Below are 40,490 nucleotides of genomic sequence, written 5' to 3' on the forward strand. Positions count from 1 at the left end.
GAAATATAGATGAAATAGCGGAAATATAGATGAAATAGCGAATAACTCAAAAATTCAAGAAGCAGTAACTAAAGCGGGGTTAAACTCCCTATTGATTAGTTTGAACAAAGGATTGGATACACATCTTGGATCAGAATTTAATGGAGGTAAAGAACTGTCAGGTGGACAATGGCAGAAAGTTGCTATTGCACGAGCTTATATGCGAAACCCGGAAATTATTATTTTTGATGAACCGACATCCGCGCTGGATCCTCAAGCTGAGATGGAGGTCTTTGATCAATTTCTTGAACTATCAGTTGGAAAAACTACTATTATGATTTCACACCGATTGGGACCAGCCCGATTTGCAGATTTGATTCTGGTTCTTAAAGACGGCAAGCTCGTTGAACAGGGAGACCATACTGCTCTGCTGTCAGCCCGTGGAGAATATTGGAGAATGTTTCGGGCTCAAGCAGACTGGTATCGAGATTCAGATGATAGTATGTTTTCAATATCTAAAAGAATAATACATAACGGTGGTGGATGAATTGCAACCAATCCTTGAAGTTAGGGATATACGAAAAGTGTTTGTATCAGGGGAGCATCGCGTGGAAGCGCTTAAATCAGTCAATTTGAAGCTGCAACAAGGGGAGTTTGTCGCTGTTATGGGCGCAAGCGGGTCGGGAAAATCAACATTACTGCATATATTAGGCGGAATGGAGCGTCCTTCGGGTGGTCAAATATTTGTAGAAGGTCAGGAAGTGAACAAGTTGTTGTTCAATGAGCCAATGGCCACAGAGTTCCGTCGGGAGAGGATAGGATTCGTATTTCAAGCTTTCAATCTTCTATCCGCACTGACAGCTGAAGAAAATGTCGCTCTTCCATTAATTCTAGCAGGATGGAACAAGCAGGCGATCACTAGTGCGGTTGAGGAAATGCTTCATTTCGTCGGGTTATATGAACGCCGTAAGCATCGGCCAAGTCAACTTTCAGGGGGGCAGCAGCAACGGGTAGCCATTGCAAGGGCGCTGGTGCGACGACCCTCATTGTTACTTGGAGACGAGCCTACCGGCAATTTGGATATGAATACGACCATGGAAGTGTTGAAGTTATTTTCTATAATGAGAACGGAGCTTCGTCAATCCGTGCTGCTTGTCACTCACGATCCTGTTGTTGCGGCCCATGCAGATCGTGTCATCCTGTTCCAGGATGGAGCGGTTGAGCAAGAATGGGTTCATGATCACTCAATGGGAATACAGGAGCGTATGACTATCATTTTCGAGAGGCTTCATGATGTATCAGGATTAGGAGAGGGCGCATGATATCGAATCTATGGGGACTTGCTCTCCGGATGATATGGATAAAAAAGGGAAGAACGCTATTTTCCTTGATCGCTGTCGCACTTACCGTCGGTCTTCTTAGCTCGATGTTTCTGTTGTATGACAAAATGAACAAGGCCATCGATCATGAGCTATATGAAAAATACGGTGAGGCCGATTATTGGATTGGGTTTCATCATGGAACAATACCGCAACTACGGGCGCTGACCCATGACGATGTGCAAAGAATCAGAGAATCGAACATTGTACGAGAGTTGGGAGAAGCTCTGGAGGATTCACAGTACTACACGGAAAGGACTGATGAATTCATTGTAGAGGGTTTAAAGTATGTGGGGGTCGATAATAGCCCATTGGCCAAATCGTACTATCGGTTTAATCGATCGTTAGCAGCTTATGAGGTTGTAATTACGAGTAACATAGCTAATCGGTTGAAGGTCAATGTCTCCGAAACCGTCACTTTTCCATTAAAGAGTGGCAGACGAATCGAGTGGAAAGTGGCGGAAATCATTCAAAGTAGAAAGGGTTCGGATGGTAAATCGTCAGAAATGGCTTACTTTCACCTGGAAACACTGCAGCAGGAAATGGGATTGAGTGGATATGTAAACCCTATAATTATCGACCTGAATCCGAATGTGAATAAGAAGACCGTCCCTTTTATATTGAATTCGGCTCTTCCAATGAAACCGATTCCGAACATCGAGCTTTTGGACGGAACGGAGAAAGAAAGAGATAATGTTCTAAGCTTTCAAGTAATGGGTTATGTATTGGCTGTTATCGCATGTATGGTAAGCGTTGTATTGTTCATGGCGATTAGTCAAATAACGTTTAGAGAAAGGTTTACCGAACTAGCGGTTGTAAGATCAATGGGCGGAAGCACGCAACAATTAGGAAAGATCGTGATTTACGAAGGTGTAATAATCGGGTTTATAGGTGCCGTTGTTGGTATAGGATTCGGTGTTTGGGCAGGCCATATAGGGACAAGTGTCTTGTCTCAATGGGCAAGAATGGATATGATGCAAGCTCCGATACATTGGTGGGCTTTACTGGGGATTGCGATATTCGCATGGATATCGGTCATCGCGGTTTCCTTGATTCCTGCGTGGAAAGCGACGGGGATTGACCCTATCGACTGTTTTCGGGAACCTGGTGCGAGTAATGGTCAGGAGAAAAAGGGAGTTGTTCTCCTATTGCTCCTCTTCTCTCTCGGTGCTGCCATGCTTATTGCTAGTATGACAATGAGGTCAGGCTCTGGAGTTCGAGTATTGTGCAGTACGGTTGGAGGACTTGTATTGACAATAGGGGTGTCGTGCGCAATATTGTTCATTGTAAGTCCAGTCTTGCGATTCATTGCTGCACTAATTGCTCGGCTTGGAAGCAGGACATCATTAATTGCTTTGAAATACTCCGTTCCGGAACGTAAGCAAAGCGCATTCATTATTGTTATTATTTCTCTCTCTTTAACTGTTTTCATGCCAATCAGTACGCTTTTCTTTCAAGTAAAATCTACATCCATCCATAGTATAGAGAGTTCCTTTGTTACGGACTACGTGATTCATAGTGCGGCACAATATCCATTTCCCTCGGGGTTGCCAACACAGCTTGTGGATGATCTCGAACAGATTCCCGGTGTAGAAAAGGCAATTCCGTTGGAACGCCCACAATCGGCGCGTTTGGTTGACTATGATTTTGCGCGATCTGACCCAGAATGGGCGTTGAAATATGCAGGTAAGGACAGAAAAGGTAGTATTCAGCGTGAACAAGTGCAGTTTATTGTTACGGATATCGAGAAATTGTCCAGTATTGGCGTCTTCCCCCGCATATCGGGTGCTATGGAATCGTCTGCAGTAATTCCGCTAGAATATGCGAAGCAATTAGGGGTTGCCGTGGGGGATCGACTACAGCTTCAGATTGGTGATCTTCAGAGAACTGTTACGATAGGTGCAACACTGGAAGATTTTCCGCTTTATAGCTATAAATATACTCCAGCCGACCGATACCTTTTTATTGATGTGAGCAACCCCGTTCATTTGACCACTGGCGGGACCTCAGAGCTTTTTTGGGTGAATGGAGGCAACGCGGACTACCAGATTAAAGAAAGCTTGGATGCGCTGCAGAGCCGTTATCCGGACCTTCGATGGAGAAACAAGCAGGCGGAAATCGAGAACATAATCGTTCAAGTCAAACAGCGGATGGGCATGCTATGGGCTTTTGCAGTAGTTGTAATGGCATGCGGTTTGATAGGGATGTTCAACACGCTTAGCGCAAGCATCCACGCAAAACGGCGCGAGTACGCTGTTCTTCGAGCCATTCATTTGACGCCGTTGCAAATGATTAGAGTCGTAATAACACAATCTGCGATTTTTTCATTGCTAGCTGTTATTCTTGGCTTTACAACCGGAATGATAATGGCGTTTGCATTTTACAATGCACTGGGCGGAGCGAATCAATTGGGTGCTTTTACCGTTCCAAGGGGTGAATTAGTCATTGTAGCAGGATTCATAGTTATCTTAACGATATTCGCATCAATGCCTATGGCTTACAAACTTGGGAAAATGCATGTAACGAAGGCGCTTGTAGCCGAATAATAAAGCTGGCAGTTAAAGAACACGGTTCGTTATTTTAATCCGGCCAACCAATCTTTAAGAGCATCAACCTGTTCTGGCTTCAAATCATTCTGAAATCCGGGCATGCCGTTGCCGCCCTTACGAATTTGGGTATCGATTTGTTCAGCGGTGAGACGTCCGCCCACTTGGGTCAGGTTCGTAGAAGGTCCGATGCGTCCTTGTAATCCGTCGCCATGACAAGACATACAGCGCTTCTTGTAGATAGCTTGAGTGTCTTCCGATGCAAGTTTGAGAAGATCAGGGTTCCCCTTCGCATCTGCAGCATCCTTACTGTCGGCCTTCTCTCCGCAACCGGACAACGTAGCTGCAAGCGTCACGATACATACGAGGAGTAAAAGAGTGCGGTTGAGCGGGAGCAAGATAAGCTTTATGATGTTCATATGGGATCGGCCTCCGGTCGTAATAGGATGTATGAAGGAGTAGACAACTTATGAGAATCGTAATAGTGACGGGAGCTTCCCAAGGCTTAGGAGAAGCTTTAGTACGGAATTTGCTCGGGCACGAAGACACCTGGATTGTGGCGATTTCAAGAACCGAAAACAAAAATTTAATGGCTGAAGCCAAGAATAGACTGGAATGGGTTCCGTACGATCTGGCTCAGACAGATGGACTGGAGCAGCTAATGGAACGAATCTTAGCCGATGCAGGTACCGAATGGGGCTGCGATGTGAAATCGCTGCAAGCGGCCTACCTCATTAACAATGCCGGCATGGTCCAACCTATTGCACCTGCGGAACGGTGTGGAGCAGAGGAGATAGCACGCAACGTTCAGCTCAATTTGGTCGCACCGATGATACTGACATCCGCGTTCGTCCGACATTTGGCGTCTTGCCCAGGAGATAAGGCGGTACTGAACATCTCATCCGGTGCGGGTCGCCATCCTTACGAAGGCTGGAGCAGCTACTGCAGCTCGAAGGCCGGCCTCGACATGTTCACCCGCTGTGTTGGACTGGAACAGCAAGGACAGTCGAACCCTGTAAGAGTATTGTCCATCGCCCCAGGTGTCGTAGACACGCCGATGCAGCAAGTGATTCGCTCCACGAATCCAAGCGATTTCTCCCAGCACGCCCGATTCGTCGAACTGAAACAATCCGGTTCCCTGCAGACGCCTGAGAGCGTTGCTAGCAAGCTGCTGCAGGTGATGACCGACGCTAGATACACAACGGGGAGTTTACTGGATGTTCGTACGCTGGAGCATTAAGCGGCTGACCGTGCCCACAATCGGAATATAACCGCACAGGCTAATAGGCTGAGCCCCCCGAAGAACAGCAGGACAAGTGGCGCGAAGCCAAGGAACCAGATGCTGACGATTACGGTTAAGGCGAATAGCCACAGTCCTAGGTAGACTAGCTCGCGTCCCAGCCATAGACCAATCACGATGTAGAAGAAGGCGAGCCCTAGTGCTCGCAGTAAATCGTATAACATATAGCTCTCCGGGGCCACATACAGCAACAGACCGATGGATACCAGTACGAAGCATAACGGCACCAAGAAGATCGCGCGGTGGGTGGTTGGTTGAGAACGGGGGGCGTCGTTGCGCCTCACAGTCGCAGTTCTCCCGCGATTCCAGCGAACAACGAACAGAAGCGCACTGAGCAGAGCGGCCAGCCCAATAGTGACGGTTACGGCTATGCTCTGCGGCTCCAAGTTCCAGAAGTAAGCAAGGAGCGCCTGTGTGATCCATTGTGCGCCCCATATATATAGGTAAGGATTGTAGCTGCGGACCGATTGGGTATTCATTGTTGTTCACCTCGATTGACAAGGTTAGCTTACTATTAGTCTGAAATGATGTCAATTGAACAGACCAGCTGAACGGACCAGCTTATTGAGCCGGATCGACTCGGTGTTTTTTGGCGTACTCGCGTGGGGACAGTCCTACTACTTTTTTGAAGATACGGCTGAAATAAAACTCATCGACATATCCAACACTGCCGGCGATCGACTTCAAACGATAATCGGATAAGATAAGCAGCTCTTTGGCCCGGTCCATGCGAAGATGAGTCAGGAAATCGATAGGGCTATACCCAATATACTTTTTGAACAAACGGGAGTAGTGGCTGACGCTAAGGCCGGCAAGTTGGGCCAGTTGCTCCAGCGTAAGCGGCTCCTGATAGTGCTGTACCATAAATTCCTGCGTCAGCTCGATTGCAGCTGTCGTATCGCCGGCAATTTTCTGAGCTCGAAAATCTTGTAAGAGTGCGAGTAGGAACTCGTGCAGCAATATTTTCCGCCGCATCGCGGTCATATGACCCCGTCGTTGCCACAACGCGAACAGCTGCTCCATCAAGTAGATGAGTTGAGGCGTGTTCTGCATCGAGTACATGCCTTGTAGAGGAAACGGACATTCGGTCACATCGCGTGAAATCCACTGTTCCTTCTCTTCATACGTCTCTTTATAGTGAAACCGAACAAAATAATACTCGATCGGCTGTTCAGGGTCTGTGTTCCGCTCGACGAGCATGCCGGGTGAGAAGAAGAACAGCTTGCCAGGCTCTGCCGGATACAACGTGCCATTAATCTTGAACGTGCCTTTTCCTTTCACGATTAGCCAGAAAGAATGATGACGGATTGTCCGCAAGTGCTGAACCCAAGATTCGTCCGCTTTCTGATGACCGATCAGCAGCAGGGAGAATACGAATCGATTCAGTTGGGCGGCGATTTCTCCGGGAGTTAGCATAGCCAGCCTCGCTTCACAACATAGTTTTCTAATCCTGGAATAGATGCATGCCAATAAGTATAATCGATGACCGTTGGACTTACAATTTGGATCGACCCTTTCGAATCAAGTTGAAGGCGGCAGAGGTATTGCCAAGCAGTTTGCTCCCGTGTCACAATAAGGGGATGTACCTGTCCGAATATGCTGGTCTATGAGGAGTTTGATATGGAAAATACGGAACAATTGCGTATATATTCAGAGCCGTTGCTCGCGTGGTACAAAAAACATAACAGGGATTTGCCATGGCGCCGAAGCCGCGATCCTTATCATATCTGGACTTCAGAAGTGATGCTGCAGCAGACGCGAGTGGATACCGTCATTCCTTACTATCATCGGTTCCTGGACAAGTTTCCGACGATTGAAGCGTTGGCAGATGCTCCGGAAGAAGAGGTGCTGAAGCAGTGGGAGGGTCTTGGCTACTACTCACGCGCCCGTAATTTGCAAGCGGCTGTGCGGGAAGTTAAGGAACGCTACGGTGGAACCGTGCCCGATACGTTGGAAGAAGTGTCAACGCTGAAAGGTGTCGGTCCCTATACGTCCGGCGCAATATTGAGCATTGCCTACAACAAGCCGGAGCCAGCGGTTGACGGGAATGTAATGCGCGTATTGTCGCGCTTCTTCCTCTTGCAAGACGACATTGCGAAGTCGTCCACGCGCATTCGCATTGAGGCGCTGGCCAAGTCGCTCATCCCCGAAGGGGAAGCCCGCGACTTCAATCAAGCGCTGATGGAGCTGGGGGCGACCGTGTGCACACCGAAGTCGCCGAGCTGCTTGACCTGTCCGGTGATGGAGCATTGCGCCGCCCGGCTGGAAGGCATGACCGACGTCTTGCCGGTCAAGACGAAGGCCAAGCCGCCACGGCCGGAAGCCCGGCTCGTGGCGTTCGTGGAAGGCACCGGCGAGCATCGCGGCCGGTTCTTGATCCGCCAGCGGCCGCAGGACGGCTTGCTGGCGCGCATGTGGGAACTCCCGCACGTTGCGGGAGTGGAGGTGCCTGCGGCGCTCAAGGCGGCGAAGCCGACGGGCGGCAAGGGCCGCGAGCGCAGCGGCGCGGCTAGCGCGGGTGTGGCGCGCGCCAGCACGGCGGACGGCGGAGCGGCCGACATGTTCGGCGCCAGCGCCGCAGGCGAAGGTGCGAGAGCTGCGCGCGGCAGCGCGGGGGCTGGCGGTGCGGCCGACATGTTCGGCGGCGGCGATGCCGCCAGCGAACACTCGTCACCCGCCCGCCACGCCACCGCGTCCAGCGCCGCCGATGCTAGCCCGGCTGCCGCCCGCGCAGGCTCTTCCGCCGCTGAAGCAGCGGACATGCTCCTCTCGTCCGCCGTGGAGCCCGCCGAACGGCGGCGGGGGCGCGATGCGGAGCTGCTGCGCGGCGAGTTGGCCGAGCAATTCGGCCTGCTCGTGGAGCCGGGTGAGCGACTGATGGAGGCGGAGCATACGTTCAGTCATATTCAATGGCAGCTGGATGTCTATCGCTGCCGATTCGTGGATTTTGCCACTAGTGGAGAAGCATTCGACGAGTCGTTTCGATGGATCGATGTAGCCGAGATGGAGCGGTACGCGTTCCCGAACGTATTCCTGCGCATCATTCGCGAGCTCCGTCCGATGACGGTTTCCCCGGAGTCGGTGTAAGCCTAGAAAAGCCTCGTCAACCGAGGCTTTTCTAGTTTGGCACCAAAACACCGAGACATTTTTAGATTTATATTCCGTATAGGGATCGAAACCAAATGAACGGACCCCAGAGACCTTATTTGCTGCTTACCCCTATATTGCACGATCCTTACGGACCGAGCAGCCCTTATTTCATACAATTTCATCCGATAAGGCTCTATAACAGGCAAATAAGGGATCCTGTGTCCGATAGGAAGCGATTCGACCCTAAAATCAACAAATAAGAGCTTCTGTGTCCGTTCGGGTTAAGTCTAGTGGGACTTTATATGAATCCCGTTAGGTTTAGTGAAACACCAGGAGTGCCTTCATACTGGGTTCCTACAGGTAGCTGAATGGCGAATTTCGGACTAGCATGACATCGATTGCGTCAGCGGGAAGCTGAACGCCATTTGTTATTGTTGTCTGCTCACGTAAATTTACCGCTTACGCTCTCGCTTGCGGTGCGGGCCATTGATAGTCGATCTCCTGGCCGCTTGCACTAGCCGATTGAACGACTGATACCATTTCATAATGCACTTCCGCCCCTTGCATTTCCAAGTAGCACTGAAGGGCTTAATGATAATCGCTCTGTAGATCAATACTTGCATCTAACCTGCCGAATAACAAATAGCGTTAACGACGAGCATTTATGTGCTCGTCGCTAACGCTATTTCGTCGTAGATACGCTACTCCCGACGGTGTCTACAGAATGGATAAAGTCATCTACATCGTACACAAACCCGAACGCAAGCGCCACCCGCCACAAAGCGAGCTCCTTGTTAAGCTCTTGACGTGCGGTTTCTTTGTTCTCCACGGCTGTCACGGCCTGACGGATCGCTGAGCAGAGAATCCCGTGTTTGGTCATATCTGCCATCCCGCCTGGGGATAACAGCAAGCACCAGTTGATCGCGAATCCGGTATAAATCAAATGGTTGATGCCATGCTCCTTGCATAAGGCGAACAGCTGGTTCGAAGTAGCAGCTATTCCTTCATCGCCTTGAGGCGCAGATTCCTTCAGGAAGTCAATATGCGGGTATCCCTTGGCGATATCCGCTTGATTGTGAGCCCCTGGGAACACTTTGGCTGATCGAAAACTGCGTAATTGTTCAAGCACCGCATCTCCTGCTATCTTCTCAGGTGAAGGAGGTTCTTCACCTGCGAGCTGTGCAGCGGCCGCGTAACCGGGATAGTGCGAGTAGTAATCGCGGCCGCCCACAACGTGAAAGAGCTTGAGTCCGGATTGACGGACAGCTCCAAGCAAATTCGGAAAGACATCCCGGCTAATAGCATATGATCTAGGCGTGTATTCAACAGCTCGGCGCCAGCCTGGATACTGCTCCGCCGTACCAATGTCCCAAGCGTGCATGACCACAACGGCAGTGTGCTCCAGACTGAGCGGCAAATCGGTTTTCTTCCACCCCCCGTATCCCTCGCCTGGAACATCCAATGTGATATCCGCATCAAAATGTTGATAGTAGTTCGTGGGTACAATAATGGGATTCATGGCTAACCTCCTCGTACTTTTGCGACGAACATAACACGGCACAAGTGATTTTACAAGAGTAGGAATTGTCATCTCTGAGAGTGGCAAACATACGACAGTGCCAGAAGCACGATCACTGTGATTAAAGTGCTCGAAGCTATCGAAACAGGCCGAGCGGTCAGCATCCCGGTGATTTCGTAGTTTACTTATCCAATTATCGAGCACAACAAATGGCGTTAACGATGAGCACAGAGTGCTCATCGTTAACGCCATTTGTGTATCCTGCACGGTGCAATCTAGCGGCTACGCGCTCGCCTGCGTCCGGCATCTCTTGCATACCTTCGTCTTCTGCCCATCCTGAAGAGTGCGGGTATAGAGCAGCTTGATGCGGGTCGATCCGCATACCGGACAAGTTCCTCTCCCTCGGGAAGGCAGCTTCCAGAGTGCTTTTCCACGGTTTGTTTTGGACATCGCGGTTTCGTCCCTCCATCATAATCGCATTCGATGCCATTATATTCGAGAGCGGGACGAATCATTACGAATCAACGGGGCGACAGCATTATTTTCCGAACCATCCTCTAATCCAGTCATACACGTCAACGGTCAAGGGGATCAGACCGAATCCATGCTTGCCGATGGCAACAAGTCCATAAGCGGTCTCGCCAATCCCAACCACACCTAAGCCATAGTGCCCGATACCGACGGCACCGATCGCCCATTGACCAATGGCAACCGCTCCCAAAGCAAGCTTGCCGATGGCAACCGCTCCCAAAGCAAGCTTGCCGATGGCTACGGCTCCCGCAGCCAGAAAGCCGCTAATCGCAACCGCTCCGCCTGACAAATACGTGCTGATCGCCACGGCTCCGAGCGAAACGCCTCCTAACGCGACAGCTCCTGCTGACAACAGACCGACGGAGACGGCTCCACCGGACACCAATCCGATCGCGACATCTCCGAATGCGATGAGGCCTATTGCCACTTTGGGTTTCTTCCAATTGAGCCCGCCATTAGTCTTGATGCTGACAACCGGAAACCCTGTCCGAGGCCATTGATAGTCGATTTCCTGCTTGTCTTGAAAATACCGAATGAAGGAATGGTACCAGTTCATGAGCAATCCCGTCCTTTGAGAAGAAGTTCCTAATCGGAATTATATCATTCGTACGGTTCATTCTGATCAGTCTTGAGGCAACCTTCGACTCGGTCTGGAGACGGATTAATGCTAGTTTGTACTATTCTGATTTGCTTTTTTAACTTATCATGACTGCAGGCAGACTATTCGATGCACTATCGGCAGAACGGATTCCTCTGCTTATCGATGGCGGGGAAGCTACTCTCGGCCAACTGGCAAATGTACTACGGGAGCATCCAGAGCTAACGGTGCTGCTGCAAGGGTTGAGCTGGAGTCAAGAGCGGCGATTGTTCCCGATTATGGATGAGTTCGAGAAGTTATGTATTGAATTCTCGGCGTTGCAGAGCAATGCCATCATCGAAACCGCCTATGATAGATACGGAGCGTCACGCTTGTTCTTCGGCAGTGGGATGCCGCGCAAAAGTCCAGGTGCAGCCAGGGCGTTAATAGATTACGCTCAAATTCCGGAAGAAGCAAAGCAACGGATTGCTGGCGGCAATCTGGCTGCGCTGCTAGGTATCACCCCTCCAGTAGCTCGAGTTCCTGATCAGGATGAGATTACGGCACAGGCGTCACGCGGATTGCCGATTGAAATTACGGTCTATGACTCCCATACGCATCTAATAGAGGATGGGGGAGGGACAGGGAGCGGCTATCCCATGCTTCGCGGTGATATTGATGCTATGATCAGCCTTTATCGGCAGCTAGGGATTAGAAGAATGTCAATCGCACCTTGGGCTGGAATTAACGGCGGTGATTCGGAAGCGGGGAACGAGATAGCTGTACAAGCCATTAGCAAGTACCCGGATGAAGTAGAAGGATATGCCGTTATTGATCCTAACTATGTAACGGATGTCGAGTCTGAGGCGCGGAAGTGGCATCTGGAAAAGAAATTTAAAGGAATGAAGCCCTATTATTACTTATCTCATATTCCCTATACGGATCCGATCTATGAGGCTTGGTGGAAGTTGGGGAATGAGCTAAGCCTGTATGCGCTTGTCGACCCAGCCGGGCAGAGTGACAGTGTGTATGTATCACAGATTGAAGAGTTGGCAAGTCGTTATCCGAATGTGGCGATATTCATGGATCATGGAGCCAGAACTTTCGAAATAGCTGTATTGTACGCCAAGACAGCTAAGGCGTTTCCGAATGTGTATCTCCAGCTAACCTATACAACGGTAACATTGGGTGCCATTGAGTACTTGGTTCGTGAGGCAGGGGCAGACAAGGTTCTGTTCGGTACCGACTCCCCAATGAGAGACCCTCGTCCCCAGGTAGGCTGGCTAGCTTACGCCAACTTGTCACTCGAAGAGAAGGTGTTGGTTTTTGGAGGGAATATGAAGCGAATCTGGGAACGTTGTCAAGTCTAGACCTATCTGTGAAAAAAACCGCCCAGCACCTATATGGCACTGGACGGTCTTCTTATAGTTAAGATTACTTAGCTGCAGCGTAACGCTTAGCTACTTCGTCCCAGTTCACTACGTTCCAGAAAGCGGCGATGTAGTCAGGGCGTTTGTTTTGGTATTTCAGGTAGTAGGCGTGCTCCCATACGTCCATGCCGAGGATTGGCGTAGCACCTTCCATGACAGGGCTGTCTTGGTTAGGCGTGCTGCTGACGGACAGTTTGCCGTCCTTCACGCTCAACCATGCCCAACCGCTACCGAAACGAGTTGTGCCGGCTTTGGCGAAATCTTCCTTGAACTTGTCGAAGCCGCCCAGTTCGCTGTTGATTGCGTCAGCCAATGCACCAGTAGGTTGTCCGCCGCCATTAGGACCGATTACTTCCCAGAACAGGGAGTGGTTCGCGTGTCCTCCACCGTTGTTGCGAACAGCTGCGCGAATGTTCTCAGGTACGCTGTTCAGATCCGCGATCAGGTCGTTAATGCTCTTAGCTTGAAGATCGGGATGAGCTTCCAGAGCTGCGTTCAAGTTCGTTACATAAGCATTGTGGTGACGATCGTGGTGAATCATCATTGTTTGCTCGTCGATATGGGGCTCCAGTGCGTTGTTCGCGTAAGGAAGTGCTGGTAATTGATGGGCCATGGTAAATACCTCCTAAATGATATGTATAGTGCACTTATTTATTATCCCCTATTCGAGGTCATAAATCAACATCTGCAACACTTATGTTTGTAAAGTATCGGTTAACCTTATTCCGGCTCCAGCTTGACCAACGGATCATAATCGGCTACGACGAGCATGTCGATATGTCGAGCCGTCCGGAGCAGACGCTGCACGATGGAGGGTGGGTTCAGGGTATACCAATGTGAACGTGGAGGCTGGCCCAGAATGAGCTGGGTTACTTGGAATTGGGCGGTGTGCTGCAGAATAACCTCGGCAATCTCCTTACGATGCTTGCCCTCAAGCAACAGGAAGATTCCGCCCAGCCGTTCGGTCAAGCTTCGTACAGCGGCAAGCTTCTTCTCCTGCTCATCGCTCTGTGCCCGTTCGTCATCTACGAAAGCAACGTACCAGGCGGCTTTCAGTCTGTGAGCGATCCGGAATCCCCGACGAATTAGCCGTTCCGCGTGTGGCGTCAGATTGACGCAGACGAAGATGACTTCCTTTCTTCGCCACGGCCCACGTAACGCTTGCTGTGATATGCTTCGGGCGCCGCGGACGGCGGCTGAAGTCAACTTCGAAGGCCAGATGTCGCTATGCGGAGTCGTGGTGCGCTGCCACGCTTCCAGCCGTTCATCCACGTCATCGGCAATTTCCCGCAGGGCTAATTCGCGCAGCGCAATCAGGTTGCCGGTCTTGAAGAATGCCTCTAAGGCTTGGTCGACCTTGTTCATGGCGTATATTTTCCCGTCCCGCATTCGTTGCCGGAGCGATTGGGGGGTCACATCGATCAGCTCGACCTCGTCGGCCATCCTTAGAATGTAATCAGGCACGGTCTCCCGGACACGAACACCGGTTAATTGCTCTACCGCATCGTTCAGGCTTTCGAGGTGCTGCACATTGACGGTGGAGATGACCGAGATACCAGCGTCCAGAATGCGAATGACATCGTCATACCTTTTTTTAGTATGGCTGCCAGGTACATTTGTATGCGCGAGTTCGTCAATCAGGACGACTTCGGGATTACGGGTGATGATCGCATCCGCATCCATCTCCTCCAGCTGCACATTCTGATAGCTCACTTTCCGTCGCGGGACGAGAGGAAGCTCCCCGATCTGCGCTGTCGTTTCATCACGTCCGTGGGTTTCCAACAAGCCGATCACCACATCGATTCCTTTACCCAGAAGCGAATTACCCTCACGTAACATCGCGTACGTTTTACCGACTCCCGGCGCGGCTCCGATCAACACCTTCAACCGTCCGCGAATGATCTTCTCGATCTTCTGCTCCACTTCGGCCGTGGACAGTCTACGGAATAACCCAGTTTCCTTGGGTTGAACGGTCTTTGCTGGAATGATCTGTTCGCCTTCTCTTGCGGCACGATCTGCCATTAGGAAGATGTCGATGTTACGAGTTTTGTTCAACATTTTACTGACGATCGAACCTTGCCACAGCTCCTGCCAACGGGATTGTCTCGAATGTCCCAGGACGATGCGCGTAACATGACGTTCCAAGGCGTATCGCACCAGCACCGAAGGCAGCTTGCGTCTGGATGGGAGCGGCAGCTCCTCGAACTGGGCATGAACTTTCTCCACCAGCTTCAGCATGGACCGCTTGAATGCAGCCGATTCTTTGGAAAGTTCACGCTGCGGATGGACGAACGTGACGGCTAACAAATCCGCATTCAATCTTCTCGCGACTTGCTGCCCGCGCCGAATGTAAAGCGAACCGTTCCAATGATACTGTACGGACACCAGGATGCGTTCTGTCGCCCCGGATGGACCGACCAGTCCCATCTCCTCACGGTGCTTCTCCAGTGTCCCGTTCACATCTTCCGCGACTAGACGCAGTGCCAGCTCACGCAACACAGCTAGATTACCTCTCTTGAATAAAGCAGCGTTGTGGCTGCCCGATAAGTGTCCTTCCTCCATGCGCTTCAATAAAGTTTCGGGTGAGACGTCGATGAGACGTACTTCATCCGCCAATTCCAGCGTATCCGCCGGGACCGTGTGCTCCGCTTCGACCCCAGTCCAATCGCGGGCGAGGGAGTGAATCCCCTCTAGCTCATATACATTAATAGTCGTGATGACGCTAATCCCATGGCTGAGCAGATACTGAATATCCTCCAGCCGAGTGGCGAACCGCGCACCTTCACGGTTGCAATGCGCCAGATTATCGACGAGCACAGCTTCCGGATTCCGCTCCAGTAAGCCCTTCAGATTCAAATCCTTGCGTTCGATGCTCCCATCCATCCAGTGAATGCTCGGAACCCGTTCCAGATCAGCCAGCTGTTCCACCGTTTCCGGACGCCTCAAAGTCGACACCGCGCAGATGACCACGTCGATGCCTTCCTTCTTCAATTGCTGGCCCTCCCGGAGCATGTGATACGTCTTGCCGGACCCGCTGACGGCGCCGATAATAATTTTCAACCGTCCCTGGTGCAGCTTGGAGATAGTGTGAAGAATTTCTTCCGGCGATTTCCGCTTGAAAGTATCCATGAAGGATCAGTCACTTCCTATTGAATTGGAAATAATATGAATCTTACCTTGTGAAGAAGCTAAAGTAAAATAGCATGGCGATCCCTGCAACAGCTATTTCCGTGAATATGGCTAATGAAAACGGCATCATTGAATCCAAGCTTCAATTATTGGGGTCCCAGCTAGCGCTTGCTATGTATTTCATGAAAACTGAGTAAATCGCAGATATAGAGAGTATTGTAGAGGGATTTGGATGTTTGTTGCCGATTTACCATGTATGAAAGTCTGGAATGGCTATATTCAAAAGTCGGTCGTTCTTTACAGCTGTCTCCGTCAAGCGTATGATTCATCTCATGATTCATGCAAAGTTTTCATTTGCAAACGCTGAGTTTCTTGCCTAGCGCAGGAAAACGGGGGAACCAAACAGCGATGCGAGGTCGGTGTGAGAGCCGATTGAGCATAGCTAGGGGTGAATCCCGGGACAGGAGACCATGGAATCCTGAACCGGGTAGGGCGACTCTCACCGTCCGAATCCGTCAGCTAACCTCGTAAGCGTCAGGAGAGAGGATGATGAAGCTTGTGATCGGTTAACACGACCACAGGGCTTACGCCTCTGTGGTCTTTTGCTATGCCTATTGTTGAAAGATGAAGCATGCTTGTTGCAAGAACAAGCATGATCGCTGAGTCCTTGAATGGAAAAGGAACGGGGGAACCAACGGGAAACCACGCAGCCGTATGATGGTGTGCAAGTTTCCATGGGGTGAATCCTGGGTGTGGATCTACACACTCGGGTAGGGCGACTCTCACGCCCGAATCCGTCAGCTAACCTCGTAAGCGTATCGAGAGAGGCAACGATTGTCGTGGATATAGGCACGGTGTGTTTGACTGTGTCTGTAGGAAGCCGCGGGAAGAGTGCATCTCTTCATGCAGGCTTCTTTTTTGTTGCTCTCTTCGCTCGAATTATTAGGAGGAGAATGGATGATGGAGTCGTGTACAGAGCGAATATTGGTGTCCGCCCCGAACAAAACCGGAGAAGCGTTCATCCGTGAACTGATTCGCAGGGGTATTCCATTTGCAGCGCTGGTGAATAACCGAACGGAAATGGATCGATTGAAAGAGATTGGGGTAAGAGACTGGATCGTACTGGATACAGTGGATCAGACAACATGGATGATCCCGGAGTATGGGATAGGGAAAGTGTTTTTATTCGAAACAAGCCAGACGTTGTGCTGCCGCTACATCCAGATATGCCGGACTTGGACGGTGAAGCCGATCTACGTTATCACTCACTCCAATGCACCGCGCTTGATCTACAAAGGGCTGGGAGCCGCTTACGTCATTCATACGCATAGTTATGAGGTCAATTTTCTAATGGATTAACAATGACTACGAGGATGGGGGTTGTTCGCATGATGGACTTCTACATGATAGTGCTGCTTGCAGGTTGCTTTGTGCTATTCGCTGCATTTGTGTATGGCTGTGGACGAGTGGTGGAACAGTCGGGAGGCGAGCGGGAATGATCGTTATCGGCCTATTTACGGTAATGGTGTTCGTGTACTTGACTTACGCTTTGATCAATCCGGAAAAATTTTAGAGGAATCGTCAGCAAGTAGGGGCAGGTTCCTGGGAGGAGTTTCGTTGCAATGGGTATCGTACAAATCTGTATTGTAATTGTGTTGCTGGTGCTGCTTGTTAAGCCGCTAGGCACTTATTTGTATCATGTATTCTCTAATGAAGCTAATCGCATGGATAGATGGTTTACCTGGGTGGAGAAGCCGATCTATAAGCTGATTGGCTTGCGGGAACGCAAAGGAATGACTTGGAAAACGTACGCAATCAGCTTTATAGGAACGAATATCGTGCTTGTAGCGATCAGTTACTTGATTCTCCGGCTGCAAAATCATCTGCCCATGAATCCTAACTCGATAGACGCGATGGAACAAACATTGACGTTCAACACGGTAATCAGCTTCATCACGAACACGAACCTTCAGCACTATAGCGGTGAAACGGGTTTGTCGTATTTCTCGCAAATGGCTGTCATTACGATGATGATGTTCACATCAGCGGCGACTGGCTTGTGCGTAGCCATTGCCTTCGTAAGAGGGATTACGAGCAAAGGAACGACGATTGGCAACTTTTTCGAAGATTTCGTGAAGGCGCATGTACGGGTGTTCCTCCCGATGGCGTTTGTCGTCACCTTACTGTTAGTCGCCCTGCAGGTGCCGCAGACGTTGAAGCCAACATTGACGGCCACTACAATCGAGGGCGTGGAGCAGCAAATTGCTATCGGGCCTGTAGCCTCACTTGAGTCGATTAAGCATCTTGGGACGAACGGGGGCGGATTTTTCGGTGTCAACTCATCTCATCCGTTCGAGAACCCGAATCCGATAACGAACGTCATTGAGATTCTATCTATGTGGTGCATGGCCGCAGCGCTGCCATATACGTTCGGTTTGTTCGCTAAGAACCGCAAGATGGGCTGGGTTATTTTCTCGGCGATGATGATTCTATTCATTGGGTTCTTGTCTCTCGTATACGTCTCGGAATCGGCTGGTAACCCAGTAATGAACCGACTGGGTATTGACGCTTCGCAAGGCAGTATGGAAGGCAAGGAAGTGCGTTTCGGCATCGCCCAATCCGCCCTCTTCACCACGGTTACTACGGCGGCGACTACTGGCTCAGTCAACAACATGCATGATACGCTCACACCACTTGGGGGGATAACTCCGCTTGCTCTTATGATGCTGAACTGTGTGTTCGGCGGTAAGGGCGTAGGACTCGTCAACATGCTCATGTACGCCATCCTCGCTGTGTTCCTTGCAGGATTGATGGTAGGACGTACGCCAGAGTTTCTCGGCCGCAAGATCGAAGCGCGGGAGATGAAGCTGATCGCCATCGCCATTCTCGCACATCCGTTCATTATATTGGCATCTACAGCGCTTGCGTTGGTTACGGATGTCGGGCAGGCGGGTATTACGAATCCTTCGTTCCATGGCATATCCCAAGTGTTATATGAGTACACGTCGTCGGCCGCGAATAACGGATCAGGCTTCGAGGGCTTGGCAGACAATACACCCTTCTGGAACATCTCGACGGGTCTTGTGATGCTGTTCGGCCGCTACATCTCGATGATCGCCATGCTGGCTTTGTGCGGCTCCATGCTGCGCAAGCAGTGGGTTCCCGAGACGATCGGGACGTTCCGTACCGACAACCGCTTATTCGTAGGCATCCTGGTCGGAACCGTCCTGATTATCGGAGCGTTGACGTTCTTGCCTGGTATAGTGCTGGGGCCGATTGCCGAGCATCTGACGATCCGTTAAGTTGAAGAGAGGTGGAGAAATCCGTGAATACGAATAGAAAACAATTGCTGAACCGCGATATGATAACGCAAGCCATTAAAGGAAGCTTTGTTAAGCTCAACCCGGTATGGATGATGAAAAATCCAGTCATGTTCGTGGTTGAAGTCGGTACGTTCGTCGTGCTGCTCATGACCGTGTTCCCCGCCTATTTCGGTGCGGAGGATAGCATAGGGTTTAATCTGACGGTTTTCCTGATCCTGCTGTTCACACTGCTGTTCGCGAATTTCGCAGAAGCATTGGCAGAGGGACGCGGGAAGGCACAAGCCGATTCGTTGAAGAGAAGCAAGCGGGAAATCACCGCGAATAAGATCATAGGCAACGCAGTGAAACAGGTGCCTTCAACCGAGTTGCGCAAGGGCGATATGGTCGTCGTGTCCCAAGGCGAAATGATCCCGGGGGACGGTGAAGTGGTGGAAGGCTTGGCGTCCGTAGATGAATCGGCCATTACAGGGGAATCGGCACCGGTTATTAAGGAAGCTGGGGGTGACTTCAGTTCCGTCACCGGGGGGACACGGGTCGTCAGCGATCGGATTAAAGTCCGCATCACAAGCGATCCAGGGGAGTCGTTCATCGATCGGATGATCTCCTTGGTAGAAGGAGCCAAGAGGCAGAAAACGCCAAATGAGATTGCGTTGAATACGCTGCTCACAAGCTTGACGCTGATTTTCCTTATCGTAGTCGTTACATTGGCTCCAATCGCTAATTATGTAGGTGTTGATCTGGCTGTTCCGGTATTGATCGCCCTGCTTGTCTGCTTAATTCCGACGACGATCGGCGGCTTGCTGTCTGCGATCGGGATCGCTGGTATGGACCGAGTTACCCAATTCAATGTTCTTGCCATGTCGGGAAAAGCTGTCGAGGCGGCTGGCGATATCAATACGATGATTCTCGATAAGACAGGGACGATTACGTTCGGTAACCGGATGGCGAGTGAGTTCATTCCGGTTGGGACTGAGCGTGTGAATACAGTTGCAGAATGGGCGGCTATCGGTTCACTTAAGGATGAGACGCCCGAAGGTCGATCCGTACTGGAGCTGATGAAGCGTCAAGGCGGTACGTTGGACGCAGCGGGATCGGTAGCCGAGGGCGGGGAATTCATCGAGTTCAAAGCAGAAACGCGGATGAGCGGGATCGACCTGAAGGACGGCCGCCAAGTTCGCAAGGGCGCGGTTGATGCCGTGAAGCGATGGGTGCAGGCGCAAGGGGGAAACATTCCTGATGACCTGGACCAGAAGGGGAATGCCATTGCTTCAGAAGGGGGTACACCGCTCGCTGTTGCTGTGGATGGGCACATCTATGGACTTATCTATCTGAAGGATACCGTGAAGCCAGGGATGAAGGAGCGCTTCGATCAACTCCGCAAGATGGGGATCAAGACAGTTATGTGTACCGGCGACAATCCGTTGACAGCGGCTACTATTGCTCGTGAAGCGGGCGTGGATGATTTCATCGCCGAAAGCAAACCGGAAGATAAGATTGCCGTCATCCGCAAGGAGCAGGCTGAAGGGAAGCTGGTCGCGATGACTGGCGACGGCACGAATGACGCCCCGGCGCTTGCCCAAGCGGACGTAGGGCTCGCCATGAACAGTGGCACCGTGGCCGCTAAGGAAGCGGCGAATATGGTCGACTTGGACTCCGACCCCTCGAAAATCATCGAAGTGGTCGCCATCGGTAAGCAGCTGCTGATGACTCGCGGCGCCTTGACGACCTTCAGTATCGCGAACGATGTGGCGAAGTATTTCGCCATCATCCCGGCCATGTTCACACTCGCCATCCCGCAGATGGAGGCGTTGAACATCATGAAGCTCGGTTCGCCGCTTTCAGCAATTTTATCGGCATTGATATTCAATGCGATCATAATTCCGCTCTTGATCCCGCTCGCCATGAAGGGTGTGGCCTACAAGCCGATGAGCTCGGTCAAGCTGCTGCAGAGGAATATGGTCATTTACGGTCTGGGCGGCGTAGTGGTGCCATTTATCGGAATTAAGCTGATCGACCTCGTCGTTCATGTATGGATATAGATAGGGAGGATGGATTCAGATGAGTAACTCGGAACAGTCCGGTATGAATAGTAGGGAACAATCGAGAGTAAATGCAGCGAAGCCCGGCGCGGAGATGTCAGCGCTCAGAAAGAATGGAGGCCATATGGCGAAGTTTTCTTTTGGTGTTGTAATTAGAGTAAGTCTCGTACTCCTTGTGTTATGCGGAATCGTATATCCGTTAGTATGCACAGGTCTTGCTCAAGCGCTGATGCCGTCCAATGCCAATGGGAGCCTGATCGAGAACAGCAAGGGCGAAGTCGTGGGCTCGGAGTTAATCGGGCAGGCGTTCACCGATCCGAAGTATTTCCAAGGCCGGGTATCGAGCATCGAATACAAGGCAGAGGCGTCCGGTTCGAACAACTACGCCCCCTCGAACCCCGACATGTTAGCGAGAACGCAAGAGTCGATTGAGGCGTGGAAGAAGGACAACCCGGACGTGCCGGTGAACAAGCTGCCAATCGACCTCATTACGAATTCGGGTTCGGGACTCGATCCCCATATAACGCCCGCATCCGCCATGGTGCAGGTGCCGCGGATCAGCAAGCTGACCAACTTGACGACAGCTGCACTGGAGCAACTGGTAGATGAGCATACCGAAGGGCGTAGTCTTGGTGTATTCGGCGAACCGCGGGTGAACGTGCTGAAGTTGAACTTGGCGCTGAATGATATGTTGAAAGGGAAGTAGCAGATGAGCAGGGTTGGTGATGTGAAGACATCGCTGGCCCTGCACTTTTATATTCTGGGGTGTAAGGCAGTTTGTTTTTCGCGAATATCTGTGTCAAGTATGGCATGAAAACAAAGGGGAAGATCAATGGACATATACTGAGATGATGCACATACCCGATTTGATCACTTTAGATATGTATGAAGAAGTGAGAGAATGCGTGGAGAAGAGCTGCCGGCAGGAAACGGTTCCTATAACCAAATTTGTTACAATTAATCAAGGTTTGTGTATCCAAAAACTCCACCTCGGACACTACCGTGAGTCGATTAGAACTTTTGAAGTTACCCGGGATACCATTATTTGGTGATAAATCGCAAACGATTAATCACCTTCCGGCAGCATTTGCCGCTTCCTGTACTCGGAAGGTGAGCAGCCGGTCCACCGCTTGAACTGTTTGCTGAAGTGCGCGCCGTCCTGGTACCCGAGCTTGGAGGCCACTTGCTCCAACGATTGTCGGGGGTTGAGCAGCTCCAGACGGGCCTGGTGCAGAGTGACGTTGGACAAGTACTGCCGGGGCGACACGCCAAAGACGCTGCGGAACAGCCGGCAGCAGTGGGCAGTACTGTAGCCCAACTGTTCGGCCAAGCGGGCGATGCTGATGCCGAGCAGCGAACTGGAGCTGTTGCCGGTTTGGGCGATGGCCTCGAACTGCTCAGCCATCCGATGCGCGATCGTATACTTCGTTTCATGTGGGCCTTGCGCCAGCACCTCGCTGTCCTCCACACTGGCTAACGCAGCCAATAGACCGAACAGATGAGAGGTGAACCGCATCCGGTGTGCCGGGTGCTTCATATCCACATGCTCAGAGGCTCTGAAGCTATCGAGCAACTGCATGAGGGAGGGGCGGATCTCCTTCTCGATCGGCGACCCATAAGGGTGGAAGCCGCTCCGGTAATGATTGAGAATGGCACGAAGTCGATAATCCTCCACATCGAAATGCAAGGCGAAATATGTAAGGTCGGTTCCCCCCGTATCCGATACCCGGTGCAAATAACCAGGCGGGATCAGAATCACGTCGCCCGACTGCATCGCATGCATCGTTTCCCCGATCCATACGTTCTGCGTTCCTTCCAACACCAGATTGAGCTCGAACATCGGATGATCATGCCAAGGCCGCGACCAGATCGGCTTCGTTACTCGCCAATGCGTCTGATAGACGCGGAAAGCGGAGTTCATGTCGGGCAAATAAAGTGTTTTCAAGTACGGCAGTTGTTGGTTCATGCAGCATCTCCCCTTTCCCAACCCCATTTGAAACGAAATTAATTTCCCTTTTCAGTTAAATAATAGCACGAAATGTCCAAATACTCATCGCATTTGTCCGTGTCTCGATCAACCTCATCAAGCGATAATAGAAGTGCTTCAAGCTGCTTCCGTTCCATCCGGGAATGGTAAGCGCTTACAAATCTATACGCATGGGAGTGATGCACGTTGATCCAATCGCATCCGCGAGCCAAGACAAGGTCAAGCATTCGAAAGGGAGTGAGCGTTCTACTGACGGTCTGTTTGTTATTCGGTCTATGGCCGGACACACTATTCGCGGCAGAGGGGGATCCGGCGCCGGCGCCCATCAAGTACAGTTTCCTGGACGCCTTCTCCGGAAGCGGCAACCTGATGCTTGTCGGGAAGACGACCGATCCTCCGGCGACATCCCGCAACAGTGCCTATGGCGCTGCGATTTCCGCCACGGCGATCGGACAAGCCCGCTCCTTTCAATTCATCGTGCCGAAGAGCAGTCATTATTTGATTTCATTCAAGGGTTATTTGTATTTCAAATCCGGGATCGGAGCCATATCCGTCGATGGGACGCGGATCGGGACTTATGATTTCTACGATCCGGGCAGCCGGTTCGGACCGGATACGGCGCTGCGCACGGTCGAGCTGACCGAGGGAGCCCACACCTTCACGCTAAGCGTAATCGGAAGGAATCCGAAAGCTACGGCGGGGAGCAACTACTCCATGTATGCGGCGGGTCTGACGCTTACACCGATGCCGGGGCCCGCTGCGTTGCAATTAAGCGCTGTGCCCTCGAAATCGCTGCTGCTGCTGAACGAGACGGCGCAGATACAAACCTCCGTGTCCATGTCTGACGGAACGGCCGTCACACAGCCGGTATACCGGTTCACCTCCGACAACGAGTCGGTGGCTACAGTTAGTACGGAAGGAGTTATAACGAGCCGCGGAAAAGGGACGGCTACGATAACAACGACTGTGGAGGCGGCTGAAGGGACCGCTGTGCAAACTTCCAACATAACCGTCACGGATCAACAATTAGCGGAAGTTTACTTGAACTGGACGCCGGACGAGCTGTATGTCGGGGCAACGGCTCGCATCGTGCTCACCGGTCGGCTATCGGATGGAGCTCCCGCCGATTTGTCCCAGGTGGCGACCTTGTTTGCAAGCGACAACCCGGAAATCGTCTCCGTGAACGAACAGGGAATTGTGGCCGCCAAACAGGTAGGCGAAACGGTCTTGAGAGCGTCCGTGACGTTCAACGGCGTAACGGTAATCGGCGTTAAACGCGTCGTCGTAACGCCCAAGACGTTGTCCTCTGTAGAAGTAACCACGTTACCGGCTACGATCCAAGTTAGCGAATTCGCCAAAGTGTCGGTTGTCGGGAAATTCGAAGACGGCAGTGTCGCCGATTTGTCTCTAGCGGGAGTGACATATGCTAGCAATCAGCAGACGATCGTAGCCATCGATCCGGCTTCCGGGATGTTCGAGGGCATTCAGCCTGGATCGGCTGTTGTGTCGGCAACCGTCGAGCTCGGGGGAGTGGTTAAGAGCGGGGCGGCTGCTGTTACCGTGAAGGCCCTAACCAGCGACAAAACCCGAAGCACCTCGTTCACGCCGGAGAAGGTGGCGAACGCCCGACTCAACGCGTCGCGTTTCGACTGGGCCAAGAGCATCCGGGATGCCGCCGTGACAGCGGCTGAACCTTTCGTTGCCCTGGGGCAAGAGTTCCTCTGGGACTTGGTTCCGCCTCAGACGCTGCCGCGCAGCTACGGGGTGAATCAGCAGGTGGGCAGTCCGGTCACCGGCAAGGAGATCGACAAGTATGGGAACTACCCTTACTCCGCCGATCCCATTAACGAGCCTTGGAAAATCGTCGATCCTTCGAGCGGGTACAAGTTCCCGACGAACGATTTCGGGGCCTATTACCGCAGCGGGCTGGACGAGCAGGGGACGTTCCGGCCGGAGAAGGCCGACCGCAGCTTGCTTGTCAACACGTTGTATCCCGAGAAAGGCCCGACATGGGGAGTGGATGACGGCTACGGCTGGGTGGACGACAAGGGTAACCGGTTCACATTCATTGCTTATTACACGCATTGGCATTTGTGGTATAGCAGCGGGGTCATCCAACGGGCGGTTAAAGCGCTTAAGGATGCCTTTGTATACACCGGCGATCTCCGCTATGCCCGTGCCGGCATCGTTCTGCTCGACCGGATCGCGGACGTCTATCCGAGCTTGGACGCGTTCGCCTATGACCCGAACATCTTCTTGCAGTCTGCACAAGGAACCGGTGGCGGCAAAGCGGTCGGATCCGTATGGGAAACCTCGCTGGTCAAGGATTTCATCAGTGCTTACGATGCCTTCTATCCGGCTATGGACGATCCGGACGTGCTAGCGTTCTTAAGCGGCAAAGCGAATGAACACAAGCTCTCCTTCAAACGGTCGGGAACCGGTCTGCGCCGCAACGCAGAGGACGGCATTCTCCGCCAAGTGTTCCCGGGCGTGAAGAATGCCCAGATCCGCGGCAACGTCGGCATGCATCAGAGCGCATTGGCGATGGCGGCCGTGGTGCTCGACACGTTCCCCGAGACGAAGGAATGGCTCGACTTCAACAACCAGGCCGGTAAGCTCGAACCGAACCCGTGGCGCGTGACCGGCGGCAATATGCTGGCTTCCCTGGTCAATGACGTAGACCGCGACGGACATGGAAACGAAGCAGCTCCGGGGTACAACGGATTATGGCTGAACAATTATCTAATCGTCGCGGATGTGCTGTACGGGTATGACAAGTATCCGCAGGCCGATCTGTATCAGAATGTGAAGTTAAGCAAAATGTTCGATGCCAAATATCCGCTGATGCTGTCGGAACGCTACATGCCCTCGATCGGTGACTCGGATTCCACGGGCAATCCGGGGATCAGTGTGGATAAGGCTCAGATGATCAAAGCATTCGACATCTACAGGGAGCCGATCTTCGCCCAGATGGCGCATTTCTTGAACAACAACAGCTCTGACGGCATTCACGCCGACATATTCGCAGCCGATCCGGAGCAAGTGGCTACCGACATCGAAGCGGTCGTCCAACAAGAAGGACCGCTCGATCTGGACAGCGTGAACTTGACCGGTTACGGCTTCGCCGCACTGCGGGACGGGGAGAACGACAAGCGGAAGTACGGCGTCGGGTACGGCTTCCCGAGTCTCCAGGTTACAGAGGCGAGTACGTCCTACAATACCTATGATGCGACATCCACGGTGCAGATGGAAGCAACGACACCGGGGCATACCATTGCGTTCGCATACGAAGTTCCGAAGATCGATACGTACCAGGTTCGGTTAAAGCCGTTCCGGGCTACTTCCTACGGCATTTACCAAGTATTCCTGGACGGGCGGCTGGTGAAGGAGATCGACTTCTTCGGCGCTTCCAAAGACTTCGAGGTGTTGGCGGAACTGGAACTTACGGCGGGGAGCCATATCATCTCCTTCGTGAACAAGGGGAAAAACGACGTGGCGTCGAACTACAAGCTTGGTGTGACGGAACTGCTGCTGCTCAATCGGGAGGAGATTGCCAAGGTGGACGCCCAGCGAAATACGCTGCGCGACGTCTGGATGTATTACGGTCGCAATTCCGGGCACGGTCATCGCGATACGCTTAATCTGGGACTGCATGCGTTCGGCCTGGATCTCGCCCCGGACTTGGGCTATCCAGAATTCGCCGATGCGGTCGACATGCACCGGGCGCAATGGGTGAACAACACGGTCAGCCATAATACGGTCGTCGTCGACAAGCGCAAGCAGTCCCCGCAATGGGTCGGCACACCGATGCATTACGACGATGGGGACCGCGTCCAGCTGGTAGACGTGGAGGCGCCTCGTGTATACCCGCAGCTGGAAGCTTATCGCCGGACGACAGCGACGATCAGAGTGGATGACGAGCACTCGTATTCCGTCGATTTCTTCCGCGTCAAAGGCGGAACCGATCACCACTTCAGCTTTCATGCCGCAGAGGGAACCGTCACGACCGAGGGACTGTCGCTTACGGCGCAGCCGACCGGCACTTATGCCGGACCTAATGTGGAATTCGGTCAGCGTGCAGACGACGTGGAAGGGCCCAACTATATGGGTAGCGGCTTCCACTGGCTGAAGAACGTCGAACGGGACGAATCACCGTCCGCCGCGTTCAGCATCGATTGGAACTTGAAGGATACATGGAACGTGTACGGGAAAGGCGCGCGCGCCGACACGGACGTGCACCTGCGGCTTACGATGCTCGGCCTTGTCGACGATATCGCCTTGGCCGATGGTATTCCGCCGCGGAACAAGCCCGGCAATCCGCCTGCTCTGCGCTACATGATGGCACACCGGACGGGCGCGAATCTGGACAGTCTGTTCACTTCGGTCTTGGAACCGTACAAGGCGGATCGGGTTGTCCGTGCGATCTCGCCAGCTGCAGTGAAGCGGAACGGCGATGTCGTCGATACGAATTCGGACAACACCGTACGCGCGATCAAGGTCGAGCTCGCGGACGGTAGAACAGACTATATCATCCAATCGTCCAACCCGGCGGTATCTTACACGATTGAAGACAAAATTACGTTCCAAGGGTTCTTCGGCGTGTATACGGAGCTTGAAGGACAGATGACGTATGGCTACGTACAAGACGGAGGCAAGATCGGGAAGCTGGGGGGAGCGACGGTCACGACGCCTGCAACACCTGAAGGCACGGTTACCGGATTCACGAGATCGTTGTCGGCTGCCAATACGATCGAAGTGCAGTTGAATGCTGCAGTGGCGCCAGATCTGTTAGCCGGCCGCACGATTTACGTAGCGCACGACGGCGTCCGCAACGCGGCTTACGACATTCGCTCCGCGACCTCGCTTGGAGGCGGCCGCTATGTGCTGGATATCGGCGATGCAACACTGATCCGCAATTACGTGAACTCGAACGACTTCAGTAAAGGCTTCATTTATGATATTTCCGAAGGAGCATCGTTCCGGATTCCGCTATCGGCAGAGATGAACTTGCCGGTTACTCAAGCTTCTGTTGCTGGAGCGTCATACAACGGCTGGTATTCGCCCGATGCGACCGTAACCTTGAACGTGTATAGCGACAAATCGCAAGTGCTTCGCACGGAATATAGCCTGGACGGGGGAGCGAGCTGGAGCACTTATGCTCAGCCCATCAAACTGACTGCCGACGGAATCCACACCATGCAGTACCGTTCCGTCCATAAGCAGCAGACGGCCGAAGAGACGAAGTCCGTGACCGTTCAGATCGATGGCACGGCCCCGGGTTATACGTTATCCGCCAACGGTGCGGCGGTAACGAACGGTACTGTGCTGAATGACGGGCAGCCTGTCACGTTCGTCTTGTCCGTGCAAGATCCGTTGTCCGGCGTGGCGGGGAAGAAGTTCAGCGTGTCGGATGCCGTATACGGGTCCATATCGGATCCCGCGACGATTACAGTGGATTGGGCAGGGCAGCTGGGACCGCATACGGTCACTGTGGAAGTATACGATGCAGCGGGCAATGTGGCGGCGCACACGTACACCATCCGCGTCTCGACCAGCTTGGAAGCGATGGAAGGCTTGGTGGAGCGGTACGCGGCAGACGGCGGGCTGATAGCCCCGCTGCTCACGCAGCTTCGCAATTCGTTGATGCAAGTCCGGCACCATTTGGACAAAGGGTCATTGAAACAAGCGTCCACGCATATGGACCATTTCCGGAAGCATCTGAATAACCCGGAAATGCGTCAGTATAGGTCCGAACAAGTTTCCGTGGTATTGAACGCCGATGCCGAGGCGTTGATCGCATTATGGGATGCCGGGAAATAACACTGTTTGCGGTTTAACATGAATAGGGCTATCCTGAGTCGGTTCACTAGACGCCAGGATAGCCCTTTTTATCGAGAGTGAATCCTGTATGCCACACCATGAAATTTTGAGAAGACGAATCGGATCCCCCAGCTCGTTCAGTCGGGGTAGCCAAGCGAATCACCGGCTCTAAGGGCCGTTACACGCCCCTAAGCCCCGGTAGATTCCATTGGCCACCTTATCCTCCTTTGCGTTCCGAAGCCTTAAAGGAAGCCAAATCTTGAGAAATTCCAAAAAAATATGAGGTTTGCAATTTTCCAGTAATTTACTCGAACTGCATAGGTCATTTTACTTGAATGGTGAAGCTACGAAAATCTATGCGAGATCAACCGTTAGCTTAAGGTGAGTTAAAGTATGGATACAGATTTTTAATCTAGCATCGAATTCGCTACCAAATCGGTCTAAGCGTTAGAAATTTCCCACTATTCCCTTATTTGACACTGAAAACGCTTCATATTAAGCGTTTTCAGCCGAATATGAACAAATAATGAATGTTTTTTAACGATTTCGTAAATTTAATGCAGGATTTCATCGGATTTTGTCGTATAATCTAGTTACTAGAGAAAAATAATATAGACCACGGGGAGAGACCTTAATGTTAGTTCGGTCATTTCAACTATCGGATTATGCTTCGATTACAAGCTTATTGGAAGAAGTGCTTTCGGTCGCTTGTGTCGAAGAAACGATGGACGCCTTTGCTAAGCAACTGTCGCTGGATTCAGATTTGATCCTTGTCGCTGTGTTGAATGAAGAAATTGCCGGAGTCATTATTGGTACGATCGATCAGAAAAACCAGGGGTACTACTATCGGATAGCTGTATCCTCGCAGCACCAACGCCGTGGAATTGGCAAGACGTTAATTGAATCGCTGAAGAAGCGGTTCCAACAACGGAAAGTAAGCAAAATTCTTATTACGGTGGACATTCATAACGAGCCGATTCTGCCTTTGTACGAGGCGGTTGGCTATGAAGCGACCGATTTCTCACGTTCTTACCGTCATTTGCGGATTGTGTCCGGTAATTGACCTAACCGAATACGTATGGAATGGGACATATCTCGAAGCCGGTTGAATCGGCGGGTGGGTATGTTTTTGTTTTCATACAATCGGGCGCATCATGTATAATAGAAGGTAGCTACAGACAGAGAGGGCACGCCATGGGACATCTATCGCCATTTATCATCAAAAGCTTTAAGCATGACGGACATCTTCACCGGATGTGGCTGCAAAATTGGCTCATACCGGAAGCCCGTCTGTTCCCTGAGCATGCAGAAGAATCCATGCTTGTCCTTGTGAACAGCCAGACTCGCATCCGTGAAGGGGACGGCAAAGAGTGGGTAAGCCGTATTCCTTCGGTAGCATTCTTCATTCCTGGTCAATGGTACAATGTCGTATCGTTGATCGAGGAGCAGGGTATTCGGTATTATTGCAACATAGCCTCACCGCCTTACGTCAGCGGACAGGTCATTACGTACATCGACTACGACTTGGACGTCATCCGTACGACAGACGGGGGTGTACAAATTGTCGATCAAGAAGAGTATGCCCAGCACAAAGTGAATTATCATTATCCCGACATCGTAGATCGCAAGGTTAAGGGCGGGATGGACCGGTTATTGCAACGCATTAGGGGGAACGAAGCGCCGTTCGAGGACGAGCGTGTGCTGGCTTATTATCAAATGTGGAAACACGTAGAGCCAGAGGTGTAACATGAGTCTATATGGGAAACAGGAGAGCGGCGAACCTTCACTGGAAGTCGAAGATGCCCCGAAGTCAGTTCGCACGAAGAGCATGTCGGCCGAGATATGGGAATGGGTGAAATCGATCTCGATCGCACTCGTGATTGTCATCGTGTTGAATTTGTACATTTTCAACCTATCGACCGTCAAGGGTCACTCCATGGAGCCCACGCTTAAAGAGAAGGAATGGCTCTTCGTGAACAAAATCGTCTATATCACGGGGAATCCGCAACGGGGAGACGTTGTTATTCTGAAGGATCCGGAGATGACGGGCGCCGATCGACAGTTTCTCGTCAAACGGGTAGTCGCCGTACCTGGGGACAAGGTGGAAATCCGCAACGGGAAGCTGTATGTGAACGGGACGACCGTGCAGGAGCCTTACACCGATAATCGGATTGAGGATGGCGATCGAGGGCCCTTCGTTGTGGAGGTGGACCGTTATTTTGTAATGGGAGACAACCGCCATCTGGGAGCCAGCAAGGACAGCCGTATGTTCGGTTCTGTCGCTTCTGGTATGATTCAGGGTCGGGCAGACTTCATTCTATGGCCGTTCGAGAAAGCGGGAGTATTGTAGGACCAAATCCATTCAACGTATTGTGAATTAGTGAGGAGTGTCACGTATGGCAACAGCCCAAACGACAGGTAATCAGAGTCGGTGGGAGAGGCTGAAGCAGGATATACGTGCTGCTGCGCCGGATCTGGGCATTGACCAGATCGGATTCGCATCGGCTGCACCATTCACGGAGCTGAAGCAGGTATTGCTGCGGCATCGGGAGAAAGGCTTCGAGTCCGGCTTCGAGGAGCCGGATATCGACAAGCGGGTATTCCCGGAGCTCAGCCTATCGGAGCCGCAGTCGATTATCGCGATTGCGATTGCCTACCCGTCCAAGCTGCAAGATCCGCCAAAGTCCGAGCCTGGCGCATATCGGGGCATTATTTCCCGGTCGTCTTGGGGCGATGACTATCATGATGTGCTGCGAAATAGGTTAGGCCGATTGGAAGCCTTTATTCAAGAACGCGTTCCTGAGGCTAGAATAGAGAGCATGGTGGATACAGGGGCCTTAGTGGATCGGGCCGTCGCGGAACGAGCAGGTATCGGCTGGAGCGGCAAAAACTGTGCCGTCATCTCTCCAGAATGGGGATCGTGGATTTATCTTGGGGAGATGATCACCAATATTCCGTTCCCGCCAGATGCACCCATTACCGACCAATGCGGCACATGCACGAAGTGTATCGACGCTTGTCCGACCGGAGCACTTGTCGGGCCGGGCGAGCTGAACTCCAGCCGATGTATCTCGTTCGTGACCCAAACCAAGGGGTTCGTGGAGGACGAGCTGAAGCTGAAGATCGGCAATCGGCTATATGGCTGCGATACGTGCCAAGTCGTCTGCCCGATCAACAAGGGCAAGAACTGGACGCACCAGCCTGAGCTGCAGCCGGACCCCGAACGCGTGAAGCCACTGCTTGTTCCCTTGCTGACGCTCTCGAACAAGCAGTTCAAGGAGCGGTTCGGGTCCATGGCCGCCTCGTGGCGCGGGCGCAAGCCGATCCAGCGCAACGCGATTCTCGCGCTGGGCACGTTCAAGGACCGTTCCGCTGTGCCTCACCTTGCGGAACGACTGGAACAGGACGAGCGCCCGGAGATTCGCGGCGCTGCCGCGTGGGCGCTCGGTCGGATCGGCGGCGACGCTGCCGAGGCCGCCGTGTCACGTGCGCTGCTCGCGGAGCTGCATCCGCAAGTGAGGGATGAACTGGACAAGGCTAGCTCACTCTTACATCCAGAACAATCATAGGGAGATAACACATGATAGAACAATTCGAATTATTCGGTTCACCATGTCACATAAGAGGGGAGGGGCAGCTGTGAAGAACACGAATATCGACCAAGTTGAACCCGGCGAATATTTGGGGAGAACGATTTTTTCCAGCAATGGAACGATTCTATTGTCCGCAGGGGTTCAACTAACTGTATATATGATCAACACCTTGAAACGCATTGGAGCGACGTTGGTCTACATCAAGGATCCGAACTTCGAAGACGTTGAAATTCCAGAAGTGCTGTCCGACGAAACGAAACGACTCGTGCTGCGCAAAATGACAGAGACGTTCGATTCGATCCGCTCGGGTAAAAATTTCGACACCCGTTCGATCAGTACTTCAGCTGATCAAGTGTTGGAAGACGTTGTTCGCAACAAAGAAGTACTTCTCCAGCTGTCCGACATCCGTACCAAGGACAACCACATGTACGTTCATGCGATGAACGTGTGCCTGATCGCTACAATGATCGGCATGAATATGGGGTTGAATCAGATTCAACTGAAGGAACTGTCGATCGGAGCGATGCTTCATGATATCGGCAAGGTCGAGCGCCTCACCGATGACGAATCCGCAGATCCGAAGCGGCATCATACTTGGCGCGGATTCGAGCTGTTGAAGCAGAAGCAGGAATTGAACCTGCTCATTGCCCACGTCTCGCTACAGCACCATGAACAACCTGATGGGGAAGGGTTCCCGCGTAAGCTTATAGGCGATCAGATCCATCTGTATGCCCAGATTGTTACGGTTGCTAACGTGTACGATAACTTGCTGTACGATCTGAAGAAGTCGAAGCAGTTGCTGCCTCATGAGGCTTGTGAGCAGATGATGGCGATGTCGGGGACGAAGCTGGACCGTGAGGTGCTTGTTCAGTTCATGCGGACCGTCTCAATCTATCCGACAGGTTCATCTGTACGACTGTCTACGAAGGAGACTGGCGTTGTAGCAGGTCAGCATCGCGGACTGCCCGGCCGGCCGATTATTCGAGTTGTGGAGCATGATGCCAACAATGAGATTATCGTGAAGGAAGTGGATCTGGCCAAGGAGACGACCTTGTTCGTGGAGCAGGTTCTGTCTTAATTGGCCTAGTTCTCGGAACGGGGGTTGCCCCCGACCAATGACGCGTTGAATGAGCAAGAAGGACATGCTATGATGTGGTTGAGATTGTCAAAAACTTTAGAGAAAAAATTGAGGTGACAGCGCGATGTGGGACTGGATTATCCCTATTCTTACACTACTCGTAGGTTTAGTGGGCGGCTTTTTCATAGGTGTGTTTTACTTACGACGCCAACTGGAGCAAATGCAGAACAACCCTGAGATGCTTACGCAGATGGCCAAGAAAATGGGCTACAATTTGAATAAACAACAGATGAACAAGGTTCAAGGTATGATGAAAAACCAAAAATGGAAGTAAAGAAGAGGAGCGGACATGGCAGGGTTAAAAGAGTACTCGAACCGCCACGTAGGGAAAAACCGCGAGCAAATCGAGCATCATGTTAAGGAAATCTTACGGCTCATCGGAGAAGATGTGGATCGGGAAGGTTTGCTTGAGACTCCAGCGCGGGTAACTCGCATGTATGAGGAGATTTTCGCTGGCTACAGCGTGAATCCCGAAGATACATTGGGTGTCACATTCGACGAGCAGCATGAAGAATTGGTCATTATTAAGGATATTGTGTATTACAGTCAATGCGAGCACCATATGGCGCCTTTCTTTGGGAAGATTCATGTCGGCTACTTGCCTAGCGGTAAGATTGCTGGTCTGAGCAAATTTGCCCGCTTGGTGGAGGCTGTCACCCGGAAGCTTCAAGTGCAGGAGCGTATCACATCCGAGATCGCGGATATTCTGGATCGTGTGCTGAAGCCGCAGGGCGTGATGGTCGTCGTCGATGGCGAGCATATGTGCATGTGTTCCCGTGGCGTGAAGAAGACGGGCAGCAAGACCGTGACGTCAGCCGTTCGCGGACAGTTCCGCAAAGATGCTGCGCTGCGATCTGAGTTTTTGGCATTGGTGAAGGGGTAATATCATAAAAGAGTCCGTACGGTCGGTTAGTCAACCGTGCGGGCTCTTTGCTGTATTGGGACTGTTATGTAGAGAGCGAACGGGAAGCAGTCTGCTTCAGGACACTCTTGGGGGCCGTGAGTTGATACGCTTCCAGCAGAAGTGGCTTGAGCTCCTCCCAGCAACCGGGGGTAGTAGCCCGTGTGGATACCCAGCCGTGCCGCCCGAAGTACGCTGTCTTCCAGTAAGGCTCCTGCTGGATAAGGAATTCCTGGGTTTCGAGGCTTGCCTTGAAGATAAGCTCCTCCCCGGCAATTCTCACGAACGACTTTCCTTTCACACGGAACATGGTACATTGGAACCCATCGATCTCAATCGATACTTCCGGGCAGTCGCCCACAATCTCATTCACTAGTGCCTTGAGCGCTTGCTCGCGCTGGGCGGATGCGGCCTTCTCCTCGCTCATCCTTCGATCCTCCTCTGTAAGTACAACTAATCACCAGCTATTGGTAAACTCTTATTCGTAATATATCATATCACGATTGAACAGAATAAAAGCGATGTTCCAAAAAACAGGAGATGAGACGAATAGACACGCAACGCGCACAAGAAATATCCGTTTCCCCCGTTATGGCTCATGTCACATGGAATGGAAACCCTGTCTATATCCAGCATGTCGATGAGGCTAATGAGTTTGCAAGAGTGTTCATGCTGGGCCATCCCGATCAGGAGCAGGAGGTCCCCGTTCGCAGCCTGGTCGAGCCTGGATTCGAAGTTCAGGATATACCCGTGGTCGGCTGTCCGACGAATTTGGGAGAGTAACGATAAGCGAGCAGGCGCCGTATTGGGGGCCTGCTCGTATTTTTTTGAACACAATTTTACAAATGGATGGGGGACTAGGTTGACAAGCAATACTATTATCGGGTAGTCCATGCATATAGTGAGGGTAGGTGGGTAATGCATGTGTGTTACATAATGTGAATTTACACTGTTGGAGGAGGGATGTAAGGATGGCTATTCGGTGGTGGAATGCAGTTGCTTTGATCGCTGTGCTGGCATTGAACTGGTTTGCGGATGCTTGGCCGCTAGGAGGGAGGACGACCAATGAAATTTCATCCATGTTCCCGGTTCTTATTACGCCGGCTCCCTATGCTTTTGCCATATGGGGACTGATTTATGCGCTGTTGGCTGGTTTCGTCATTTATCAATTGTTGCCTTCGGGAGACAAGCAGTTGAGGAGCCAAGCTATAGGACCCTGGTTTATCGTTAGTTGTGCGTTCAATTGTGTCTGGATTGTGTTATGGCATTATTTGTTCATCGATTCCAGCGTATTCATCATGTTCGGTCTGCTCACGACTCTGTTCGTGGTCTACATTTGCACTCGATCCACATCAAGCTCAGCATCGGTCCAATGGTTCGTGCAGCTCCCCTTCAGCTTGTACTTGGGCTGGATGTCTGTGGCGACAATCGTGAATTTGGCGGTAGTGCTGTATGCCAACGATTGGACGGGATGGGGCTTGTCCCCCGAGAACTGGACCCTGATTATGCTCGGTGTAGCCACGGTGCTTGCCGTGCTGGTTGGCGGAAGGTATATGGATCCGGCCTACATAGCGGTATTCGTATGGGCGTTCATTGCGATTGGCGCGTCGGTGCGGGTGTCTGGCAGCATCAAGCTTGTCGCTTGGATGCTTGCCGCTTCCTTGTTCGTGTATGCCCTTAGCTTGCTGCGTAAGCTGGTTCGGTAACATATCGGCTTACCTCGGGACGAAGCCAATACGAATGGCAGCCTTATCTTAATAGGGCTGCCATTTCAATGTGTGGGCCGCATGGAATCGTTCACTTACATACGGCCAATTGACGATGTTCCACCAGGCTTTCACATAGTCGGGCCGCTTGTTCTGGTATTTCAAGTAGTACGCATGCTCCCAGACGTCGAGGGCAAGGAGTGGAATAACATCCCATTGTGATAAGTTCTGATGCTTCTCGGCTTGCAAAATTTCTAGTCGACCGCTGCGCGGGGACCAGACGAGAATCGCCCAACCGCTGCCCTCGACTTTTTCCGCGGCTGCAGAAAATTGTTGCTTGAACGCGGCGAAGCTGCCGAAATCACGTTCGATTTGCTGTGCTAATTCGCCCTTCGGCTGACCTCCGCCATGGGGACTCATTACATTCCAGAATATCGTATGCAGATAATGACCGGCTCCATTGAAGGCAAGTTCTCTCTTCCAATGTTTGATGAGGTCGTAATTTCCGGTTTGGCGAGATTCGGCCATCTTCTTCTCCGCTGCGTTCAGGCCGTCTACGTACGATTTGTGATGAATATCGTGATGGATACGCATCGTCTTCTCATCTATGTAGGGCTCCAGCGCATTATAGTTGTAGGGCAATGAAGGTAACGTATGGCCACCGATCGGCACTTCCCTGGAGTCGGCCGTCGTTCCACCAGACCATATGCCTTCCCCGGTAAATGAATGTGGATCGGAGGAATGACGGTTGGCTGAAGCGGCAGGTTGTATCGTAGGGGAGGAATAAGGGAGCGGCATAGGCTGCATAGGTTGATCCGGATTCGTTGCAGGTGGGAGCGTCAGAATGGCCTGAAGCACGCCTAGGAAATATTCCGACTCTCGGATGATGTGCTGAATAACGATAGGGGCGGTAGGCAGTTGCTTGACCGCTGCACTTTGGCTTAGCATGTAAAACAGCTGTTGAATGAATATCTTGGACTCCGCAACAGACGACAGGAGGAGCTGGTGAATTTGCGCCCACATGACGGGACTGACGCTGCCTCCCGAGCGAATCACAGCTTCAATCCACTGAATAGCTGCGGCTTCGGTAAGCGCGAAGGTAGCTTCCCACTGCTTCAGCTTCGTGACATACTCCTGTTCCAACTGAGGGACAAGCTCACGTATGACGACCGTATGCTCCTTTTCCTGGGTTTTCCAGAAGCGGATTTCCTCCAGTACACGAAGCGGCATAAGTGCACCGTAAACGAATAACATGTATGTCGTACCTCCTTAGACCGTTGTTAGCGCAACTAATGGCGAGGTGCTGTGCCTTCAGTTCCTATAGCTCCAGTAGATGATTCACTACAGATGTTATTCAGCAGGGAGGTTGACCTATTCATTGTGAACAAAGGAGTGGAAAGTGAAAAAGAGGACCCCGGCGAGTTTTGGCTTGAACCTCCATTCCGCTAAATCCCTTATACATACGACTTTAGACTAGAACTGCCATGCGACTAAGGCTTTACGAGCTTTATCCGAATGAGGTATACTGTAATAAAACTCGGTTTCACATGATGAAACTATAAAGCGGCGGTGGAACTTTTATGGACGATCAGAAGCTAACGGTTCGAGCAGTCGAACGCGCATTGGATGTGGTGCTTTGTTTCACAGATTCAGCGGAGCTTACACTAACTGAGATTTCCGCCAAGGTCGCTCTGCACAAAAGCACGGTTCACCGGCTGCTCGCTTCCTTGGAAGGTCGCGGTTTCGTGATCCGCAATACGGAGACAGATAAATACCGGCTTGGCTTCCGGATCTGGGAGTTAGCCGCGAATATGGAATACGGCGACGATCCGGCGACGATCTTGCTACCCGAGATGGAGCGGCTGCGTGATCAGGTTGACGAGACGATCAGTCTGTACGTGCGCGACGGTATCGAGCGGATTCGCATCCAGGCGGTACAGAGCAGCCAAGCGATTCGCCGCGTCGCACCGATCGGCGCGCGACTGCCGCTCAGCGTTGGCGCTTCGAGCAAGGCGCTCATCGTCTTCGCGGAGCCGGCTGAGCAGCGCGAGCTGCTTGAGGCGCTCAGCTGGACCGATGCGGGCGAGCGCGCCGTCTTCGAGCGGCAGCTCGGCGAGATACGCCGGCTCGGCTACGCGACGAGCATTGAAGAGCGCGAGCCGGGCGCCGCGGCCGTGTCCGCGCCGATCTTCAGCCGCTCGCACAAGCTTGTCGCTGCGCTGGCGGTGTCGGGGCCGTCGAATCGGCTCACGCTCGAGCGGATGCGGGAATGCGCACCGCTCATCATGGAGTCGGCCACGCGCATGGGCAAGATGGTGCGGTAGGGATTCATGTCTGCTGCCGCCGATAAGCGCTTGGTGCCGAGCCATACTGGCGCTTGAACAGCTTGGAGAAGTGGAATTCGTCATAGAAGTGCAGCGCAGCGGCAATTTCCTTCACCGATAGGTTCGTCGTATCGAGCGAGGCTTTGGCCGACTCTAGCTTGAGCTTCAGCATATACGCGCTCGGGGAGAGGCCAGTCGTCGCTCGGAAATGCGTGAAGAACGTCGTGCGCGACATCCCGCTAGACTTCACCAACTCGTTCAAATCGAGCGGTTGTCCGATCTGGCGGTGCATCAGATGTAGCACCCGGTCCAGCTCCGAACGGCGAAACGATGCGGGTGCGGACCGCTCCCGGGCGAAGAGGAGCAGCAGCTCCTGCAGCTGGATGTTGGCTGTGTAGGCGCAGCCCATCGGCTGCACGATCAGAGTGTCGATCAATTGCTCGCATCGCTGGACGGCTTCGGCCAGCTTGCCGGTGGCGGACACCTCGAATAGAGGAAGTCCGAGCGAATGAACCATGTCGAGCGAGCTGAACTCCAGATAATAGAACTTCCAATCGTCCTCCTGACACGTGTATGTGCAGGGGATTTTTTCTTGTACGAGAAAAAACGTCCCCGGGGGCAGCCTATACGTGCGGTCCGCCATCGTATAGCGTCCTTCTCCCTCGTAGGTCACGAACAGCCCTGGCCAATCGAAGCCTCTTCCTTTGCTCCCTTGATAAGCGCTGTTCGCCTGCACCTTCCATATCGAGCTGAACCTGCACAAAGGGAGCGTCGATTTCTCGCCCAATCGATAGGGGATATCCGTGTACGCCATACTTGCCCTCCTCTCCGGAAATAGCCCTTCAGTTCGGAAATACATCTATTCTTGGCAAACGGGCCTTTCCCGGCTCTATTTTCGTACAATTATACATGAAACCGGAACCGTCATCCATGGAGGAATTCCTTTCGGTCCACTACACTTGGTACATAGAAGCACGATACTGATCAGGGAGTGGATGAACGGATGATGGTGAAGGTGGGAAGTCGTGAGTTGGAGATGGGTGGTCCGCATCTAACGGAGCTAAGAAGCTCGAACGATATCGTGCACGATGTACAGGCGCTGCGAGATCGGATGAAAGAGGACGGCTATTTGCTGATCCGTGGCTTCCATGATCGGATGAAGGTGCTGCAGGCACGTCGAAGCATTCTGGAGAAGATGGACCGCATGGGCAAGCTGGACCGAGACACGCTGCTTGAGGAAGGCGTGATGGCCGACGGGAGCCGCAGCATCTTCTTGGGCGGCACGGTCGAGGATTTGCCGGAGCTTCTGGATGTGTTGAACGGGGAGCGTGTGATGCGGTTTTTCGACGACTTCTATGGGGAGCCTTCGCTCACGTATCATTACAAATGGCTTCGTGCCGTAGGCAAGGGCGATTTCACGGGGGCGCATTATGATATCGTCTACATGGGGCGGGGGACGCACAACCTCTACACCGTCTGGTCGCCGCTCGGAGACATCTCCTATGAGATGGGGGGCTTGGCGTTGTGCTTGGGCTCGCATCGCTTCGAGGAGTTGAAGAACTCCTATGGGTCAAAGGATTCGGACCGGGACGGGGTCGGCCACTACACGAATGATCCGCTGCTCATTACCGAGAAGTACGGGGGACAGTGGGCTACCACCACATTCGAGGCGGGGGATGTATTGATCTTCGGGATGTTCCTGCTGCATTGTTCGCTCGAGAATACGACGAACCAATATCGGCTGAGTGTGGACGCGAGGTACCAGTCGGCTAGTGAACAAGTGGATGAACGGTGGAGCGGTAAGAAACCACGGGCACATTTTAAGTAGGCGAATAATAGACGGACCTCTTCCTTGAGTAGGAAGGAGGTCCGTTTTTTTGTTTAACTGCTTTCCGAGAGAAGTCCCCTTCCTCTTCAAGGAGGGGATGAATTTCGGCTAGGCGAAGCCTAGAGGCTATTGATTTTGAACTAAACAATTGCCTAGTACAATCGATAATGACTTTTTTGAACTAAGTCGAAAAAACTACAACATTTTCCAATAAGGAAATGGGGTTATAACAACGATCATGTTCTATTCAGAGCATCCTAACATGGAACTATCGAAATTGCATAATGACAGATTGGATCCTATCATTAGCTCAGAAAGCGCTGTCAATGAGAACATTTGTTTGGTATAATC

At 52.2% G+C, this 40,490-nt stretch carries 34 protein-coding genes, 1 pseudogene and 2 riboswitches; of the genes and pseudogenes, 23 read left to right on the forward strand and 12 right to left on the reverse strand.

The genetic code is table 11. From position 1 onward, the window contains the following. The first annotated feature begins 52 nt into the window (after nt 1-52). The 3 genes from AC1DWB_RS21865 (at nt 53) to AC1DWB_RS21875 (ending at nt 3,904) form a co-directional block, all read left to right on the forward strand. The gene (locus AC1DWB_RS21865) at nt 53-526 is read left to right on the forward strand and encodes an ATP-binding cassette domain-containing protein (RefSeq protein ID WP_477543240.1); all 474 of its coding nucleotides are present in this window, start codon (nt 53-55) and stop codon (nt 524-526) included. A gap of 61 nt (nt 527-587) precedes the next feature. Next, nucleotides 588-1,301 (forward strand): ABC transporter ATP-binding protein, encoded by a 714-nt coding sequence (locus AC1DWB_RS21870; protein ID WP_477543209.1) that lies wholly within the window; start codon nt 588-590, stop codon nt 1,299-1,301. Beyond that, the gene (locus AC1DWB_RS21875; RefSeq protein WP_477543210.1) at nt 1,298-3,904 is read left to right on the forward strand and encodes an FtsX-like permease family protein; all 2,607 of its coding nucleotides are present in this window, start codon (nt 1,298-1,300) and stop codon (nt 3,902-3,904) included. Before AC1DWB_RS21870 ends, AC1DWB_RS21875 begins: the two co-directional genes overlap by 4 nt. 29 nt (nt 3,905-3,933) lie before the next feature. On the opposite strand, the gene AC1DWB_RS21880 is transcribed toward AC1DWB_RS21875, so the two are convergent. Further along, complete coding sequence (locus tag AC1DWB_RS21880; protein WP_477543211.1) at nt 3,934-4,323, reverse strand: c-type cytochrome; 390 nt, start codon at nt 4,321-4,323, stop codon at nt 3,934-3,936. A 50-nt stretch (nt 4,324-4,373) separates the two neighbouring features. Here AC1DWB_RS21880 and AC1DWB_RS21885 point away from each other — a divergent pair, with 50 nt between their 5' ends. Then, entirely contained in the window at nt 4,374-5,144 is a 771-nt protein-coding gene (locus AC1DWB_RS21885) for a (S)-benzoin forming benzil reductase (protein WP_477543212.1), read from the forward strand. Here the strand turns inward: AC1DWB_RS21885 and AC1DWB_RS21890 are convergent. Then, nucleotides 5,141-5,683 carry a hypothetical protein gene (locus tag AC1DWB_RS21890; RefSeq protein WP_477543213.1) on the reverse strand — a complete coding sequence of 181 codons (543 nt, stop codon included), beginning with the start codon at nt 5,681-5,683 and terminating at the stop codon, nt 5,141-5,143. The genes AC1DWB_RS21885 and AC1DWB_RS21890 overlap by 4 nt on opposite strands. 82 nt (nt 5,684-5,765) lie before the next feature. Further along, on the reverse strand, nt 5,766-6,620 hold the full coding sequence (locus AC1DWB_RS21895; RefSeq protein WP_477543214.1) for an AraC family transcriptional regulator: 855 nt from the start codon (nt 6,618-6,620) through the stop codon (nt 5,766-5,768). 180 nt (nt 6,621-6,800) lie between these two features. On the opposite strand from AC1DWB_RS21895, the gene mutY reads away from it, so the two are divergent. Beyond that, nucleotides 6,801-8,291: an A/G-specific adenine glycosylase gene (gene mutY, locus AC1DWB_RS21900; protein ID WP_477543215.1), complete on the forward strand. Its 1,491-nt coding sequence runs from the start codon at nt 6,801-6,803 to the stop codon at nt 8,289-8,291. A 685-nt stretch (nt 8,292-8,976) separates the two neighbouring features. Here the strand turns inward: mutY and AC1DWB_RS21905 are convergent. From AC1DWB_RS21905 to AC1DWB_RS21915, 3 genes are all read right to left on the reverse strand, one after another. Continuing rightward, complete coding sequence (locus AC1DWB_RS21905; protein WP_477543216.1) at nt 8,977-9,813, reverse strand: hypothetical protein; 837 nt, start codon at nt 9,811-9,813, stop codon at nt 8,977-8,979. A 282-nt stretch (nt 9,814-10,095) separates the two neighbouring features. After that, entirely contained in the window at nt 10,096-10,263 is a 168-nt protein-coding gene (locus AC1DWB_RS21910) for a hypothetical protein (RefSeq protein WP_477543217.1), read from the reverse strand. A gap of 88 nt (nt 10,264-10,351) precedes the next feature. After that, nucleotides 10,352-10,900 carry a hypothetical protein gene (locus AC1DWB_RS21915; RefSeq protein WP_477543218.1) on the reverse strand — a complete coding sequence of 183 codons (549 nt, stop codon included), beginning with the start codon at nt 10,898-10,900 and terminating at the stop codon, nt 10,352-10,354. A gap of 149 nt (nt 10,901-11,049) precedes the next feature. Here AC1DWB_RS21915 and AC1DWB_RS21920 point away from each other — a divergent pair, with 149 nt between their 5' ends. Then, complete coding sequence (locus AC1DWB_RS21920; RefSeq protein WP_477543219.1) at nt 11,050-12,291, forward strand: amidohydrolase family protein; 1,242 nt, start codon at nt 11,050-11,052, stop codon at nt 12,289-12,291. Nucleotides 12,292-12,355: 64 nt separating this feature from the next. Here the strand turns inward: AC1DWB_RS21920 and AC1DWB_RS21925 are convergent, their stop codons facing one another. Together AC1DWB_RS21925 and AC1DWB_RS21930 are read right to left on the reverse strand one after the other, a co-directional pair. Beyond that, nucleotides 12,356-12,964, reverse strand: a complete 609-nt coding sequence (locus AC1DWB_RS21925; RefSeq protein WP_477543220.1) for a superoxide dismutase — start codon at nt 12,962-12,964, stop codon at nt 12,356-12,358. A 107-nt stretch (nt 12,965-13,071) separates the two neighbouring features. Continuing rightward, nucleotides 13,072-15,480 carry a histidine kinase gene (locus AC1DWB_RS21930; protein ID WP_477543221.1) on the reverse strand — a complete coding sequence of 803 codons (2,409 nt, stop codon included), beginning with the start codon at nt 15,478-15,480 and terminating at the stop codon, nt 13,072-13,074. A gap of 351 nt (nt 15,481-15,831) precedes the next feature. Continuing rightward, nucleotides 15,832-16,030, forward strand: a riboswitch (cyclic di-AMP (ydaO/yuaA leader). 97 nt (nt 16,031-16,127) lie between these two features. Then, a riboswitch (cyclic di-AMP (ydaO/yuaA leader) is annotated at nt 16,128-16,312 on the forward strand. 125 nt (nt 16,313-16,437) lie between these two features. On the opposite strand from AC1DWB_RS21930, the gene AC1DWB_RS21935 reads away from it, so the two are divergent. The 5 genes from AC1DWB_RS21935 to kdpC all read left to right on the forward strand — a co-directional run bounded on the left by AC1DWB_RS21935 (nt 16,438) and on the right by kdpC (nt 21,548). Then, complete coding sequence (locus AC1DWB_RS21935) at nt 16,438-16,839, forward strand: hypothetical protein (RefSeq protein WP_477543222.1); 402 nt, start codon at nt 16,438-16,440, stop codon at nt 16,837-16,839. A gap of 136 nt (nt 16,840-16,975) precedes the next feature. Continuing rightward, complete coding sequence (locus AC1DWB_RS21940; RefSeq protein WP_477543241.1) at nt 16,976-17,053, forward strand: potassium-transporting ATPase subunit F; 78 nt, start codon at nt 16,976-16,978, stop codon at nt 17,051-17,053. A 49-nt stretch (nt 17,054-17,102) separates the two neighbouring features. Next, complete coding sequence (kdpA, locus tag AC1DWB_RS21945; RefSeq protein WP_477543223.1) at nt 17,103-18,782, forward strand: potassium-transporting ATPase subunit KdpA; 1,680 nt, start codon at nt 17,103-17,105, stop codon at nt 18,780-18,782. A gap of 23 nt (nt 18,783-18,805) precedes the next feature. Beyond that, complete coding sequence (gene kdpB / locus AC1DWB_RS21950) at nt 18,806-20,842, forward strand: potassium-transporting ATPase subunit KdpB (RefSeq protein WP_477543224.1); 2,037 nt, start codon at nt 18,806-18,808, stop codon at nt 20,840-20,842. Nucleotides 20,843-20,936: 94 nt separating this feature from the next. Next, nucleotides 20,937-21,548 (forward strand): potassium-transporting ATPase subunit KdpC, encoded by a 612-nt coding sequence (gene kdpC / locus AC1DWB_RS21955; protein WP_477543242.1) that lies wholly within the window; start codon nt 20,937-20,939, stop codon nt 21,546-21,548. Between the two features lie 360 nt (nt 21,549-21,908). On the opposite strand, the gene AC1DWB_RS21960 is transcribed toward kdpC, so the two are convergent. Then, on the reverse strand, nt 21,909-22,808 hold the full coding sequence (locus AC1DWB_RS21960; RefSeq protein WP_477543225.1) for an AraC family transcriptional regulator: 900 nt from the start codon (nt 22,806-22,808) through the stop codon (nt 21,909-21,911). 207 nt (nt 22,809-23,015) lie between these two features. Here AC1DWB_RS21960 and AC1DWB_RS21965 point away from each other — a divergent pair, with 207 nt between their 5' ends. The 8 genes from AC1DWB_RS21965 to folE all read left to right on the forward strand — a co-directional run bounded on the left by AC1DWB_RS21965 (nt 23,016) and on the right by folE (nt 34,263). Next, on the forward strand, nt 23,016-28,649 hold the full coding sequence (locus tag AC1DWB_RS21965; RefSeq protein ID WP_477543226.1) for an FIMAH domain-containing protein: 5,634 nt from the start codon (nt 23,016-23,018) through the stop codon (nt 28,647-28,649). 634 nt (nt 28,650-29,283) lie between these two features. After that, nucleotides 29,284-29,712, forward strand: coding sequence for a GNAT family N-acetyltransferase (locus tag AC1DWB_RS21970; RefSeq protein ID WP_477543227.1), 429 nt, complete (start codon nt 29,284-29,286; stop codon nt 29,710-29,712). 131 nt (nt 29,713-29,843) lie between these two features. Next, nucleotides 29,844-30,395 (forward strand): DUF402 domain-containing protein, encoded by a 552-nt coding sequence (locus AC1DWB_RS21975; RefSeq protein ID WP_477543228.1) that lies wholly within the window; start codon nt 29,844-29,846, stop codon nt 30,393-30,395. 1 nt (nt 30,396) lies between these two features. Then, on the forward strand, nt 30,397-30,999 hold the full coding sequence (lepB, locus tag AC1DWB_RS21980) for a signal peptidase I (RefSeq protein WP_477543229.1): 603 nt from the start codon (nt 30,397-30,399) through the stop codon (nt 30,997-30,999). A 46-nt stretch (nt 31,000-31,045) separates the two neighbouring features. Further along, nucleotides 31,046-32,218 (forward strand): tRNA epoxyqueuosine(34) reductase QueG, encoded by a 1,173-nt coding sequence (gene queG, locus AC1DWB_RS21985; protein WP_477543230.1) that lies wholly within the window; start codon nt 31,046-31,048, stop codon nt 32,216-32,218. Nucleotides 32,219-32,288: 70 nt separating this feature from the next. Then, complete coding sequence (locus tag AC1DWB_RS21990; RefSeq protein ID WP_477543231.1) at nt 32,289-33,320, forward strand: HD-GYP domain-containing protein; 1,032 nt, start codon at nt 32,289-32,291, stop codon at nt 33,318-33,320. A gap of 124 nt (nt 33,321-33,444) precedes the next feature. Continuing rightward, a complete protein-coding gene (locus AC1DWB_RS21995; protein ID WP_477543232.1) occupies nt 33,445-33,654 on the forward strand; it encodes a YneF family protein in 210 nt (69 codons plus the stop codon). Nucleotides 33,655-33,669: 15 nt separating this feature from the next. Beyond that, nucleotides 33,670-34,263 (forward strand): GTP cyclohydrolase I FolE, encoded by a 594-nt coding sequence (folE, locus tag AC1DWB_RS22000; protein ID WP_477543233.1) that lies wholly within the window; start codon nt 33,670-33,672, stop codon nt 34,261-34,263. Nucleotides 34,264-34,327: 64 nt separating this feature from the next. Here the strand turns inward: folE and AC1DWB_RS22005 are convergent, their stop codons facing one another. Continuing rightward, nucleotides 34,328-34,708 (reverse strand): MmcQ/YjbR family DNA-binding protein, encoded by a 381-nt coding sequence (locus AC1DWB_RS22005; protein WP_477543234.1) that lies wholly within the window; start codon nt 34,706-34,708, stop codon nt 34,328-34,330. Between the two features lie 122 nt (nt 34,709-34,830). Between AC1DWB_RS22005 and AC1DWB_RS22010 the strand changes: the two are divergent. After that, nucleotides 34,831-35,004, forward strand: a pseudogene (locus AC1DWB_RS22010) (H-type small acid-soluble spore protein); the annotation flags it as partial. A 248-nt stretch (nt 35,005-35,252) separates the two neighbouring features. Then, nucleotides 35,253-35,987, forward strand: coding sequence for a tryptophan-rich sensory protein (locus AC1DWB_RS22015; RefSeq protein WP_477543235.1), 735 nt, complete (start codon nt 35,253-35,255; stop codon nt 35,985-35,987). A 48-nt stretch (nt 35,988-36,035) separates the two neighbouring features. Here the strand turns inward: AC1DWB_RS22015 and AC1DWB_RS22020 are convergent, their stop codons facing one another. Then, nucleotides 36,036-37,241: a Fe-Mn family superoxide dismutase gene (locus AC1DWB_RS22020; RefSeq protein ID WP_477543236.1), complete on the reverse strand. Its 1,206-nt coding sequence runs from the start codon at nt 37,239-37,241 to the stop codon at nt 36,036-36,038. A gap of 326 nt (nt 37,242-37,567) precedes the next feature. On the opposite strand from AC1DWB_RS22020, the gene AC1DWB_RS22025 reads away from it, so the two are divergent. After that, a complete protein-coding gene (locus AC1DWB_RS22025; protein ID WP_477543237.1) occupies nt 37,568-38,311 on the forward strand; it encodes an IclR family transcriptional regulator in 744 nt (247 codons plus the stop codon). Nucleotides 38,312-38,315: 4 nt separating this feature from the next. Here the strand turns inward: AC1DWB_RS22025 and AC1DWB_RS22030 are convergent, their stop codons facing one another. Further along, nucleotides 38,316-39,125 carry an AraC family transcriptional regulator gene (locus AC1DWB_RS22030; RefSeq protein ID WP_477543238.1) on the reverse strand — a complete coding sequence of 270 codons (810 nt, stop codon included), beginning with the start codon at nt 39,123-39,125 and terminating at the stop codon, nt 38,316-38,318. Nucleotides 39,126-39,314: 189 nt separating this feature from the next. On the opposite strand from AC1DWB_RS22030, the gene AC1DWB_RS22035 reads away from it, so the two are divergent. After that, nucleotides 39,315-40,139: a phytanoyl-CoA dioxygenase family protein gene (locus AC1DWB_RS22035; protein ID WP_477543239.1), complete on the forward strand. Its 825-nt coding sequence runs from the start codon at nt 39,315-39,317 to the stop codon at nt 40,137-40,139. The last annotated feature ends 351 nt before the right edge of the window (nt 40,140-40,490 follow it).

This window comes from Paenibacillus sp. P4_E11, assembly GCF_056401635.1.

Excerpts from the sequence above, each read along its gene's own strand:
- AC1DWB_RS21875 (WP_477543210.1), top strand. The coding sequence starts at position 1,298 with ATGATATCGAATCTATGGGGACTTGCTCTCCGGATGATATGGATAAAA.
- AC1DWB_RS21880 (WP_477543211.1), bottom strand. The coding sequence starts at position 4,323 with ATGAACATCATAAAGCTTATCTTGCTCCCGCTCAACCGCACTCTTTTA.
- AC1DWB_RS21885 (WP_477543212.1), top strand. The coding sequence starts at position 4,374 with ATGAGAATCGTAATAGTGACGGGAGCTTCCCAAGGCTTAGGAGAAGCT.
- AC1DWB_RS21890 (WP_477543213.1), bottom strand. The coding sequence starts at position 5,683 with ATGAATACCCAATCGGTCCGCAGCTACAATCCTTACCTATATATATGG.
- AC1DWB_RS21895 (WP_477543214.1), bottom strand. The coding sequence starts at position 6,620 with ATGCTAACTCCCGGAGAAATCGCCGCCCAACTGAATCGATTCGTATTC.
- mutY (WP_477543215.1), top strand. The coding sequence starts at position 6,801 with ATGCTGGTCTATGAGGAGTTTGATATGGAAAATACGGAACAATTGCGT.
- AC1DWB_RS21905 (WP_477543216.1), bottom strand. The coding sequence starts at position 9,813 with ATGAATCCCATTATTGTACCCACGAACTACTATCAACATTTTGATGCG.
- AC1DWB_RS21910 (WP_477543217.1), bottom strand. The coding sequence starts at position 10,263 with ATGTCCAAAACAAACCGTGGAAAAGCACTCTGGAAGCTGCCTTCCCGA.
- AC1DWB_RS21915 (WP_477543218.1), bottom strand. The coding sequence starts at position 10,900 with ATGAACTGGTACCATTCCTTCATTCGGTATTTTCAAGACAAGCAGGAA.
- AC1DWB_RS21920 (WP_477543219.1), top strand. The coding sequence starts at position 11,050 with ATGACTGCAGGCAGACTATTCGATGCACTATCGGCAGAACGGATTCCT.
- AC1DWB_RS21925 (WP_477543220.1), bottom strand. The coding sequence starts at position 12,964 with ATGGCCCATCAATTACCAGCACTTCCTTACGCGAACAACGCACTGGAG.
- AC1DWB_RS21930 (WP_477543221.1), bottom strand. The coding sequence starts at position 15,480 with ATGGATACTTTCAAGCGGAAATCGCCGGAAGAAATTCTTCACACTATC.
- AC1DWB_RS21935 (WP_477543222.1), top strand. The coding sequence starts at position 16,438 with ATGATGGAGTCGTGTACAGAGCGAATATTGGTGTCCGCCCCGAACAAA.
- AC1DWB_RS21940 (WP_477543241.1), top strand. The coding sequence starts at position 16,976 with ATGATCGTTATCGGCCTATTTACGGTAATGGTGTTCGTGTACTTGACT.
- kdpA (WP_477543223.1), top strand. The coding sequence starts at position 17,103 with ATGGGTATCGTACAAATCTGTATTGTAATTGTGTTGCTGGTGCTGCTT.
- kdpC (WP_477543242.1), top strand. The coding sequence starts at position 20,937 with ATGTCAGCGCTCAGAAAGAATGGAGGCCATATGGCGAAGTTTTCTTTT.
- AC1DWB_RS21960 (WP_477543225.1), bottom strand. The coding sequence starts at position 22,808 with ATGAACCAACAACTGCCGTACTTGAAAACACTTTATTTGCCCGACATG.
- AC1DWB_RS21970 (WP_477543227.1), top strand. The coding sequence starts at position 29,284 with ATGTTAGTTCGGTCATTTCAACTATCGGATTATGCTTCGATTACAAGC.
- AC1DWB_RS21975 (WP_477543228.1), top strand. The coding sequence starts at position 29,844 with ATGGGACATCTATCGCCATTTATCATCAAAAGCTTTAAGCATGACGGA.
- lepB (WP_477543229.1), top strand. The coding sequence starts at position 30,397 with ATGAGTCTATATGGGAAACAGGAGAGCGGCGAACCTTCACTGGAAGTC.
- queG (WP_477543230.1), top strand. The coding sequence starts at position 31,046 with ATGGCAACAGCCCAAACGACAGGTAATCAGAGTCGGTGGGAGAGGCTG.
- AC1DWB_RS21995 (WP_477543232.1), top strand. The coding sequence starts at position 33,445 with ATGTGGGACTGGATTATCCCTATTCTTACACTACTCGTAGGTTTAGTG.
- folE (WP_477543233.1), top strand. The coding sequence starts at position 33,670 with ATGGCAGGGTTAAAAGAGTACTCGAACCGCCACGTAGGGAAAAACCGC.
- AC1DWB_RS22005 (WP_477543234.1), bottom strand. The coding sequence starts at position 34,708 with ATGAGCGAGGAGAAGGCCGCATCCGCCCAGCGCGAGCAAGCGCTCAAG.
- AC1DWB_RS22015 (WP_477543235.1), top strand. The coding sequence starts at position 35,253 with ATGGCTATTCGGTGGTGGAATGCAGTTGCTTTGATCGCTGTGCTGGCA.
- AC1DWB_RS22020 (WP_477543236.1), bottom strand. The coding sequence starts at position 37,241 with ATGTTATTCGTTTACGGTGCACTTATGCCGCTTCGTGTACTGGAGGAA.
- AC1DWB_RS22025 (WP_477543237.1), top strand. The coding sequence starts at position 37,568 with ATGGACGATCAGAAGCTAACGGTTCGAGCAGTCGAACGCGCATTGGAT.
- AC1DWB_RS22030 (WP_477543238.1), bottom strand. The coding sequence starts at position 39,125 with ATGGCGTACACGGATATCCCCTATCGATTGGGCGAGAAATCGACGCTC.
- AC1DWB_RS22035 (WP_477543239.1), top strand. The coding sequence starts at position 39,315 with ATGATGGTGAAGGTGGGAAGTCGTGAGTTGGAGATGGGTGGTCCGCAT.